This is a genomic window from Enterococcus sp. 3H8_DIV0648, assembly GCF_002140655.1.
Lineage (GTDB): Bacteria > Bacillota > Bacilli > Lactobacillales > Enterococcaceae > Enterococcus_A > Enterococcus_A hulanensis.
The window spans coordinates 1,022,392-1,070,850 of the sequence record NZ_NGLG01000001.1; the positions used below are offsets into that span (position 1 = coordinate 1,022,392).

The following is a 48,459-nucleotide window of genomic DNA, read 5'->3' on the forward strand; positions in this document are numbered from 1 at the left end:
GGATATACCCGCTACAAAGCGATTTATTCATCTGAAAATTTTATACTTACTTTATAGATTCAGGTGTCAAAAGTAAGAATTAGGATGCTTGCTTTGTCTAATCCCATTTTTTAATGTCTAAACACTAATTTGTGGTGACCATTACTTAAATCCATTGTAAAATTAGCGATCTGTTCCCATTATTTTAGCGAACAAAAAAACTTTTCCTTCAAAACAGGCTTTTGACACCTGAATCTTTATAGTCTAAGAAAAACACTTGTATCCGTCGATTACTCGGATACAAGTGTTTTTTTCATTTTGATACAGGCGATACCGTCCTCTTGGAAAATATCGGAAATGACATGATAGTCGCGTTTTTCATAGAAGGTCTGGGCGGTGACTTCAGCTGATAGGATCGAATAACGGCAGCCTTCTTGAATCGCGCGATTTTCGATATATTCTAAAAGCCTTGAACCTAGCTGCTGATCACGATAATCCGCATGAACACATAAGCGGTCGGGATTTAACGTTTGATCATCCAGCTTTTGATAGCGAACTGTTGCGACTGGTTGCTGCTCGTCAAAGAGAACGAGGTATTGCCGATCGGGCGTATCTAATTTATCGAATTCCAATTCTGGTAAAATATTTTGTTCTAAAACAAAAATTTGATAACGTAAATAAAATGCGGCGGCTTGTAGTTCTGGCGATGCGCCAAAATATTCCTTCATCTCATTCCTCATTTCTTTATGATAATGGTATAATTCTAACATATGAGTGTTGGAGGAGGCAGAAAGATTTATGAACTTATTAGATCAATTGGACTGGTCCTATTGGAAACGACTAAATCCCAAAGAGAAACGGACGTTATTAAGCCAGCTATTGCTTCATTTTGTGAATCCGTTGATGAAGATTTCAGATATTGAATTAAAGGATTTTGATCTGTACGGTATTAAGTGTCAAACATTTCAGCTGTTGATCGATGAAGAGGAATTTGTCTTTATTCCCGGAAACAAAGATGCGATCTTAGGCTGGAATTTAGGAACGAAAGGCCTATCTTTATTAGAAACAGCACCAAACTCTCAAGAAATTACGATCCCACAGGAATTGCGCGGTCAATACAACTTTTTTGACGTGGATTCACTGGGGGAATTGATCAATGATAAAACCACTAGTCTGCGCAAGGTTAAGATTCCGCCGATGTTCGTTCAACGTTATGCCTTGCCGGCTGGAACGAATTATTTAGGAATCTATGATGCGGTGACCGGAAGCTTTTCCGGCGAAGCGGATCAGTTTTCGACCTATGAAGAGGAAATCAAAGAGGTATTATCGCCTAATTTGACCTCAGAAGAAAGCATGACTTGGTCATTTCCTAAAAATGTCTTGAAAGAGGACCGCTGGTATATCGAAATGGTGCCTCATTCTGACAGCTATCATGTGTTTAGTCACGAGAAGCATACGTATAGCAGTCTGCGTAAAAAAATCCGTAAGAAAAATTTTGACTTATTGACGGAAGATCAATGGGAATATGTCAATGGAGCAGGCAGCCGCCGATTGTTCCGCTGGGGCAACGATCTGAACGTGACTGATCCTTATCGTGGAAAAAATGTTCGCAAAATGATGGAGCAGGCAAATATGTTCGGCTTGTTTTTCGATACGTCGATGGAACGTTTCGAGATCACGGAAGATCCCGGTGTCTTGAAGCTGACGAATAAGAAAAATCAAGTAGGCATCCCGATCGTTGATTTTCTGCCGTTATCCAGTTATTTCAGCAACAATACGACGATGCTCCACGAAGAAGTGCTGTCGCCAAGTGATTATTTGTACCGCAAGGCAATTTTAATCAAGCTCTAGTTTGACTTTTGACAAACTTTTTTCTATACTCTAAAAAGGATATGGTTTATTTCTTACGCTTCCACAGAAAGTGCACGGTTGCTGAAAGCTGCACGCTGCGAAGAATAGATTGCTCCCGACAATTTTTGATTGAAAAATCAACGCTGCTCAGCGTTAGCGAGCTGAAGAGGTAATGATCAAACTATCATTGCAATCAAGGTGGTACCGCGAGTTTTCGTCCTTGACTGCAGTGGTAGTTTTTATTTTTTTGAGAAAAGAGGAGAACAGATGAAAAAATTATCAAGCGCTGAAGTGCGCCAAATGTTTCTAGATTTCTTTAAAACCAAAGAGCACATGATCGAACCAAGTGCATCGTTAGTACCAGTGAATGACCCGACCTTGCTATGGATCAACTCAGGTGTTGCAACCATGAAAAAATACTTTGACGGCAGTGTCGTACCGGAAAATCCCCGCATCGCTAATGCGCAAAAATCGATTCGGACCAACGATATTGAAAACGTCGGAAAGACCGCTCGTCATCATACGATGTTCGAAATGCTGGGAAATTTCTCGATCGGTGATTATTTCAAAGTCGAAGCGATCGAATGGGCGTGGGAATTCTTAACGTCACCTGATTGGATCGGATTTGATCCAGACAAATTATACGTAACGGTTTATCCAGAAGATAAGGAAGCAAAACGAATCTGGTTAGAAGAGGTCGGCATTCCAGCGGATCACGTCGTTGAGATCGAAGACAACTTCTGGGATCTAGGCGCTGGCCCAAGCGGTCCCGATTCAGAAATCTTCTATGACCGCGGCGAAGCGTTTAACGATTTAGCAGAGGACGATCCTGAAAATTATCCTGGGGGCGAAAATGAACGCTACTTGGAAATCTGGAACTTAGTTTTCTCAGAGTTCAACCATACACCGCAGGGAACTTATGAACCATTACCTCATCAAAATATTGATACGGGGATGGGACTTGAACGGATGGTCTCAATCATTCAGGATGCACCAACCAACTTCGAAACAGATTTATTCCTGCCGATCATTGGCAAGGTTGAAGAATTAAGCGGCAAGAAATATGCGACTGATAAGCAGTTAGATATTTCCTTCAAAGTGATCGCTGACCATATTCGTTCGTTAGCTTTTGCGATCGGGGATGGGGCACTTCCTTCAAATGAAGGTCGCGGCTATGTTTTACGTCGTTTATTGCGTCGTGCGGTGATGCATGGCAAGAAATTAGGAATCGATGAAGCCTTCTTATACAAATTAGTCCCAGTAGTTGGCGAAATCATGGTGAGCTACTATCCAGAGGTGAAACAACAGGAAGCATTCATCGAAAAAGTGGTTCGCACAGAAGAAGAACGCTTCCACGAAACGATCAACGACGGATTAACGATGCTAAATGGCGTGTTAGCTGAATTAAAAGCGAAGAATGAAACAACTTTAGATGGAAAAGCGATCTTCAAGCTTTATGATACCTTTGGTTTCCCAGTAGAATTAACGGAAGAGGTCGCTGAAGATGAAGGCTTGAAGGTCGATCATGAAGGCTTCGACGTTGAGATGCAGGCGCAAAAGGAACGTGCTCGTGCCGCTCGGACGACAGAAAAATCTATGGGTGTGCAAACAGCCTTGTTAGGTGATATCAAAGTAGAAAGCACATTTGTCGGCTATGATCATTTAGAAGTCGAAAGCGAACTGCTCGTCATCTTGCAAGACAATGCCATGGTCTCTGCGGTAAATGTTGGGGAAGCCCAAGTCATCTTTGCCGAAACGCCTTTCTATGCTGAAATGGGTGGACAAATCGCTGATAAAGGGATCATCGTTGACCAAGCAGGCAAGATCATTGCCAATGTGACGGATGTTCAAAAAGCACCAAACGGTCAAGCACTGCATACAGTAGAAGTGCTTGCTTCATTAAAAGAAGGCGAAAAATACTTCCTGCAAGTAAATGCGGCCTTCCGCAATAAAGTAATCAAAAACCATACAGCGACTCACGTACTGCATAAAGCCTTGAAAGAAGTTTTAGGCGATCATGCCAACCAAGCGGGGTCATTGGTTACAGACAAACATTTACGTTTTGACTTTACGCATTTCGGTCAAGTAACCGCTGTTGAGTTGAAAGAAATGGAAAAAATCGTCAACCAAAAAATCTGGGAGGCTATTCCAGTGGTGACGATCGAAACCGATATCGACACGGCGAAGAATATGGGTGCGATGGCGTTGTTCGGTGAAAAATACGGACACGATGTGCGTGTGGTAAATATCGGCGACTGGTCGATCGAGCTGTGCGGCGGAACCCATGTGGTGAACACTGAAGACATTGGGTTGTTCAAGATCGTTTCTGAATCAGGGATCGGAGCAGGCGTTCGTCGGATCGAAGCATTGACCGGCAAAGAAGCGTATGAAGCATTCCGCGAAGAGGAAGAGCAATTGGTGCAAGTAGCCCAAATCGTAAAATCTCCGCAAATCAAAGAAGTGGTCAGCAAAACAGAACAATTGCAGCAGCAAGTACGTGAGCTGCAAAAAGAAAATGAACAATTAGCGACAAAATTAGCCAATCAACAGGCTGGCGATGTCTTCAAAGACGTGAAAGAAATCAACGGCACGACCGTGATCACGGCACAAGTCAACGTCAAAGACATGAATCAGTTGCGTCAATTGGCCGATCAATGGAAACAAAAAGCCTTATCTGATGTCTTAGTCTTAGGAACAGTACAAGGCGAAAAGGTCAATCTGCTTGCGGCAATGAGTCCAGCGGCGAATGAAAAAGGCTTGAAGGCCGGTGATTTGATCAAAGCAATCGCTCCAAAAGTTGGCGGCGGCGGTGGCGGTCGTCCTGACATGGCACAAGCTGGCGGGAAGAATCCAGCGGGACTATCTGATGCATTAGCAGAGGTAGCGAACTGGTTAGCATAATTTATGTAATTGAGGCAGCATCCGCTGGGGTGCTGCCTTTTCAAATGAGAAAATGAAAATTCAATTGCGTGTTTCTTTTCTTAATAGAGCTATTTCGGTATAATTCAAATGAGAGATTTTATCTTTTTGAAAAGAGGGGACCATTTGGGAATTATTGAGCAAATTATTTTTCTAGTTTTTATTATTAATGCTGTGGGTGCGATCATTACTGTTTTTCGCAAACCGCGGAATATCACCACGATCTGGGCTTGGTTATTGACATTGATTTTTTTACCAGTGATCGGTTTTCTGATCTATGCGTTTTGCGGACGCGGGATCGATGGGGAAACAATGTACCGTTTCGAACAAGGGGATGAGGAGCGGGTCAAAGAGATCAACGGAATCATTCAAGAGGATAATCGCCATGTTGATCATAATGAACCGGATCAACTTTACCCGGCCACGAAATCATTGGTGAAGTATTTCCAGAATTTAGATGAATCACCATTGGCAGTTCGGAATGAATTGGAATTCTTTTTAGATGGAACGGACAAATTCGAGCGTTTGTTTGTCGATCTTCGTGAAGCGCAAAGCACAATTCATGTTGAATACTATGCCTTCTTTAATGACCGGATCGGGAATCGTTTTATGCGGATTTTGGAGGAAAAGGCGGCTGAGGGTGTCGAGGTCAAGATGATCTATGATCCATGGGGCTCGCCTAAAACCAATAAACAATTTTTTGAGACACTGATCAAAAACGGCGGGAAGGTCACACCATTTATTACTTCAAGAAATATTTTAGCAAAAACGCGGTTGAATTATCACTTGCATCGAAAAATCGTCGTAGTTGACGGACAGATCAGCTGGACTGGCGGGTTTAATGTTGGGGATCAGTATTTAGGGGAATCGAAGCGTTTTGGCAGATGGCGGGATACTCACGGCCGAATCGAAGGTACCGCGAGCTTTACGCTGCAGGAAATTTTTATTCGCGATTGGAATGCTTCGGTGACCAATAAGGCGGATCGAATGAGTTATTTGCCGGAGTATTTTGTTTTGCCGCAAAAGGAAATTAAAAAGGGCGTGCCGATGCAAATCGTGGCGGATGGTCCCGATTCCAGCGAACAAATTATCAAAGACGGCTTTGTCCGTTTGATCTTGTCTGCTGAAAAGAGTGTCTGGATTCAAAGTCCTTATCTTGTTCCAGATGAAACAATGATCTCAGCGATCCTGATCGCAGTGCGTTCTGGCATTGATGTGCGGATCATGATCCCAAATATGCCGGATCATCCCTTTATTTATCGGGCGACGCAATACTACGCGAATTATTTGCATCAGCGGGGCGTGAAAATCTATCACTACGCGGACGGCTTTATTCATTCCAAAACAATTGTCGTGGACGATGAATTAGCTACCTTTGGTTCGACCAATCAGGATATCCGCAGCTATGAACTGAACTTTGAGGTCAGCAGCTTTATCTATGATCCAGAAGTAGCGCAGTTATTCCGTAAGATCTTTGAAGAGGATATGGAGAATTGTATCGAATTAACCGATGAAATGATCGCAAATCAATCCCATTGGCTGAACTTTAAACAACGTTTTTCACGGCTGTTATCACCAGTACTATAATTTTTTTCGCAAACCTTGGCGGGCAAGATTGTCCGCCCCTTTATTTTTTGCTTCCGGGATCCATTGGAGAACTAAAAGCGGGAATTGCGGCGCTAATTCATTAAACTCTGATAAATATGGCTGGAAGAGCTTGTTTTTTGTCTGACCTTGGTCTAAAATTTTTATTGCAGTTTTACTATCGGAATAGAGCAAAACCGTTTGATCGTTCAGCTTATGATCGATCAAATAATGCAGCGCATAAACAATCACCGCCAGCTCCGCTTGATGATTGTTGTCTTCAGCTAGTGAGATCGCAAGCTGCTGCTGCTCTTCAGAAATAATTAAAATGCCGCCGCCGCTTTTTTCAGTATTTGTTGCGGCATCGGTATAAACTTTTAACATAATGACCATCCTTTTTTAGAGTAGGAGTATATGAATGGATAAAAAACACTATTTTTGGCAACCAGAATTATCGATCAGCATCATTTATTGGTCGCTGACCTTCATTGTGCTTTTTTATGGCTTAATCTTGACCTTGGAAAAGACCCATCCCTACTTGCAGGGAAATATCGTTATCGGCATCTCGATCTTATTTGGAATCGTGGGCCTTCATCGCTATCTTTACTTAGAGGAGTCGGGAATAAGAGTCCGCTATGCCAGAGTTTGGCGACGTGAGACGCTGCTGCGGGAGCATATTGACTATCTGACTCTCTGTAAAGACGGGGTGATTATCCAACGCAAGGGTCTAAGCGGCGCCGCCTTTCATTTCGCGATGAGAAAGAAAAAGCGGGAAGCCTTCGTAAAAGATTTCGCTGCGTTTTATCCTGAAATTGAAATCAAAGCAAACGAAAAGATCAGCCGGGACTGATCTTTTCGTTTATTTCTTTTTCACATGAGCTGCCTGCATACCGCGAGCACCTTCCACAATTACAAACTCTACTTCGTCACCAGGATCCAAAGTTTTGAATCCATCATTCTCAATAGCGGTAAAATGTACAAAAACCTCTTGATTGTCTTCATAGGTAATAAAGCCATACCCTTTTTTCTCATCAAACCATTTAACAATGCCACTATTCATCACGCAACACCCCTTTGCAATTGCTGGTTTTATTATACGTGAAGCCGAGAAAAATTGCGAATCAATGAGATTACCGAATCTAAGTGGTGTTTTTCTCAGGATAATTCGTTATAATAGGATAGAACGATTAAAAAAAGTGTGTTTTTCTGAATAACGTTCGGGAAAGGGAGTTTTTATGAAAACTGATATTGAAATATCTCAAGCAACGACTTTAGCGCCAATTATGGAAGTCGCAGAAAAAATCAACTTATCTTTTGACGATCTGGAATTACATGGCAAATACAAGGCGAAGATCGAATTTGATGCTTTAGAGCGCATGAAAAAGAATCCAGAAGGCAAATTGATCCTCGTAACGTCTATTAACCCAACTCCGGCAGGCGAAGGCAAATCAACAGTGACCATCGGTTTAGGAGATGCATTAAATAAAATCGGCAAAAAAACAGTCATCGCTTTACGCGAGCCTTCATTAGGCCCTGTTATGGGAATCAAAGGCGGCGCAACTGGCGGCGGCTATGCTCAAGTATTGCCGATGGAAGATATCAACCTGCATTTTACTGGCGATATGCACGCGATCACAACGGCGAATAACGCATTATCTGCTTTATTAGATAACCATATCCATCAAGGCAATGAGTTGAAGATCGACGCACGACGTGTGATTTGGAAACGTGTCGTGGATTTGAATGACCGCGAGCTTCGTCATATTACCGTTGGACTAGGCGGACCAATCAATGGTGTGCCGCGGGAAGACGGCTTTGACATTACAGTCGCTAGTGAAATCATGGCGATTTTATGTCTGGCGACCGATATTGAAGATTTGAAAAATCGTTTATCTAATATTGTCGTGGCCTACACCTTTGATCGCGAACCTGTGACCGTCGGCGATTTGAAAGTAGAAGGAGCTTTGGCTCTTGTACTAAAGGATGCCATCAAGCCCAACTTGGTTCAAACGATTTATCAAACACCAGCCTTTGTCCATGGCGGACCATTTGCGAATATCGCTCATGGCTGTAATAGTATCTTGGCGACAAGAGCGGCACTCCACTGCGGGGATTATGTAGTGACTGAGGCCGGCTTCGGTGCGGATCTCGGCGGCGAAAAATTCTTAGACATCAAAGTTCCAAGCCTAGGCAAAGCACCAGATGCAGTCGTGATCGTAGCGACGATCCGCGCCTTGAAGATGCATGGCGGCGTGGCTAAGAATGACTTGAGCGCGGAAAATCTTGAGGCATTAAGAGAAGGCTTTAGTAATTTAGCGAAACATATTCGCAATATGCGTAAATACGGCTTGCCGGTCGTTGTTGCGATTAATGAATTCATCAGCGATACGGAAAAGGAAATCGATTTGCTGAAAGAATTATGCGGACAAGAAGACGTGAAGGTCGAATTAGCCAGTGTTTGGGAAAAAGGACCAGATGGCGGAATCGACTTAGCGGAAACGTTAGTTGATACGATCGCCAACGAAGAGAACAACTTCCATTCGATCTTCGGCAGAGATCATGATGATCTAACGGAAAAAATCGAAACAATCGTCCGTGAGATCTATGGCGGGAATGAAGTCATCTATAGTAAGAAGGCGAAAACACAATTAGCCAGCTTCAAAAAATATGGCTGGGATCGTCTGCCGGTGTGTATGGCGAAGACGCAATATTCATTATCGGATGATCCAAGCAAACTAGGCGCTCCAATTGATTTTGATGTGACGATTCGTGAATTCGTACCGAAAATCGGCGCCGGATTTGTTGTCGCATTGACAGGGGATGTTATGACGATGCCTGGTTTACCTAAAAAACCAGCAGCTTTAAACATGAATGTCGACGAAAAGGGCAATGCGATTGGATTATTCTAGAAATTGAACGACAGTTAATAGAGCAGTTACTCACTAAAACGAGTGGCTGCTCTATTTTTTTGCATAAAACGTTCGGATTTTTGCATATTATTTCGAATATTCACGAATTTATTTATAAAAAACCATTGACTTGTATAAACACACAACGTATAATCATCAGAAATAGCAGCATTCTAATCGTATTATTATACAATTGCAAGGAGGGGTTAATATGAAAGTTTCGATTATTGGAGTGACAGGCTACAGCGGGATCGAGCTGGTTCGGCTCTTGCTGCAGCATCCATATGTAGAGATCGTTTCGATCCACAGTCATTCACAAAACGGCAAAGAGATCGCTGAATATTTGCCACATCTTAAGCAATTATTAGACCTTCCTTTAGAACCGATCAATTCAGCAGAGATCATGGCAAAGGCAGAGCTGGTCTTTTTCGCTACTCCATCAGGGATCTCAAAGGAAATCGCCACAGCTTTTGTTGAAGCCGATTTTCCCATCATCGACTTATCCGGAGATTTTCGATTAAAAACAGATGGACAGTATGAAAAATGGTATAAAAATTCAAGCGCACCTTTTGACTTTTTACAAAATGCTCATTATGGGTTGGCTGATTTTTATTCAAAACCGACTTCAAAGCTGATCGCTAATCCCGGCTGTTATGCCACCGGCACGTTATTATCATTGGCGCCATTAGTTGAACAAGAGCTGATTGAGACGGATTCGATCATTGTTGACGCAAAGTCCGGCTTATCAGGAGCAGGGAAAAATCTATCGGAAGCCAGTCATTTCGTGAACTGCAATGAAAATATGACACTTTACAAAATGAATAGCCATCAGCACATTCCAGAAATCATGCAGCAATTGCAAAAATGGGATCAAAGCATTCCGGCGATTCAGTTTTCTACTTCACTGATTCCGGTGACGCGGGGAATTTTTATCACCACCTATGCCAGAAGCAAAGAAAAACTGACTCAAGAGCAGCTCTGGCAGGTCTACCGAAGCTTTTATCAAGAAAAGCCGTTTATCCGCGTGCAGGAGCAAAATGTTTATCCTAACCTGCGTCAGATCATCGGCTCAAACTTCTGTGATATCGGGGTTGCCTATAACGAAGTGACCAATATCATCACCGTCGTTACCGTATTAGACAATTTAGTCAAGGGGGCCGCCGGTCAGGCAGTCCATAACTTGAATCATTTAGCGGGCTGGCCGGAAACCACCGGATTGAGCCTCGTACCTATCTATCCATAAAAAATGTCGGAGTGTGAAGAATATGCAAATCATCGAAGGAACAATCGCCAGTCCAAAAGGCTTTTCAGCCACTGGCTTACATGCAGGATTAAAAAAAGAAAAGAAGGATCTCGGAGTCATTTATTCAGAGGTTCCTGCCAATGCCGCGGCAGTCTATACGACCAATCAGGTCAAGGCGGCACCGATTTACGTAACCAAAGAAGCGATGGCTGATCAAAAAATCCAAGCAGTCGTAGTTAATTCCGGAGTAGCCAATGCGTGTACCGGTAAAATTGGTTTGGCGAATGCACAGGAGATGCAGGCCTTAACCGCAGCGCATCTGAAAATCGCAAAAGATACGGTGGCCGTCGCATCAACGGGTGTGATCGGGAAACAGCTGCCGATGGAAACGATCGAAGCTGGGATCAATCAGATTGATCTGCAGCACCAAAAACCTTATGCGTTCCATCAAGCGATCTTGACTACCGATACGGCAACAAAAGAAATTGTTGTGACCGAAGAAATTAATGGTCAGACGGTAACAATGGCTGGAGTCGCGAAAGGATCGGGCATGATCCATCCGAATATGGCGACGATGCTGGCCTTCGTTACGACTGACGCGCAAATTTCAGAAGACTTATTACAGGAAATCTTAGCGGATAAAACGGAAACGACCTTCAACCAAATCACCGTTGACGGTGATACATCCACCAACGATATGGTCTTAGTGCTTGCCAATGGCTTAGCGGAGAATCCTGTGATCGAAAAAAATACAGATGCTTATACTAAATTTTTAGCGATGTTTCAGCTAGTCAGCGAGACATTGGCTAAGATGATCGTTAAAGACGGCGAAGGGGCTACTAAATTAATTGAAGTCCAAGTAGTCGGGGCACTTAATGAAACGGAAGCGCGTTTGGTGGCGAAAAAGGTCGTAGGGTCAAGTTTAGTGAAGACGGCAATGTTCGGCGAAGACCCGAACTGGGGACGAATCATTTGTGCGGTAGGCTATGCCGGCTCTCATACTGATCCGGAAAAGATCGATATGTGGATTGGCGACCAGCAATTATTGAAGCATAGCCAGCCGCAGAGCTTCGATGAAGCAATCATGAAGCAAACGCTGGAAAAAGAAAAAATTTGTATCTCCGTTGATTTAAACATCGGCGCACAAAGCGGAAAAGCATGGGGCTGTGATTTGACGTATAAATATGTCGAAGTGAATGCCTTGTATCATACGTAAGGAGCGAAGCATTATGGGAAAAATTGTAGTAAAAATCGGCGGTGTTGCCAGTGATAATCTAACACAGAGTTTTTTTCAGCAAATCGAAGAATGGCAGACTGCCGGACATGAGATCATTGTCGTCCACGGAGGCGGCTATTATATCACTGAAATGATGGAACGTTTGAACATTCCGGTGACGATCAAAGAGGGCTTGCGGGTAACGACTGAGCAGGCGTTAAAAATTACGCAAATGGTGTTGATTGGACAGGTTCAGCCGACGATCACAACCTTATTCCAGCAGCAGGGCTTTGCGACGATCGGCCTCAACGCTTCCAGCGACAATATGATCCAAGGGAAATTCATCGATCAAGAAAAACTCGGCTATGTTGGTGAAATTACTGAGGTCAATCCCGCGGCCATTGAAGGTGTGCTGTATCGAAACTACATTCCCATCATCGCTCCATTAGGGATGACCAGCAGCGGCCAATGGCTGAACGTCAATGCAGACGATACTGCCTGCAAGATCGCTGAGGAAGTCGGGGCCGAGGCCTTGTATTTGCTGACAGATGTGTCTGGTGTGAAGCAGGCCGGCGAGTGGCTTGAAAAACTCTCAATCGCCGAAGTGGAAGAACTGAAAAATGAAGAAGTGATCACCGGCGGAATGATCCCTAAGATCAACAGCGCCATCAACGCCTTAGAAAACGGGGTTTCAGAGGTCCATATCACGAATTGCATTGAAAAGGCAGGTACTGTCATCACAAAGGAGGAGGTCTTTGCATGAGCCACTTGTTCCCAAATTACGCCCGTGACGGAATCGACTTAGTAGACGGCTCCGGCAGCTATGTTTTTGATCAAAATGGGACGAAATATTTAGATTTTATGAGCGGGATCGCCGTCAGCAATCTAGGTCATCATCATCCGAAAGTGATGCAGGCGTTATCTGAACAGTCAGAAAAGATTTGGCACAGCTCCAATTTGTATACGAGTAATCTGCAAGAAAAGGTCGCTGAAAAATTGACGATGGGCAAAGATTATTTGGCATTTTTCTGTAATAGCGGCACCGAAGCGAATGAAGCGGCGATCAAATTAGCCAGAAAAGCCACTGGACGTTCAAAAATTTTAAGCTTTGAGCAATCATTCCATGGACGAACCTATGGCGCATTGAGTGCGACGGGGCAGCCGGCATTACAGGCAGGTTTTTTCCCGATCGTCGAGGGCTTTGAGTATCTGCCCTATAATCAGCTTGAACCGTTGAAGCAGCACTTAGACGAAGAGGTGGCGGCAGTCATGCTGGAGGTCATCCAAGGTGAAGGCGGGATCATTCCGGCAGAGAAAGAATGGCTTCAGGCTGTGGCTGCATTATGTAAAGAAAACGGCAGCTTGTTGATCATTGATGAGATTCAAACGGGGATGGGAAGAACAGGAACCTTCTTCGCCTTTGAAGCGTATCAGATCGAGCCGGATATCATCACCATCGCCAAAGCCTTAGCTAATGGGATTCCCGTGGGTGCGATGTTAGGGAAAAGCGGGCTGGCTGAGGCCTTTGGTCCCGGTTCTCATGGGACAACCTTTGGCGGGAACAATCTGGCGATGAAGGTCGCGGATGCTGTCGTTTCTGAGATCAATCAACCAGAATTTCTGGCGGCAGTCGCCAAGAAGGGCAGCTATTTAAAAGCGGAATTGACGAAATTGATTGCCACTTCCGAAAAAGTCCTCGATGTGCGGGGCAAAGGCCTAATGATTGGAATCGAGCTAGATTCAACCGAAACACTGCAGCAGACGATCCAAGAACTGAAGGTCCACAAGCTGTTAGCCATTAAAGCGGGCAAGAATGTCCTAAGATTATTACCGCCGCTAACCATCAGTCAGGATGAACTAGCAGACGGCGTCGAAATCATTCAAGCAGTGCTGTCAAATTAGCGAATTTAAAGCAAAATACGTAAAAAGTCCTTGATGCTTTTCAGAGCATTGAGGATTTTTTGCGTATGTTATTAGAAAGGTAAAGGAAATATGGACAAAATTCTAAATTTTTTTGCTATTTTGAACCTCATTTGTGCTTGATAGATCAACGATTCAGGCGTGACCGATTATTATATTTAATATCATATTAACTTTTTGGAGTGAAAGCGATTTAAAAATAGGCTATGGTTTATTCAAGTACGAATCATTATCAACTAATAAACAACAATAGTAGGACACTATTCAGTCTCGATTGCACTGCGCGCAGCAATGGAAGCCAAATAGCGAAAACTTTCATATAGATTCTATTAAACAGAAAAGGAGAAGAATTGATGGAAGAGCATTTATTAAACGAGCGGCAACTATTTTCATTAAAGCGGAAGACCTTAGAAAAACGCATTGATGCACACTTTCGCACAACAGGAGATATCAAGGAAACTTTAGAAATTCTGCTGGTGCTGCAAGTCCGAGAAGACCTGACAGAAGACGACTTTGCCTTTATGCTGAAGGATCTGGTGCGCCATATTTTCATGACAGCGAAATCCAGCCGTCTATTGCGCAAGTTCTACGTTTTCTTTGAAGATTATTTCGATACTAAAGAAGCGAGAAGCTTGTCATTGAAGCTGTTCTCGATTAAAGACTTTGTCGCTGACAAACTTAAAAAACTAAAATCGTTATTCAGCGAAACACCCTTGGAAGGATTAGTCGGATCATGAAGCTGATTCTTTAAAAAAACCTAAAAGAAAGGAGGAGGCATCATAAAAGAATCTAAAAAAGTCAGACTAGCGGTCAAATTTGAGAAAAGCAATGGAAAATCCCACCGTTTCAGCATCAGAAAAATCAAGCAGGATGTATCGGCAGAAGAGATCAAGGCTTCACTAGCAAAACTAGCGATCGTTGATCTGTTTGAAAAAGATGGTGTAGGTTCGTTTAAGAAGGCGGCAGGAGCGAAGTTTGTCGAAACCACGGACAAAGTGTTTTACGATAGACGAGATCCGGAATTGGATGATGCGGCGCTTCAAGCAACAGCCGGAGTAAAAGAAGCAGATGAAGTCCTGCTGCGAGTCCCCGAAGACCTGATCCTTACAGAAGAACGTCCAGAACCCGGGATCGTAGTGCGAAAAATCGAACTGCCAGCAAGGATCGATCCGCGTCAATTGAAGGATGAGGAAATCGCCGAGCTGCTGAATGCTTGTCTGCCGGAGAATCCTCAGGTGATAGACGCATGGCGGGAAGGCAATGTCTTTACCGTGATCGAGCACGTCGAAGAATAATTGACCGTGATTGAGGAAATTATTTTAACTTTCAGCAGACCGCCATTATTTAAATGTCTGTCTTATCGAAAATCCAACGTTGGTATAAAGCAGACGCTCTCTCATCCGCGGTCAATTAATTCTGAAAAGCTGGAACGATTTTTTAAGCCTGCCAAATTGGCGGGCTATTTATCGTGCCTGTCTATTTTCAGTCCTGAAGAGGCACTTTTCTTTTTTCCTATAGCTAAGACTTTCCTTGACGCTTTTTTTCACTTATACTGGAGCTATCGCTGTTGGCTAGATTCTATGGCGTTGTTTTATAAAGTTTTTGATCGTAAGCGTATAATCACGCATCAATTTGGATAAAGGAGCGGCCGAATGGGAGAACGGGCAGACATTTTTTTAAGCACATTTAATCGGATCGAAAAGGAATTGAAGCGTCAGTTAGGCAGTCCTGCTAATATGAGCTTTAGTGAAGCGGTCCGTCGGCTATCAAAACGGCGGGACAACCTGATCGGCGGAAGTGAAAATGATTTGCTGCAGCTGGCGCAGCTGCGAAATGCCATCGTCCATGATCAGGTGGCGGATGATTTTGTGATCGCCGAACCTAATGAATGGGCTGTTGAACGGATCAAACAAATTGAAGAAAATCTATTGCGGCCGGAAAAAGTATTGCCGCGATTCGAGAAAAAAGTGACCGGCTTTGAACGCGATCTGCCGTTAGTCGAGATCATGAAGATCATTACCGAGAAGCGCTATTCACAGTTTCCCCTTTATGATTCGGGAAAATTCATGGGGCTGATTACGCTGCGGACGATTGGGTTTTACTTTGCTCAGGCTAGTTTGAGCGGCTCGGTCAGTCTGAAAGGCCGAGTGGCTGAGGATTTATTGCTGGCAAATGGCAAGCGCGTCAATTTCAAGTTTGTTTCGGCCGATACAAAGGTTTCTGAGGTGGAAAAGATGTTCCAAACAGAAGGGGTGCTGGAGGCAATCTTGATTACAAAAGACGGTAATTCCGACGGCAACCTGTTAGGGATCATTCGTCCGCGCGATATTTATACACAAGAAGGGAAGCAATAAGTTGTTAGTCATTTATTTATTACTCAGCGCGGGGATCATCGCACTGGATCAGTGGTTCAAATGGTGGATCGTCGGCCAATACAATTTTGGTGATAGTCAAACGATCATTCCCAAGGTTTTATCACTGACGCACATTCGCAATACCGGCGGAGCCTTTAGTCTTTTTGAAGGCCAGCAGATATTTTTTATCGTGATTACAATCGTAGCAGTCGTTGCGGTGCTTTATTACTTAGTCAAACATTTAAATGAAAGCAAGTGGCTGACGATCGGCTTGAGTTTCTTTTTAGCTGGGGCGATCGGCAACTTCATCGATCGTTTCCGTTTAGGCTATGTGGTGGATATGTTCCGCCTGGATTTCATTAATTTCCCGATTTTTAATATCGCGGACATGGCACTGGTAGCCGGTGTGATCATGATTTTTATTTACATTCTATTAGATGAGAGAGAAAAGAAAAATGGATAATCAAATTGAAATTATTATAAAAGATGAAACAGGGCGGATCGATAAGGCCTTGAATGACCGCTTGGCCGATTATTCTCGTTCTCAGATTCAGCAATGGATCAAGGAACAGTGCGTTTCCATCGACGGCAAAGCGGTTAAAGCCAATTATAAGGTCAGCGCCGGCGACAAGATTCTGATCGAGATTCCAGCACCGGAGGAATTAGATCTGGTACCGGAAAATCTGGATTTGGAAATCGTTTACGAGGATGAGGATGTCGTTGTGATAAATAAACCGCAGGGCATGGTCGTTCATCCATCCGCGGGGCATCCCAATGGCACCTTGGTCAATGGCTTGTTGTATCAAATAAAAAATCTTTCTACTATTAATGATGTGGTTCGACCAGGGATCGTGCATCGGATCGACAAGGATACTTCCGGCTTATTAATGGTGGCAAAAAATGATCGGGCTCACGAGTCGTTAGCCAAGCAGTTAAAGGACAAAACTTCTTTGAGAAAATACGTGGCGCTGGTTCATGGCGAGATCCCTCATGAAAAGGGACGGATCGAAGCACCAATCGGCCGTTCAAAGGTCAATCGTAAAATGCAGGCAGTCATCGAAGGCGGAAAGCCGGCAGTGACACACTTTGAAGTGCTGCAGCGTTTTGAAGGCTATACCTTGATCGAATTGCAGCTGGAAACAGGACGCACGCACCAAATCAGAGTCCACATGCAATACATCGGCTATCCAGTCGCAGGCGACCCATTATATGGGCCGAAGAAAACCTTAAAGGGCAACGGCCAATTTCTCCATGCAAAATTATTAGGCTTTGAACATCCGACAACTGGCGAGATGATGGTCTTTGAAGCGCCGCTGCCGGTGATTTTCAAAAAAACTTTGAAGCAGTTAAAAGAAAAAGATTGATTTCTTAAATAAGGAATAGTATAGTGTCTGTAGTAAGAAATAAATAACTGAATATTGATCCTTTAAGAGTAGTCCCGTGAGGCTAAGAAGGAAGTAGATAGTGGTTTGGACTAGGTGCGCCTAGGTGAACACTATCATTTTGACGAAGTCGATAACATTCCTCCTACCTAATTGCGGGTAGGAGTTTTTTTATTGTAAAGAATAAGGAGGAAACAGGATGTATAAAAAAGAGGTTGTAGATGAGGTAACAATGAAGCGTGCGTTGACTCGTATCACCTACGAGATCATCGAACGAAACAAAGGGGTTCAGGATATTGTCTTGATCGGGATCAAAACCCGCGGGATCTTTATCGCACAACGAATCGCAGAACGCCTAAAGCAATTGGAGCACATCGACGTGCCGGTTGGCGAGTTGGATATCACTTTGTACCGCGATGACGTGAAGGTTTCAGAAGCAGAGCCTGAATTGCACTCTTCAGACATTCCTTTTTCGATCGAAGGCAAAGAAGTGATCTTAGTCGACGACGTATTGTTCACCGGCAGAACGATCCGCGCAGCACTGGACGCTGTGATCGACTTAGGACGTCCTAACCGCATCTCATTAGCAGTCCTAGTTGACCGCGGCCATCGCGAATTACCGATCCGCGCAGACTACGTAGGGAAAAACATCCCAACGGCATTAACCGAAGAGATCGTAGTTGAAATGGAAGAAAACGACGGACAAGATCGCATCTTGATCCAAAAAGAAGATTAAATAACTGTTTAGACACTAGAAAGAGGAAGTTTGATGGAAGAGTTTCACAATGATGACGTTGTTTTAGATATTCACGACCGCCCAAGTGCAGGTCACTGGGTCGGCTTAAGTATTCAGCATTTATTCACGATGTTCGGCGCGACGGTCTTAGTACCGATCTTAGTCGGCATCAACCCAAGTATCGCATTAGTCAGCTCAGGATTAGGAACTTTAGTTTACCTGACAGTCACTAAAGGCAAAATCCCCGCTTACCTAGGCAGCAGCTTCGCCTTTATCGCGGCGATGAAATTATTGATGAAAAGTGACGGTTATCCGGCAGTCGCGCAAGGGGCTTTGACCTGCGGCTTGGTTTACCTGATCGTTTCCTTCATTATTAGAAAAATCGGCTCCGGCTGGCTAGATAAAATCTTGCCGCCGATCGTCGTTGGACCAGTCGTAATGGTAATCGGCTTAGGTCTAGCCAGCAACGCAGCGCAAAACGCGATGTACAACAACGGCGTATACAGCTTCAAATATGTAATGGTCGCTTTGATCACCTTAGCTTTGACGATTTTCTTCAATATGTTCTTCACCGGCTTCTTAGGCTTGATCCCGATCCTGTTAGGAATCGTCGGCGGCTACGTCACAGCAATGCTCTTCGGCATTATCGACTATCAACCGATCATCGAAGCAAAATGGTTGGCGATGCCGGCATTCAGCGTGCCATTTGTCAGCTATCAACCAAAACTGTATGTCAACGCGATCACCACCATGGCACCGATCGCTTTTGTAACAATGACGGAACATATCGGCCACTTGATGGTATTGAATAAATTAACCAAACGAAACTTCTTTGAAGACCCAGGTTTGGATCGCACTCTGATGGGCGACGGACTGGCACAGATCGTCGCAGGCTTGGTCGGCGGACCTCCGGTAACCAGCTACGGCGAAAACATCGGCGTACTTGCGATCACACGGGTTCACAGCGTCTTTGTCATCGGCGGAGCAGCAGTCTTCGCAGTCTTGCTGGGCTTTGTCGGCAAGCTGAGCGCCTTGATCCTAAGTATTCCTGGTCCAGTAATCTCAGGCATCAGCTTTATCCTTTTCGGAGTAATCGCAGCCAGCGGATTGAAGATTTTGATCGAAAACAAGATCGACTTTGACCGTAAAAAGAATTTACTGATCGCTTCAACGATCTTGGTCATCGGTATCGGCGGTTTGGTTTTCGAAGCAGGCACCTTTACCTTATCCGCGATGGCACTAGCAACAGTCTTAGGAATCATCTTGAACCTGATCCTGCCAGAAACGGCACGCAGTGAGAAATAGTCAAGCAAAAGTTTTTATCTAGGAATTAAAGGAGGAAATTTCATGATCATCCAGTCTGAGGAAATTAGTCTGAAGCATTTATTGACGGTGGAAGCCTTGACCGATCAAGAGGTGATGGGACTGATTCGCCGTGCGCAGCAATTCAAACAAGGTGCGCGCTGGACACCCCACAAGGACCAATATTTTGTCTCTAATCTTTTCTTTGAAAACAGCACCCGCACCCACAAGAGTTTTGAAGTCGCAGAAAAAAAACTCGGACTAGATGTGATTGACTTTGACGCCAAAACAAGCTCAGTCCAAAAGGGCGAGACCTTATATGACACCGTTCTGACGATGTCGGCTTTAGGTGTGGATGTCGCGGTCATTCGCCACGGAGATGAAAATTACTATGACGAGTTGATCCAGAGCAAGACGATCCAATGCTCGATCGTCAACGGCGGCGACGGCAGCGGACAGCATCCGACACAGTGCTTGCTGGACCTGATGACCATTTATCAAGAGTTCGGCCGCTTTTCGGGCTTGAAGGTCGCCATCGCAGGAGACATTACTCATTCCCGCGTAGCAAAATCCAACATGCAAATGCTGAAACGCCTTGGTGCAGAGGTCTTTTTCTCCGGACCAGAGGAATGGTACGACGACAGCTTTGATGTGTACGGCACCTATCGACCATTAGATGAGCTCGTACCAGAAGTGGATGTCATGATGCTTTTACGTGTGCAGCATGAACGCCACGACGGACAGGAAAGCTTTTCAAAGGAAGAATATCACGAGAAATACGGCTTAACGATCGAACGCGGCAAGCAATTAAAAGAACGGGCGATCATCATGCATCCCGCACCAGTCAACCGCGACGTCGAGATTGCTGACAGCCTTGTGGAAAGTCTGCAATCACGGATCGTTCCGCAAATGACCAACGGCGTATTTATTCGGATGGCAATTTTAGAAGCAGTACTTAGAGGAAAATCGTAAAGGGGCAGATAAAATGAAAACATTAATTAAAAATGGCAAGATCGTAACAAAAGACAATCAAACAATCACATGCGACCTTTGGCTGGAAGACGGCATTATCGCAGGCATTGGCAAAGATTTTTCAGACATGACGTTTGATCAAGTGTACGACGCGAAGAATCAACTAGTCACACCAGGTTTAGTTGATGTTCATGTTCATTTACGAGAACCAGGCTTTACTTATAAAGAAACCATCAAGGACGGCTCAAAAGCGGCAGCTCGCGGCGGCTACACAACAGTCTGCGCGATGCCTAATTTAGACCCGGTTCCTGACACCGTGGAGAAATTCAACGACGTCAAAGCGATCATTGAAAAAGACGCAGTAGTGAAGGTACATCAATACGCACCCATCACCGAAGAGCTGCGCAGCGAAACCTTAACCGATCAAAAAGGCTTGAAAGCCGCTGGCGCCTTCGCCTTCACTAACGACGGAGTAGGCGTGCAGACAGCTGGCACGATGTACTTGGCAATGAAGGAAGCTGCTGAAAATGATATGGCGCTAGTCGCTCATACCGAAGATGAATCCTTATTATTCGGCGGAGTGATGCACAAAGGCGAGATCAGCGAAAAACTGGATCTGCCCGGTATTTTAAGCGCGACCGAATCCTCACAAATCGCCAGAGACTTAATCTTGGCAGAAGAAACCGGCGTTCATTACCATGTCTGCCACGTATCCACCAAAGAAAGTGTGCGGGTGATCCGCGATGCGAAGAAGGCTGGCGTACATGTCACAGCCGAAGTATCTCCCCATCACTTAATTCTGATCGATGAAAATATCCCAGAAGATCATGGCTACTGGAAGATGAACCCGCCATTACGCGGCATAGCCGATCGCGAAGCGCTGATCGAAGGCCTGCTTGACGGCACGATCGACTGTATCGCAACGGACCATGCGCCACATGGCTTCGAGGAGAAGAACCAAAGCTTCTTGAAATCACCATTCGGGATCGTCGGCAGCGAGACAGCCTTCCAATTAATTTATACCCACTTTGTTGAAACAGGACGCTTTACATTAGAACAAGTGATCGATTGGATGGCAGTCAAACCAGCGGAAATCTTCGGATTAGCAGTTGGCACCTTAAACATCGGTCAACCCGCTGACATCGCGGTATTTGATCTCAGTCACGAAGAAAAAATCGATGACAAAAAATTTGCATCACTAGGAGTGAACACGCCGTTTACTGGCTGGCCAGTCAAGGGTGCGACACTGATGACCTTCGTGGATGGTCAGTTGGTATACAACAAGGAGGACTAAGACGTTGAAAAGACTTTTAATTTTAGAAGATGGCACAGTATTTGAAGGTGAAGGATTCGGCGCTGAGGCAAACGTTGTCGGCGAAGTCGTCTTCACTACAAGTATGACAGGATATCAAGAGACAATCACCGACCAAAGTTTCAATGGACAGATCATTACCTTCACTTATCCAATGGTAGGAAACTACGGAGTAAACCGGGATGACTATGAATCGATCGCACCGACTTGTAAGGGCGTGATCGTCAAAGAGCATGCGCGATTAGCCAGCAACTGGCGGAACCAAATGACACTCGATGAATTTTTAAAACGCAAAGGGATTCCGGGAATCGCCGGGATCGATACCCGAGCACTAACGAAGAAATTGCGCAGCGTTGGAACAATGAAAGGCAGTATCGTTGATCCGGCCGATCAATTGGAGCACTCGTTTGATCAACTAAAAGCAACAGTCTTGCCAACGAACCAAGTCGCACAAGTTTCGACCGTTACCCCTTATCCAAGCCCTGGCGTCGGCCGCAATGTAGTGGTCATCGACTTTGGCTTGAAGCACAGTATTTTAAGAGAATTATCTCGCCGCGAATGCAATTTGACGGTGATGCCTTATAATACGGACGCCCAAACGATCCTAGACCTTTGTCCAGACGGTGTGATGCTGACTAATGGACCGGGAGATCCCAAAGACGTCCCAGAAGCGATCGAAATGATCAAACAAATTCAAGGAAAAGTGCCGATCTTCGGCATCTGTCTAGGTCATCAGCTGTTCTCATTAGCCAATGGCGCAGATACCTATAAGATGAAATTCGGCCACCGCGGATTGAACCATCCGGTTAGAGAGATCGCCACTGGACGGATCGACTTCACTTCTCAGAATCATGGGTTTGCGGTAGATGAAACAACCATCGACCCAGAAAAACTGATGGTGACTCACGTAGAAGTCAACGACGGCACGATCGAAGGCGTGCGTCATCGGAATTACCCAGCCTTCAGCGTTCAGTATCACCCAGACGCTGCACCGGGCCCGCATGACGGAGTTCATTTGTTTGATGAGTTTATGGAAATGATGGATGCATGGAAGGAGCAAGCATAAATGCCAAAACGTACAGATATTAAAAAGATCATGGTGATCGGTTCTGGACCAATCGTGATCGGACAAGCCGCGGAATTTGATTACGCCGGCACACAAGCTTGCTTAGCGTTAAAAGAAGAAGGCTATGAAGTTGTCTTGGTGAATTCCAATCCGGCAACCATCATGACCGACCGAGAAATCGCGGATACCGTTTATATCGAACCAATTACCTTGGAATTTGTTTCCCGCATCCTGCGCAAGGAATTGCCCGATGCGATCCTGCCGACATTAGGCGGACAAACCGGCTTGAACATGGCGATGGAATTAGCCGACTCAGGCATTTTAGATGAATTGAAGATCGAGCTTTTAGGAACGAAACTATCAGCGATCGACCAAGCGGAAGACCGCGACCTATTTAAAAAATTAATGGAAGAATTAGACCAGCCGATCCCTGAATCAGAGATCGTCAACACAGTAGAAGAAGCAGTCGCATTTGCCAACACGATCGGCTATCCGATCATCGTGCGTCCAGCCTTTACTCTAGGCGGAACCGGAGGCGGAATGTGTGACAACGAAGAAGAACTGCGGACAGTCGCTGAAAACGGCCTGAAGCTTTCACCAGCTACTCAATGTTTGATTGAAAAATCAATCGCCGGCTTTAAAGAAATCGAATACGAAGTAATGCGGGATTCTGCGGACAATGCAATCGTAGTTTGTAACATGGAAAACTTCGACCCAGTTGGTGTCCACACCGGCGATTCGATCGTATTTGCACCAAGCCAAACCTTATCAGACTACGAATACCAAATGCTGCGGGATGCATCTCTATCAATCATCCGCGCATTAAAAATCGAAGGCGGCTGTAACGTGCAGTTAGCACTTGATCCACACAGCTTTAACTACTACGTGATCGAAGTGAACCCGCGGGTTTCTCGTTCATCAGCCTTAGCAAGTAAAGCGACTGGTTATCCAATCGCGAAGCTGGCGGCAAAAATCGCCGTTGGACTTACCTTAGATGAAATGAAAAATCCGGTAACAGAAACGACCTATGCCGAATTCGAACCGGCTTTGGACTATGTCGTTGCGAAGATTCCACGCTGGCCTTTCGACAAATTCGAAAGCGGCGAACGGGTATTAGGTACACAGATGAAAGCCACCGGCGAAGTCATGGCGATCGGCCGCAACATCGAAGAATCCCTGTTAAAAGCCGTTCGTTCATTAGAAATCGGGACTTATCACGCGGAATTACCAGAATTAAGTGAAGTGACAGACGACGAGCTAACAGAAAAAATGGTCAAGGCACAGGATGACCGCCTGTTCTACTTAACAGAAGCGATCCGCCGCGGCTATTCGATCCAAGAGATCAACGAGCTGACCAAAGTCGATCTTTTCTTCTTAGATAAGCTGCTTCACATCGTTGAACTGGAAAGCGAATTAGCACAAAACAAAAAGGACGTTGATTTACTGAAAAAAGCCAAACAAAACGGCTTTGCGGACGTGAAGATCGCCCAGCTTTGGGGCATGTCCGCTAACGAAGTGCGAGAATTCCGTACCGCTGAAAAAATCGTCCCAGTCTATAAAATGGTCGATACCTGCGCAGCAGAATTCGAATCTCAAACGCCGTACTTCTACAGCACCTACGAATTTGAAAACGAAAGTGTCCGCTCAGACAAGGAATCAGTCCTCGTCTTAGGCTCAGGTCCGATCCGGATCGGGCAAGGGGTGGAATTCGATTACGCGACGGTTCACTCGGTTAAAGCGATCCAAGCGGCCGGCTATGAAGCGATCATCATGAACAGCAATCCCGAGACCGTCTCAACCGACTTCTCAGTCTCAGACAAGCTGTACTTCGAACCATTAACACTAGAAGATGTCATGAATGTCGTGGAATTAGAGCAGCCAATCGGCGTGATCGTTCAATTCGGCGGTCAAACAGCCATCAACTTAGCGGAACCGTTAGTAAACAGCGGCGTGAAAATCTTAGGAACCACCATCGAAGATTTAGACCGTGCGGAAGACCGCGACCAATTCGAACAAGTGCTGCAAAGCTTATCGATCCCGCAACCGCCAGGGGATACAGCGACAAGTGCGAAAGAAGCCGTCGTAATCGCTGAAAGAATCGGCTATCCAGTCTTGGTTCGTCCAAGCTACGTTCTAGGCGGACGGGCGATGGAAATCGTCGAAAACCAATCAGACTTGGAAGATTATATGGCTCATGCGGTAAAAGCTTCACCAGAGCATCCAGTCTTAGTCGATCGCTACTTGATCGGAAAAGAATGTGAAGTTGACGCAATTTGTGACGGCGAAACAGTTCTGATCCCGGGAATCATGGAGCATATCGAACGAGCAGGGGTTCACTCCGGCGACTCGATGGCTGTTTATCCGCCGCAAACCTTCTCAGACGAGTTGAAGGCGACGATCGAAGATTATACGCGTCGTCTTGCACTAGGCATGAACTGTATCGGTATGATGAACATTCAGTTCGTCATCCACAACGATGAAGTCTTCGTGATCGAAGTCAATCCGCGGGCCAGCCGAACAGTACCATTTTTAAGCAAGATCACAAATATCCCGATGGCGCAGATCGCGACCAAGGCGATTCTAGGACAAAGCTTGAAGGAATTGGGCTATGAAGATGGCTTGTATCCAGAAAGCGACATGGTCCATGTGAAAGCACCCGTCTTCAGCTTCACGAAGCTGCAAAAGGTCGATACCTACTTAGGCCCTGAAATGAAATCAACCGGCGAAGTTATGGGAACCGATCGCAATTTAGCCAAAGCACTTTATAAAGCTTTCGCCGCATCTGGTTTGCATCTGCCTGATTTCGGAGCAGTCCTGTTCACAGTCGCAGACGAGAACAAAGACGAGGCTTTAGACTTAGCCAAACGCTTCAAGGATGTCGGCTACAGCCTGATCGCTACAGCGGGAACTGCCAAATTCTTAGAAGAAAATGGCTTGAACGCTAAGACAGTCGCAAAAATCTCAGAAGCAGACGACAACAACGTGATTGATTTGATCCGCACCGGAAAAGCCCAAGTCGTGATCAATACGATGGACAAGAACCGCCAAAACTCTTCAGAAGACGGCTTTATCATTCGCCGCGAGGCAGTCGAGCATGGCGTACCATTGTTCACCTCACTGGATACAGCGGATGCTATTTTACGAGTAATGGAATCACGCGCATTTTCAATCCAAGAAATTTAATTACCGCAGAGTGGAGCATGCTTCACTCTGTCGATTTATAGGGAGGCCGTTATGAAGCAGGAAATGATGACGATTGTTCGTCAACAAGAGTTAGCACCGCGAATCTACGAGCTGGTTTTAGCAGGAGAATTAGTCCAAGAAATGACGATGCCGGGACAGTTCTTGCATATTCGTGTGCCAAGAAGTGATTTATTATTGCGTCGCCCAATCAGTATCAATCAATACGATCCAGCAGAAGGAACCTGTACGATCATCTATCGCGTCGAAGGAGACGGAACACGATATTTTGCTGACATGTCCGCAGGCGATAAGCTGGATGTCATGGGTCCATTAGGCCACGGATTTGAGCTCGATGAGCTGAAGGCCGGAGATACAGCATTTATCGTTGGCGGAGGCATCGGCGTACCGCCTTTGTACCAGCTTTCCAAAGAATTAAGGGCAAAGGGCGTCAATGTGATCCATTTCCTCGGTTTTGGAACACAGGAAGTTGTTTATTATGCCGATGAATTTCAAGCCTTAGGCGAAACACGTTTTTCAACGGATGATGGAACCTTCGGGTTGCAGGGAAATGTCGGCAATTTATTACTAGCAGAAGAAAATCAACCTGACGCAGTTTTTGCCTGCGGAAATAACGGTCTGTTAAAAACAGTGGAACAATTATATGCGGAAGTAGACAACGTACAGCTTTCGCTGGAATCTCGCATGGCCTGCGGAATGGGCGCTTGCTACGCCTGTGTCTGCCATGTACCTGAGGATGAAAACAAAAGTGTCAAAGTATGTGAAGACGGTCCCGTTTTCCAAGCAGGGGAGGTCATCTTTTAATGAGTATCGCAGTCAAATTACCAGGTCTAGACTTGAAAAATCCGATCATGCCGGCCAGCGGCTGTTTCGGCTTCGGGAAAGAATATGCTGATTATTATGATTTGAACCAATTAGGCGCCATCATGATCAAAGCGACAACACCAAAAGAGCGCTTCGGCAACGCCACACCGCGAGTAGCGGAGACACCAAGCGGCATGCTGAATGCGATTGGGCTGCAAAATCCCGGCATGGAAGTCGTGCTGCAGGATATTCTGCCAAGCTTGGAAAAATACCAAGAGCTGCCGATTATCGCAAACGTTGCAGGAGCGTGCGAAGAAGACTATGTCGAAGTTTGTGCCAAAATCGGCGATGCACCGAACGTCAAAGCGATTGAACTGAATATTTCTTGTCCAAACGTTAAACATGGCGGGATCGCCTTTGGAACGGACCCAGAAGTGGCTTATCGTTTAACCAAGTCCGTCAAAGAAGTCACAAACGTGCCGGTCTATGTCAAACTAAGCCCCAATGTAACGGACATCGTACCAATTGCTAAAGCCATTGAAAAGGGCGGAGCAGACGGTTTCACCATGATTAATACTTTGCTAGGCATGCGCATCGACTTGAAGACACGCCAGCCGATCTTAGCCAATCGCACAGGCGGATTATCAGGTCCGGCGATCAAACCAGTGGCGATTCGCTTGATCAACCAAGTCGCTGCAGTCAGCGAACTGCCGATCATCGGCATGGGCGGCGTCCAAACAGTCGATGATGTCTTAGAAATGTTTATGGCGGGTGCCAGTGCGGTAGCGGTGGGCACTGCGAACTTCACTGACCCATACATTTGCCCAAAATTAATTGAAGAATTGCCGATCCGTATGGCGGAACTAGGCATTGAATCAATGGAGCAGCTGCGCCAAGAAGTTAGGGGGACGTTCTAATGGAAAATCGACCAATCGTCGCTTTTGATTTCGCTTCAAAACAGGAAATCGAAAAATTTCTAACGCATTTTCCCAACGAGGAAAAGCTCTTCGTCAAGATCGGCATGGAACTTTTTTACCAAGAAGGCCCTGCGATCGTCAATTTTCTCCGCACACAAGGACATGATATTTTCCTTGATCTGAAGCTGCACGACATTCCCAATACCGTCCAAAAAGCGATGCGGGGCATTGCCAAAATGGGCGTCAAAATTACGAACGTCCACGCAGCCGGCGGAGTAGAAATGATGCAGGCAGCCAAACAAGGCCTGATTGAAGGAACAACTGAAAATCAAGCCATCCCTGAATTGATCGCGGTGACGCAGCTGACTTCCACCAGTGAAGAACAAATGCATGCAGACCAGCTGATCAACGTCAGTCTGGAAGAAAGCGTTCTGCATTACGCACAATGTGCAGAAAAAGCCGGCTTAGAAGGCGTGGTTTGCTCAGCTCATGAAGTAGAAAAGATCCACGAAGCAACCAGCGCAGACTTCATCTGCCTAACACCGGGCATCCGTCCGCAAGGCGCCAGTGTCGGTGACCAAAAACGCGTGATGACACCAGCGAAGGCTCGCGCGATCGGATCAAATTATATCGTGGTCGGACGTCCAATCACACAAGCAGATGATCCTTATCAAAGCTACTTACAAATCAAAAAAGAATGGAACGGTGAAGCATAAATGATCGCAGAACAAATCGCCAAAGATTTATTATCAATCGAAGCAGTTTCTTTAAGTCCCGATGCGCCTTTTACGTGGGCCAGCGGACTAAAATCGCCTATCTACTGTGACAACCGGGTAACGATGAGCTATCCAGAAGTTCGCCGTGCGATCGCACAAGGCTTAGCAGCTAAGATCAAAGAAGAATTCCCCAATGTCGAAGTGATCGCGGGAACAGCCACAGCAGGTATCCCGCACGCAGCTTGGGTCGCTGAAATCTTAGACTTGCCGATGGTCTACATCCGCAGCAAGCCGAAAGATCATGGTCAAGGAAATCAAATCGAAGGCCGCATCAAGGAAGGCCAGAAAATGGTCGTGATCGAGGACTTGATCTCAACCGGCGGCAGTGTATTAGAAGCAGCCGCAGCAGCTAAAAAAGAAGGCGCCGACGTCTTAGGTGTCGCAGCGATCTTCACGTACGAATTAGCCAAAGGCAAGAAGAATTTTGCAGAGGCGAATATGCCACTAGCGACCTTAACCAATTATTCAACCCTGATCGAGAGTGCCTTAAAAGAAAACTACATCAACCAAGAACAGCTTGAGCTATTAAAAAAATGGCGAAAAGACCCAGAAAACTGGTTGAACTAATTAAAAAGCATAAAGAAAACGCTGAATTATTTCCAGATTCAGCGTTTTTTTGCTGCTTACAAGACACCGCAAGTATATTAGGAGCTGAAAAAGCGGATTAATGGTATATTATTTTCAGTGGTTTTTACAGAAACAACAGAATAAGAGAAATAAGAGGATACCATTATGTATGAAAAATTTCTAAACAACACCCGCTTGCGCAGGTTTACGGTCTTAGGACTAGTCATTTTTGTTTTGTTTTTAGTCAGAGATTTTATGACACCGATGCTGCTGACTTTCATCTTCACATTGATCTCGGTCAAAATCGTCAAGTTCATTCAGCGTTATATTAAGGCGCCGACTTTTTTATTGGCGACGATCCTGTATTTGATCGAGCTGTGTTTGCTGTATCTTTTGATCGCGAAATATTCGACGATTTTGATCGATCAAGTCGTCTCGACCTACAATTCCATCGTCCATTTTTACCAGCATAAGGATTTTGATTCCGATATCGTTACAGATTTCATTTCTAATTATTTCAAGAATCATAATTGGCAGGATAAAGTAGAGAGCGGCGCTGGAATTATCTTAGAGCAGCTGCAAAATGTCGGCCGTCTAGCGATTTCCTTCATCATGTCGTTTATCCTGAGCTTTTTCTTTATGATAGAAAAGGAGAAGACAGTCTTATTTTCACGCAACTTTTTAAGCAGCGAATACGCTTGGTTTTTCCAGGACCTGTATTATTTTGCTAAAGTTTTCGTTGAAACTTTCGGCGTTGTCGTAGAGGTGCAATTATTGATTGCGATCGTAAATACAGTCATCACGACGATTGGGCTGGGCTTGATCGGCTTCACCCAATTACCGACGCTGGCGATCATGATCTTCTTCCTGAGCTTGATTCCGGTGGCGGGCGTGATTTTCTCTTGCATCCCGTTGACATTGATCGCTTATTCGACAGGAGGCCTGCAGACGGTCATTTACGTTCTGGTCCTGATCATTGTTGTGCATTGCGTCGAAGCGTATATCTTGAATCCGAAATTCATGTCGAGCCGAACGAAATTACCAATCTTCTATACCTTCGTAATTTTGTTATTTAGCGAAAAATTCTTAGGAGTCTGGGGACTGATCGTGGGTATTCCGATCTTCAATTTCTTCCTAGAAATTTTAGGTGTGAAAATTGCGACGAAGAAAACAAAAACCAAAAAAACGGAGCAGCCAAGCTAGGCTGTTCCGTTTTTTCTTAATTGTTCAATGACAGATTCCTCTGGTGTGACGAATAACGTCTTTTGATTTTCATAGATCACAAAGCCTGGTTTAGCACCGTTAGGCTTGTGAACATGCTTCACCGCTACATAATCCACCGGTACCTGTGCCGACTGGCGGAATTTCGAGAAGTAGGCCGCTAGTTCCGCCGCTTCCAATAATGTTTCCTCACTAGGATCAGTACTTTTCACGATTACATGGGAGCCGGGGATATTTTTCGCGTGCAGCCAAATATCTGTTTTCCGGGCTTGCTTCAAGGTCAATTGATCATTCTGCAAGTTATTTTTACCAACTAAAATCTCCGTACCATCGCTGGCAACAAAGCGCTCTGGTTTGGAAGGCGCATGATTTCGATTCTTCTTGCTGCGCTTTTTCTTCAAGTAGCCGCTAGCCACCAATTCTTCCTTGATGACCTCGATATCCATCGGCCCGGCAATTTCTAATTGAGCGAGAACCGATTCAAGATAGGCGATCTCATCTTTTGCTTCAGCGATTTGATCATAAATCAATTTGACCGCATTCTTCAGCTTCTGATACCGTTGGAAATATTTCTGGGCATTTTGATTCGGTGTCAAAGCCGGATTCAGCTTGATCGTAGTCGGCGCGTTGTCCTCATAATAGTTCTCCAACTCGACGCTTTCAACACCGCGAGGGACCTGCGCCATGAAGGTCGTCAGCAGTTCACCGTCGCGACGAAATTCCTCGGCATTTTCAGAATCCAGCAGTGTTTTTTCCCGTTTAGCAAGCTTTGTTTGATTCCGCTTGATCTCATTATCGACCTTGCGGATCAAATCATTACCCAGTTGCTTGACCCGATCCTTTTCGGCTTTTTCACCGTAAAAGGCATCCAGCAAATCACCCAAAGTTTGATAACTTTCGGTATTTTCAAAAGTCTCGAAGGCCAGCGGCGCAAAGAACTCTTTGTTATTTTTCACACCTAATGTTGGGGTAATATCACCTTGAACACTGGTCCAAAATGTCTCCCAAACCACCATTTTCTCATTTGGTCTTTCCGAAAAACGGAAGGCCAGTTCCTCAGCAGTATCACGTCCCAGACCTTGGAAGTTCTGCTGCAAATATCGTCCATCTAATATTTCCGCGGTCGAAAGAATCGTGAAGACTTGTTCCTTCGTTGCATGGAAGGGATTCATTTGTTCTTGCTTCGGCGGCTCGATATATTCGCTGCCGGGCAGGATCGAACGATAGGTATTCTGAGAATGACCAATGTGTTTGATTGCATCCAATATTTTGCCGTTTTGTTTATTTAATAAGACGATCGTTGAATGCCGTCCCATTAATTCCACGATCAGAACGATATTTTGCAAATCACCTAATTCATCACGTTTGCTGAAGGTAAAGTGAACCACACGATCGTTTTCGACCTGATGGATATCTTCTAAGATTGCACCTTCTAAATGCTTCCGCAGCATCATCACGAAATTCGGCGGGTTGTCAGGGTTTGTATAGGCAATCTCAGTTAGCTGAATCCGTGCATAGCTAGGGTGCGCCGAAAGCAGCAGACGCCGATTCTTTCCTCGGGCACGAATGACCAGTACAACTTCATTTTCATAAGGCTGGTGAATCTTAGATATTCTTCCGGAAACGAGCTGATCTTTCAATTCTCGTACCATTGCATGGGTAAAAACTCCATCAAAGGACATTTTTTATCCCTCATTTCTTTTCATAGTAGGTCTATTATAAACAAAAAAGCTCCAATGACCAAATAAGTCATTGGAGAGTTGTCATTTGCTTAAACGCTGATCGATTCCTTGTAGCTATGCAGCTCATCAAGAAGCTGGAGCAGCAGCTGTTCCGCTTCATTTGGCAAACGATCATAGCCGCCTTGATAAGTTTTACGTGATTGGACAAAAGCCAGTCTCGTTTCAAGACGCGTCATCAAGTGGATCAAGTAATGATGACTGTTGAAATCTGGTTCGTGCTTTTTAACCGGCAGATAGCTGATCTTCTTAAGCGGACCAAACGGCTTGAATTTCGCTGATCCATCGACAATCTTCTCGATACTGCCTAGGGTTTCATCCGGTGTGACTTTACGTCCCTTGAAATCACCGGTATTTAAAATAAAGCAGGCGGTTTTTTGTTTTTGGAACAGGTCTTTGAAATCTTGATAATCCTCCTGCAGCGGGTAGCAGCGGAAAGGATTCGCAAACGGCTCGATCACTAGCTGATCCGATACTTCGCCAACCACATTTTCAGCCGTTGAACGTTTCGTTGCCAAAGTCGCACCGAAAACAGCCGCAAGAGAAGGGTCCTCGATCTTGATCACCGGCGGCAGACTATCATCCTTCATAATCCAAAACAGACCGTCAACCTTTTCAGCAATATGGTCGACCCGATTCGGGGTAGCATAGCGGCTCTTGATGCTGCGGCCGTTACCGTTGCGAATATCTTCAGTAACCAAGACTTTTTTGTTTTCCTCATCCAGCGTCACACCGACATTCTGGGCGGTAACGATATACTTGATCTCGTCGCTGGACATAGGGTAGTCCTGTGTTTTGTCAAAATAAGCAGGCTCTAACGCAGTGGTCGAACCTTTTTCCTTTGAAATGACAAAAGCATCATCATGCAGAACATGAACTTCACCTTTATTTTTCGGCTTCGCCAAGGTGATGGTGGATTTCCCTGAACCAGATAAGCCAAAGGCCGCCATCGTGAATTTTTTGTCCTCCAGCAAGTATTGCTTCATTCCACCATGACAAGCAATAAAGCCGTTGCGGTGAGCAGTCGCCCAAGCCAAGGTCAAGGTCGCTTTTTTCAATTCGCCAAAATAGCGCAGACCTAAAATACCTGCACAATTATGGAGCGGATCAATCACGACCACACCATCAGGGAAATCAGGATGCTCCCAATCCGGATCAGCAAAAATAAAGATATCGCCAGTATGGATCTCGTCTGATTCCTGATAGAACAGGTGCTTCGCATCCCCAATCTGAAAGTTTAATAAATAGGAATAGAGGTTAGGACTATAATCTGCTGGTATCATTAAATGAGATTTGACAGTAAACTCTTCATCTAATCCCACGATCACTTCGCCAGAGTAAAACTTTTTCGAACGTGCATTGAAGACTGCTTCTCGCAGCAGCTCACTATAAAAAGCGCTGTCGATTCCTTGCTGACCGATAATGCGCCGCGCCGCTGCTGTACGCCCAACGATTTTCCCATCATTAGTCACTAGGACCTTGGCATCGGTAGGCAGCTGCAGTCTGCTGGTATAGGCAACATCAAGATCGGTAGTGATCGTTCCTGGGCTCGCTTTTGCCAACGCATAGGCATCTGTAAGATGACGAATACGCGTGACGTTGTTCCCATAAAACGCTGTTTCGATCACGCTGCGAATACTAGAGAAAAGCCGATTACTTTTTGTAATCTCATTACGTGAAAAATGTTCAATACTGCTCATCATAAAACCTCCTCAAAATAAGTTGTCATCATTATAATAGCTGTCTCTTATACACATCTAGATGTGTATAAGAGACAGATCCAATATAGAACACGCAATTTTTTTTGCCTACGCAAAAAAACTGAAATTTGATCTAGCTGGTAGCGGTTTTAAGATAAAAATAATATAATGATAAGTGAGGAGGGATTATTATGGAAAGACATTTAGCCAGGGCTAAAGAAAAATTGCTTATTTTTTGGCGAAAATTCATAATTATTGTTTCGGAAAATGAGCGCCGCTCCTTAATGATCGCCGCCAGTCTCGTTATCTTTGCGCTTCTTTTTTCTGCTTCTGCCGTTTTTGCTCAGAAGACGATTCGCCAAGATCAATTAGACGAATTAGTTTTTGATTCCTTAAAATCAGATCACTTAATCCCTTTGGAGTACCAAACTGTCGATCAGAAAATCAAGGATACCAAGGCGATTTCGATCATGTTCAGCCAACCAAGCGGAACTTCCTTTGAAAATGTCATGACGATTCTTGACGATCCGAACCAGCAAACGATGCTGAACCGTAAATTTTATTATTATCCAATCGTCTATGACAGTGAGACGATCGCTAAAAACTATCAGCTTGATCCTCGCCAAGTGACATTTATTTTCTTCCATAATGGCAAAGAAAAAAATCGCTTTGTCGTGGAAAGCTTGAAGGATCTAAACAATGAATTTATTCCAGAACTGAATCGCTTGCCGATGTGGGACCTTAAAAATTAAAATGAGAATTCGGATAAAATAAATGAGCTTTTTTTAATAAAAAGAGTTGACAGTCGATTTTTTTTCCGCTAAACTAACCTCAATATAAGAAATGAAGGAGTGACATTCATGAAAAACGCAAACTTATCTAATCAACAATTGAATAGCTGGCAAAACTGGCGTAGATAAGTTGTATTTATGAATTCACTCATAGATACAACATTTAGGCAACTTCTAAATTTTGTATCTATGCTGGATATTTTTTCACGCTTATTCCCGCATAGAGACGATCTATGCGGTTTTTGTTTTTTTCTAAGACAACTACCGTTGAATTTTTGGGTAGTTGTCTTTTTTTGCCAGTTTTTCTAATCGTGCTAGCTGTCAACGAGTTAGCTACTATCAAACAAAAAACCAAAAAACCAAAATCGGGGGAATCAATCATGAAAAATAAAGGGATTATCGGATCAATCATCGCATTAGCAGTCGTATTAATCGGAGTTTTTGCTTATCAAATGGGTTCGCGTCAAACGAACGCAACAGAAAATAAAGAAGAAATCAAAACAGTCGGCATCCTGCAATTCATCAGCCATCCATCGTTAGATCAAATCAAAGACGGTGTGATCGAAGGGTTGAAGCAAGAAGGGTACGAAGATGGGAAAAACATCAAGATCGAATTTTTAAACGGTCAAGGCGATCAAAGTAAACTAAACAGCATGAGTCAGCAATTATTAGAGAAAAAATCAGATGTGTTAGTCGGAATTGCCACTCCGGCGGCAAAAGCATTAGCTAACGCAACAAGCGACAAGCCAATCATTATGGGCGCTATCAGTGATCCAATCGGAGCTGGATTAGTCAAAGACTTGAAAAATCCCGGCGGCAACGTAACAGGTGTAAACAATCTAACACCAGTCGATCAGCAATTAGATATGGCGAAGGAACTGTTTCCAGATGCAAAAACAGTCGGCATGATCTATTCATCTTCAGAAGAAAATTCCAAGTCGCAGATCGAACGTGCAGAAAAGCGCGCGACCAAAGACGGCTTAACGGTGAAAAAATACGCGATCAGCTCTAGTAATGACATTGCTCAGATTACTCAGCAGGCTTGCCAAGAAACTGACTACTTATATATTCCGCAAGACAACACAATCGCCAGCGCGTTCCAAACCTTGATCAATGAATCTGATAAGGCGAAAAAACCGGTCTTCGTATCCGTTGATAATATGGCAAAAGAAGGCGGCATCGCCACCGTTGGACAAAATCAATTTGACTTAGGTGTTGAAACTGGAAAAATGGCAGCCAACGTTTTAAGCGGCAAATCAAAACCAGCCGACACACCAGTAAACGTCATCGATTATGGCGATATGATCATCAATGAAGACAAAGCCAAAGAATTAGGCATCACGATTCCAGAAAAAATCAAAGAAAAAGCAGAAGTAGTTAAAGGGGAGTAGACAGATGGTAATTTCAGCAATCGGACAAGGATTTTTATGGGGGATTTTAGGATTAGGTATTTTTATGACCTATCGGATCTTAAATTTTCCTGATATGACAACAGAGGGTTCATTTCCATTAGGCGGCGCGGTCTGCGTGACTGCGATCACCAATGGCGTATCTCCTATATTAGCGACACTTCTTGGTATCGTCGCAGGTATGTGTGCAGGTTTTGTTACCGGCATGCTCTATACCAAAGGAAAAATCCCAGTCATCTTAGCTGGAATTCTAGTGATGTCGGGATTGAATTCGGTGATGCTGTTCATTATGCAAACACCAAACCTTTCTTTATTGAAGCAGCCGAAAATCCAAGACTTCTTTACAAATTTAAATTTGCCGGATCATTTCGATATCGTACTGTTAGGCTTGATCGCTATCGTGATCATTGTCGCTCTTTTGCTATTTTTCTTTTTCACTGACTTTGGGCAGGCTTATATTGCGACTGGCGACAATGAAAACATGGCACGTTCGATCGGTATCAATACGGATCGCATGAAGGTGATCGGTCTGACCTTATCTAATGGCGTGATCGCATTATCTGGCGCCTTGATCGCACAAAATGACGGCTATGCTGATATCGGAAAAGGTGTCGGAGTGATCGTTATCGGACTAGCTTCAATTATTATCGGTGAAGTTTTATATGGTGAAGTAACATTTGTTGAACGATTGATCGCGATCGTATTAGGCAGTATTATTTATCAATTATTGATCTTGATCATCATTAAAGCCGGACTAGATACGACTTATTTGAAGATTTTCTCATCGATCATTTTGGCATTGTGTCTGATGATCCCGCGTTTAAAGGAAGCATTAAATTTGAAAACAGGACTGGAAAAGGAGGAGTGATCGCATGAATGCATTAGAGGTAAAAAACGCCAGCAAAACCATTAGTAATGGTGTGAATGATAAACGCAGAATTTTAAATAATGTTGATTTGACGATCGCCCCAGGTGAATTCGTCACCGTACTTGGCGGTAATGGTGCTGGAAAAAGTACCCTTTTCAACAGTATTTCCGGCAGTCTGCAATTAGACAGCGGTACTGTTTCGGTAATGGGCAAGGATTTGACTAAACTATCTGAAGAACAACGAGCAACCTCCATCTCTCGGGTCTTCCAAGATCCGAAAATGGGCACAGCGCCACGACTGACAGTCGCCGAGAATTTAGGCCTAGCTGAAAAACGCGGACAAAAACGACGACTACGCCAGCGCCAACTGAATCATAAGAAAGAAATGTATCGCGACCTTTGCAAATTGGTCGGCAACGGTCTGGAAAACCACCTCGATACACCAACAGGATTTCTTTCCGGCGGACAGCGGCAGGCTTTGAGTTTGCTGATGGCGACGATCACGAAACCCGATTTACTACTATTAGATGAACACACAGCTGCACTCGATCCAAAAACAGCGAAGCAATTGATGCTGCTGACAGATCAAAGGATTAAAGAAGAAAATCTGACTTGTTTAATGGTCACCCATAAAATGGAAGATGCTCTGCATTACGGCGATCGTGTGATCGTGATGGAAAAAGGGGAGATCATTAGAGATATCCGTGGAGAAGAGAAGGAACGTATGACATTAGCGGATTTATTCCTGCTTTTTGAAGAAAACGAGAGTGTAGCTGAAGTAATGTAAATAATTTTTTTTACAGAAAATAAAAGTAATGGGTTGACTTCTTGGAAAAACAAATCTATACTAAGTTCAATCTTAAATCAGTTTGGAGCGATTTTTATGAATACGAATATAAATAAGAGTACGCACACACAACTGAATAATTATTACTTTAGCTATTTTAGATAAGTTTGTATTCATGATTCATGGATGCAAACGAGACAAGTTTGTATCTATGATGGCTAAGGATTTTAAGTTTGACTTAATGCCACATAGATGAAAATCTATAGTGGCTTTTTCTTTTGGTATCTTTTTGGGAGACTAGGCTCATTGTAGATTTTCTACAGTGGGCCTAGTCTTTTTTTGAAATCGCTGATTGAAGGTTGAATAATAATAGAAGGAGTGAGGAAAGATGAAAGAAGAAATTTCAGGAAGAACGCGGTTAGCCGGGTTATATGCATTGCCAGCAAGGCACAGCTTTTCACCCATGATGCACACGACAGCGTTCCAAGCAACGGAGGTTGATGCAGTCTATTTAAGCTTTGATGTTCAGCCTAAACGACTTGGCGCAAGCATACAAGCGATTCGCGATCTTGAAATGTTGGGAGTCAATTTATCGATGCCTCACAAGATGGAAGCTGTCAAGTATGTCGATGAACTCAGCCAAGCAGCTCGCTTGATCGGAGCAATCAATACCATCGTGAATCAGGATGGTAAATTAATCGGACATATCACAGACGGAATCGGCTGTATGGAAAGCCTGAAACAAAACGGGATAGAAATTATCGGTAAGAGAATGACGATTCTTGGAGCCGGTGGCGCCGCAACTGCAATTATTACACAAGCTGCGATCGACGGAGTAGAAGCCATCGATGTATTCAACATCAAAGATGACTTCTATCAAAAGATCGAACCGAAGCTGGCCATGATCGCTAATGAAACCAATTGCCACATTCAATTACATGATTTAGCAGATGAAAAGCAATTGAGCGATTCACTGGCTGCCAGCAGTTTATTGATCAATGCCACAAACATTGGAATGGCACCTGATGCAGATCAAATGCCATTACCAGATGTATCCTTATTAAGAAAAGATTTACCGGTTTTCGATGTGATCTATCATCCAGCCGAAACCAAATTATTAAAAGCCGCGAAAGCAACTGGAGCAACAGCAGTCAACGGCTTAGGCATGCTGCTGTATCAAGGAGCCGCCGCTTTCAAATTATGGACAGGCAAGGAAATGCCGGTCGAACAAATCCAACCGTTATTGGAAGAAACAATCAAAAAATAAAAAAAGAAGGAAGTTATTACGATGATCTTAATTATAAAAAAAGGAATTCAAGAACAGGATTTAAAACCAATTTTATCACGTATCGCAGAAGAAGGATTAGGAGTACAAATCAATCACGGGAAAGATCGTTTAGTTTTGGGACTCTTAGGAGATCCAAAAATCATTCAAAATGTACCGTTCCAAGCTTACAGTGTCGTTGAACGGGCAGTAGCTATCTCAAATACGTACAAATTGACTTCAAGAGAATTTCACCCGCAAGATACAGTAGTTGATGTAGACGGCGTGAAAATCGGTGACGGCAGTTTCGTAACGATGGCTGGCCCTTGTTCAGTCGAAGGCGAAGAACAAATTATGGAAACAGCTCGCATGGCAAAAGCCGGCGGTGCCAAAATCCTACGCGGAGGAGCATACAAACCTCGTACTTCTCCATACGCTTTCCAAGGTTTAGGTGAAGAAGGTTTGAAAATCATGCGCAAAGCCGCTGATGCCCATGGCCTAAAAGTGATCACAGAAGTCATGGATGAGGCGCATATCGATGTCGTTTGCCAATACGCTGATATCATCCAAATTGGTGCACGCAATATGCAGAACTTCCGATTACTTGAAGCAGTCGGAAAAACAGGCAAACCAATCGGCTTGAAACGCGGGATTTCCGGGACGATCCAAGAATGGTTGAATGCAGCGGAATACATCGCTGTCCAAGGCAATTCAAAAATCATTTTCATTGAACGCGGGATTCGGACATACGAAACTGCTACCCGAAACACCTTTGATTTAAGTGCCGTACCATTGATCAAAAAATTGAGCCATTTCCCAATCATTGTTGACCCAAGTCATGGTACAGGCGTATGGGATCTAGTGGCACCGATGGCTCGAGCAGGTGTTGCCAGCGGAGCTGACGGTATGATCGTTGAAATCCATCCTGATCCATTACATGCTTGGTCTGATGGGGAACAATCATTGAATGAAAAAAATTACCTACAAATGATGAGTGAAGTAGAAATCATGGTAGATGCGATGCAAAAAGTTAAGGAACTAACAAAAGAACCTTCACTGATTTAAACAGGGGGAACGTTTCATGGAAATTGTCTTATCAGATAAAAGTTATGAAATCATCGTAAAGCGCCACGCTTTAGATACTGTTGGCGAATGGATCGCTTCACTTTGGCAGAATAAAAAAATCGCAATCATCAGCGATGAACATGTTTTTCCGCTTTATGGCGAGAAAATCCAACAGCAGTTAGCCAATTATGAAGTTTGTCACTACACTGTGCCGGCTGGCGAAAGCAGTAAATCTTTAGAGATGGCAAACAATCTTTATGATTTTCTAGCCGATCAGCAATTTACCCGCAGCGATGCAATCATCGCTCTGGGTGGAGGTGTTGTGGGCGACCTAGCCAGCTTCGTTGCTTCGACTTATATGAGAGGGATCGCCTTTGTTCAAATTCCCACCTCCTTACTAGCGCAAGTAGATTCTAGTATTGGCGGAAAAACAGCGGTGAACTCAAGCAAAGCCAAGAATATGATTGGAACCTTTGCTCAACCGGATGGCGTATTGATCGATCCAGAAACATTGAATACATTGCCGGAGCTGCGGGTACGCGAAGGAATCGCAGAAATCATCAAGTGCGGCGCGATCAGTGATGCTTCACTATGGAACGACCTTGAGAAACTAACAGGAATCCAAGATCTTTTAGCTCATAGTGAAGCGATCATTCTCAAAGCTCTGCAAGTAAAGAAGACAGTTGTCGAAGAAGATGAATTCGATAACGGTTCACGTCTATTATTGAATTTCGGCCACACGATCGGCCACGCAATTGAAAATACAGCTGGCTATGGGAAGATCAGTCACGGCGAGGCAGTTGCCATTGGAATGGTGAAAATTTCACAAACCGCTGAGAAAAAGAATCTTTCACCAGCTGGTATCACTGATAAAATTAAAGCGATGAATCAAAAATATCAACTGCCGATTACTTATCAGCCGTGGGAAGCCGAAAAATTCTATACGGCCATCACCCATGATAAGAAGGCTAGGGGCAGCAGTTTAAACATTATTTTATTGACAGAAATCGGCAAGGCCTATATTAAAAAAATCAAACTCACCGAAATCAAAGAGTTTTTACGAGAAGGGGAATAGCTTATGCGTTACTTAACAGCTGGAGAATCTCATGGACCAGAATTAACAACGATCATCGAAGGTGTTCCAGCAGGACTAACACTCTCCGTTGAAGCAATCAATCAAGAACTAGCAAGAAGACAAGGCGGCTACGGACGCGGCGGACGCATGAAGATCGAAAAAGATCAAGTTCGGATTACCTCTGGCGTGCGTCACGGCAAGACATTAGGTTCTCCAATTACCATGATCGTCGAAAACCGTGATTGGAAAAATTGGCAGAAAGTCATGTCTGTCGAAGCAGTAGCTGAAAAAGATGAAAAATTACGGCGGGTATCAAAACCGCGGCCAGGACACGCTGATTTAGTCGGTGGAATGAAATACCATCACAGTGATTTGCGAAATGTTTTGGAACGCTCGTCTGCTCGCGAAACAACGATGCGAGTGGCGATCGGCGCTCTTGCAAAACAAATTTTAGCAGCAGTAGACATTGATATCGCCAGTCACGTCGCAATTTTAGGCGGAATCGAAGCTGCAGTTCCAGAAAAATTGAGCGTAAAAGAGATTAAAGCCAAAACAGCAGTCTCAGAAGTCAACATGGTTGATGAGTCAGTCGAAGAATCGGTCAAGGAGTTGATCGATCAAACGAAAAAAGCTGGCGATACCATTGGCGGCGTCGTGGAAGTACGAACAGACAATGTACCAGCTGGGTTAGGCAGCTACGTTCAATGGGACCGCAAGCTGGATGGCAAGATCGCACAGATCATGATGAGTATCAATGCCTTTAAAGGTGTTGAATTCGGAATTGGATTCGAAGCGGCTCATCGACCAGGATCCAAAGTCATGGACGAAATCGTCTGGGACGAAGGTTACAGTCGAACAAGTAATCACCTTGGCGGCTTTGAAGGCGGCATGACCAATGGCGAACAGATCATCGTCCGAGGAGTCATGAAGCCGATCCCGACATTGTACAAACCATTGATGAGTGTCGATATTGATACGAAGGAACCTTACAAGGCAAGTGTTGAACGTTCAGACAGCACGGCGGTTCCAGCCGCTTCTGTCGTTGCAGAACATGTCGTTGCGACAGTCTTAGCACAAGAAATTTTAGAAAAATTCTCATCCGATACAATCGATGAGTTAAAACAGGCGGTTGCAGAATACCGCGAAGCAATCAAAAACTTTTAAGAGAGAGGGTACGTCTATGAAAAAGAAAGTGTTCGTCTTAGGACTTGGTCTAATCGGCGCTTCACTTTGCCGGGCAATCAAAAATCCAACGATCGAGCTGTTCGGCTGGGATTATTCGGAAGAAACCCGCGAAATCGCCAGTGAAGTTGGATTAGTCGATCAAATTGCTTCTATTGAAAGAGCTCCTGAGATGGATATCATTATCTTGGCCGTACCCGTCTTATCAACGCTGCATTACTTGCATGAACTGGCACGCTTGCCATTGAAAGAATCAGTGATCGTCACCGACACCGGCAGCACAAAAAATGAGGTCATGAAGCTGGCGAAGACACTGCCTTTTACATTTATCGGAGGACATCCGATGGCGGGCTCCCATAAATCAGGAGTCAAAGCAGGGAATCCAAATCTTTTCGAAGAGGCTTACTACATTTTGACACCGCCTGAAGGAACAAACGTCGACCCGTTAATGGAACTATTAGAGCCGACTCGAGCAAAATTTGTTGTGATCGAACCTGAATCTCATGATGAGATCGTAGGAGTTTTGAGTCATTTGCCTCACATCGTGGCATCAGGTTTGGTAAAAATGAGTGATCAGCTGACAGAAGATCACCCTCGGGCAACACAGTTGGCAGCAGGAGGCTTTCGCGACATTACAAGAATCGCTTCCTCAGATCCGCAAATGTGGACCGATATTTTATTAACCAATCGATCAATCTTGCTGGATTTGATCACTGGTTGGCAGGACGAAATGACGAAGATTCGAGAAAGCCTCATTCAAGAAGACCAGCCGGCAATCTATGACTTTTTTAGTCAGGCCAAACATTCTCGCGATCATTTGCCGACAAAGGATCGTGGCGTAATTCCAGCATTCTACGATCTTTACATTGATATTCCGGATATCGCAGGAGCCATCGCAAAAGTGATGACGCTCATCAGCGAGGCTGGTATTTCGGTTATTAACTTAAAAATTCAAGAAACTCGGGAAGATATTTTCGGTGTTCTGGAACTTTCATTTAAAAATCAAGCAGACTTGGAAAAAGGGCAATTGCTAATTGAAGAAGCGGATTTTCGTTGTCGCAGAAGGAGTTGAACAAATGAAACTATTGAAAACTAAAGCAGGGCTGACCGGTACATTGACGGTACCAGCGGATAAATCAATTTCACATCGCAGCATCATGTTCGGTGCCATCAGTCATGGGAAGACGACAGTCCATAACTTTTTGAGAGCAGAGGATTGTTTGAGCACTGTCGCTGTTTTTAAAGCATTAGGTGTTGCAATCAATGATGAGGGAAAAGATATTATCATTGAAGGGGAGGGCTTTGAAAATTTACAAGCGCCGAAAAAGCTATTAGACGCTGGGAATTCTGGTACAACAATGCGGTTGGTATTGGGGATTTTAGCAGGGCAGCCTTTTCATTCAGAAATCGCCGGCGATGCTTCATTGAACCGCCGCCCGATGGAACGTGTTATGGGACCACTAAGAACAATGGGTGGTAACTTGCAGGGTGAACAGGGCAGTGAATTTCCTCCGATCGCAATTGAGGGAAGCAAGCTTTCAGCGATCACTTACGAAATGCCGATCGCAAGTGCACAAGTAAAATCCGCGATCCTTTTTGCTGCACTGCAAGCAGAAGGTTTGACTACTATTATTGAAAAAGAAAAATCACGCAATCATACAGAAGAAATGATCAAACAGTTCGGTGGAAAAATTACAGTAGAGGATAAAAAAATCACTGTACCGGGCGGACAAAAATTAGTTGGTCAAGAGGTAACGGTACCTGGTGACATTTCCTCAGCTGCCTTCTATCTTGTGGCAGCCAGCCTGTTACCCAACAGCAATCTTCAATTGAAGCATGTTGGTGTGAATCCCACTCGAACAGGTATTTTAGATGTCTTACAGGAGATGGGTGCCAATATCCAAGAGGCCGCTCTAGATCAGCAGAACCAAGCAGCGGACCTACTAATCAAGCCGGCACCATTGAAAGCTGTAGAAATTGGCGGAGAGATCATTCCGCGTTTAATCGATGAACTACCAATAATTGCCTTAGCCGCCACTCAGGCAGAAGGAACGACCATCATTCGCGACGCGCAAGAATTAAAGGTCAAAGAAACGAATCGGATCGATGCAACCGCTCAAGAGCTAAACAAACTAGGAGCAAACATCGAAACGACAGATGATGGAATGATTATTCACGGACCTACAAAGCTCCATGGCGGAGTAGTAGAGAGCCATGGCGATCATCGCATCGGAATGATGCTTCAGATCGCAGCCTTATTAACAGAAGATCCAGTGGAACTAAACAATCCCGAAGCCATCAATATTTCATATCCAAACTTTTTCACTGATTTAAACTCATTGATTTAGACTTCAAATAGCAGATTGCATATTGCGAGATCAAAGAAAAAAATTCAAAATAATATAAGAATCAGAAACGTTTAGTTAGATGGTATACGGCGTGAGAATCAGACTAATTTTTTGTTAAAAAAATTAATACATTAAAACGAACAAGGAGAATGCCTAATGGAATCTATTGTCTTAATCGGCTTTATGGGAGCTGGAAAAACTACGATTAGTAAAGAACTTGCCACTACATTGAATGCCCAAGTGGTAGATATGGATGATGTTTTAGTTGAACGGATCGGACAGCCGATCAGCGATTATTTTGAAGAACATGGGGAAGCATCGTTCCGAGAACATGAGACGAACCTTTTAAAAGAAGCATTGAATGAGGAATCGGTTATTGCAACTGGCGGCGGCGTCATTTTGCAAAAGGAAAACCAACAAGTCTTATCCGATAAGTTAGTTGTTTACTTAAAAGCAGATGCGAATGTTTTGGTGAAACGAATTCGCGAAGACAAAGTAAATGTTCGTCCGTTGGCCATCAAAAATGACGATGGAGACCTGAAACGTTTATTCTTCTCAAGAGAAAAGCTATATGAAAAATTAGCCAAGATTACCGTCGATACCTCAGAGAAATTACCAAAGGACATTGTTAGCGAGATCATTCAACAAGTCGAGGTTGCTTCTTAATGAAAGTTGGCTATTTGGGACCGAGAGGGTCATTTACCTACAGTGCCGCTGCAAACTTTTTTAATGAAAATGTATTACTACCTTATGACTCATTAACTGCGCTCTTAGAGGAACAGCGAAAGGGCGCATTGGATTATTGTGTCGTTCCGATCGAAAATACGATCGAAGGCTCTGTATTGCCGACATTGGATTTGATTTTTCAAACTTTGCCGACGATTCAAGCGGAGATCGTATTGCCGATTCAGCAGCAGTTGATGGTGCATCCTGCTCATGCCGATTCTTGGCAAGATACGGAATTGATTTGTAGTCATCAACAGGCTTTAGCACAATCGCAGGTCTTTTTGATGAACCATTTTCCAACGGTTGATATCGAACAAATCGGTTCAACGGCTCAAGGTGCGCAAAAGGTCGCCGATAATCCTGATAAACGTTATGCTGCGATCGGTTCAAGAGACGCGGCCAAACAATTCGGTTTAACGATCGTCCAAGAAAATATCCAATCGATCAGTGAGAATGAAACACGCTTTTGGGTGCTGGGCGAACAACCTGTCGCAGGGAACTTGCCGCATGGAAAGAATAAGGCGACGGTTTTATTCGATTTAGCTTCAGATCATCCTGGGGCACTTTATCAAGGCTTGGCGAGCTTCGCGGCAGAAGACATCAACTTGACTAAGATCGAATCACGCACACAAAAAACAAAATTAGGGGAGTACTTCTTTATTATTGACTTAGAGACTCCAGCTAAGGAGAAGCTCAATAAAGTGCTGCTTCAGTTAAAGGAGCAGAATTTCACTGTCACTTTGATCGGCGATTACCCAACATATCTTCCAGCGGTTAGAAAATCTTAGTAGTTAAGGTTTTCTAATTTTTTTTGGGAAAAATAAGACAAAGGGCAGATGATTTGCTATTTTAATAATAATAGTAATGAGATGAAGAGGTGCACTATGAGCCGAATGGACAAATATAAGAAGATCCACGAGGAAAGTCAAAAGGAGGATAAAAAACCTTTTGGCTTTCGACGTGAGATGAAAAAAAACGAAAAAGCAGAACAAGAAAGAACTAGATACGAAGAGCCTAGCTATGAAGAACCGCGGCAAACGTATCAAGAACCTGAAAAAGAATTCTATTATGAGGATCATTATCAAGAACCGAAGAAGAAACGATTCAATTTCAAACTACCTAAATTTAAAAATCCTTTTAAACGAAAACCAAAGAATCCTTATGAACAGAAACCGAAGAAAAAAAGAAGCTGGCGCAGAATATTAGTCATGATCCTGATTGCGATCTTAGGGTATTCGGTGATTTCTTTTGGTATTGGTAATTTTGCCGCGAAGCATGATTCCTCCATGCCGAAGATCGAGACACAGGAGTTTAATGGCGCGACCTCAGAAAATGGCAAGCGAAATATTTTGCTCCTAGGCAGCGATACCCGCGACAATATCAGCGGACGCTCTGATTCAATGATGGTACTGCAGGTCGATGGCTGGGGCAAGCCGAAGCTGGTTTCCTTTATGCGGGACATGTATGTCAATATTCCTGGCGTTGGAGAGAATAAGCTGAATGCTGCCTATGCTTACGGCGGGGCGGATCTTGTTCGCCAAACGCTGAAGGAAAATTTCGGGATCGATTGTCGTTATTATGCGATGGTGGATTTTCAAACATTCGAAAAGGGGATCGATGCGCTGTTCCCGCGCGGTGTGCAGATCGATGCTGAAAAGGACATGAGTGCCTACATTGATGAACCGATCACACAAGGGACACAGCGAATGAACGGTCATACCTTATTGAACTATGCTCGTTTCCGAATGGATGAAGAAGGCGACTTTGGACGTGTTCGTCGTCAGCAGCAGGTGATGCAATCTGTTTTTGGACAATTAATTAATCCGCTAGTGTTATTGCGCGGACCATACGCTGCGGGGAAAATCTGGGGGTATCTTTCAACAGATATGCCAAATAGTTATGTTTTAACACATTTACTTAATTTTGGAAAAGCGGTGGGCGGTCTTGAGCGTTTGACCTTGCCAGTTGATGGATCATGGTCCTATATCGATACCGTCAATGCCGGCAGTGCGCTAGCCGTCGACACAAACCAAAATGCGCAGGCGGCTCAAGAGTTTTTAGGGAAGTAATAGAATTTTGATTCCCATCATTCTATGAGTATGCTATATTATAATTATTGTAAATTTTGATAGAAACGAGGAAGCGACTATGAAACTAGCGATCGTGACAGATAGTACCGCTTATCTGAATGAACGCATGCGCAATCATAAAGATTTGTTCATAATTCCAATTCCCGTCATCATTGACGGCGAACCTTTTGAAGAAGGGGTGGATATTGGATATGAAGAATTCTATCGAAAATTGAAAAGCAGCAAGGATTTCCCAAAAACCTCTCAACCGGTTTTAGGCGAAGTTTATGAATTGTATCGCTCAATCAAGGAACAGGGCTATGATACAGTGATCAGTATTCATTTATCAGAAGGTATCTCAGGTTTTGTTCGTACATTGACAGCAATTAAAGATGATATTGAAGGATTACAGCTTATTCCTTATGATTCTAAAATCACTAGTGTCCCTATGGGGTATATGGTGGAAAGAGCACTGGAAATGAGTGAGCAAGGAAAGTCACTAGAAGAAATTTTGGCGGCAGTCGATCAAATTCGCGACACCACGAACGCCTATATCATTGTTGACGATTTAGACAACTTAGTCCGAGGCGGTCGTTTGACCAATGGCGCTGCGATCATCGGCGGTTTGTTGAAGATCAAGCCGATCCTGACCTTTGAAGATGGCAAGATCGTTCTGGCAGAAAAAATTCGTTCATTAAAGAAAGCTTTACAACGTACCGAGGAAATCATTGAAGAGCGTCGTCAGGAAAACCAAGATGAACTGCGAATCTATGTGATCCACGGCAACAATCCAGAACTCGCTCAGCAAGAATACGATAAGCTGCGGCAGAAATATCCCGATGCGACAATCGATGTCGGCACATTCGGCCCAGTTATCGGCACTCACTTAGGCGATAAAGCAATCGCACTTGGTGTAGCAAAATAAACATGAACTCACTAATTCGTTTAGTGAGTTTTTCTTTTGTCAAATTCACTCAATAAATTTGCGCAGATGTGAAATACTTTACAAAAGATAACTGTTAGTCAAAATTTTAGTAGTTATACAAGGTGATAAGATTTGAAAATCATATACAAGACGTTTAGTTTGATGGTACACGCAGCGAAAATCGGACTCATTTTTTGTGGTCTTCAAAAAATGATTACCTTAATGAGAGTTAGTTGCCAGTCAAACTTTTCACAGTTTTATAAAGAATGAGACCAAATCA

The 48,459-nt window shown here is 44.2% G+C and carries 44 protein-coding genes and 1 pseudogene; 40 read left to right on the forward strand and 5 right to left on the reverse strand.

Annotated features, from left to right (window positions below):
* Positions 1 to 269 precede the first annotated feature (269 nt).
* Positions 270 to 707, reverse strand: coding sequence for a GNAT family N-acetyltransferase (locus A5875_RS04760; RefSeq protein WP_088932546.1), 438 nt, complete (start codon positions 705 to 707; stop codon positions 270 to 272).
* A gap of 70 nt (positions 708 to 777) precedes the next feature.
* Between A5875_RS04760 and A5875_RS04765 the strand changes: the two genes are divergently transcribed.
* From A5875_RS04765 to cls, 3 genes are all read left to right on the forward strand, one after another.
* Positions 778 to 1,830, forward strand: a complete 1,053-nt coding sequence (locus tag A5875_RS04765) for a DUF7278 family profilin-like fold-containing protein (protein ID WP_088932547.1) — start codon at positions 778 to 780, stop codon at positions 1,828 to 1,830.
* Positions 1,831 to 2,097: 267 nt separating this feature from the next.
* The gene (gene alaS, locus A5875_RS04770; protein ID WP_088932548.1) at positions 2,098 to 4,731 is read left to right on the forward strand and encodes an alanine--tRNA ligase; all 2,634 of its coding nucleotides are present in this window, start codon (positions 2,098 to 2,100) and stop codon (positions 4,729 to 4,731) included.
* A 144-nt stretch (positions 4,732 to 4,875) separates the two neighbouring features.
* Positions 4,876 to 6,336 carry a cardiolipin synthase gene (cls, locus tag A5875_RS04775; RefSeq protein ID WP_088932549.1) on the forward strand — a complete coding sequence of 487 codons (1,461 nt, stop codon included), beginning with the start codon at positions 4,876 to 4,878 and terminating at the stop codon, positions 6,334 to 6,336.
* Here the strand turns inward: cls and A5875_RS04780 are convergent.
* Complete coding sequence (locus A5875_RS04780) at positions 6,331 to 6,717, reverse strand: ribonuclease HI family protein (RefSeq protein ID WP_088932550.1); 387 nt, start codon at positions 6,715 to 6,717, stop codon at positions 6,331 to 6,333. The two genes, cls and A5875_RS04780, sit on opposite strands and share 6 nt — an antisense overlap.
* 34 nt (positions 6,718 to 6,751) lie before the next feature.
* Here A5875_RS04780 and A5875_RS04785 point away from each other — a divergent pair, with 34 nt between their 5' ends.
* Positions 6,752 to 7,183, forward strand: a complete 432-nt coding sequence (locus A5875_RS04785) for an EbsA family protein (RefSeq protein ID WP_088932551.1) — start codon at positions 6,752 to 6,754, stop codon at positions 7,181 to 7,183.
* A 9-nt stretch (positions 7,184 to 7,192) separates the two neighbouring features.
* Here the strand turns inward: A5875_RS04785 and A5875_RS04790 are convergent, their stop codons facing one another.
* Positions 7,193 to 7,393, reverse strand: coding sequence for a cold shock domain-containing protein (locus A5875_RS04790; protein WP_088932552.1), 201 nt, complete (start codon positions 7,391 to 7,393; stop codon positions 7,193 to 7,195).
* Positions 7,394 to 7,568: 175 nt separating this feature from the next.
* On the opposite strand from A5875_RS04790, the gene A5875_RS04795 reads away from it, so the two are divergent.
* The 22 genes and pseudogenes from A5875_RS04795 (at position 7,569) to A5875_RS04895 (ending at position 30,213) form a co-directional block, all read left to right on the forward strand.
* The gene (locus A5875_RS04795; protein WP_088932553.1) at positions 7,569 to 9,242 is read left to right on the forward strand and encodes a formate--tetrahydrofolate ligase; all 1,674 of its coding nucleotides are present in this window, start codon (positions 7,569 to 7,571) and stop codon (positions 9,240 to 9,242) included.
* Positions 9,243 to 9,453: 211 nt separating this feature from the next.
* Positions 9,454 to 10,485, forward strand: a complete 1,032-nt coding sequence (gene argC, locus A5875_RS04800) for an N-acetyl-gamma-glutamyl-phosphate reductase (protein ID WP_088932554.1) — start codon at positions 9,454 to 9,456, stop codon at positions 10,483 to 10,485.
* A 22-nt stretch (positions 10,486 to 10,507) separates the two neighbouring features.
* The gene (gene argJ / locus A5875_RS04805; RefSeq protein ID WP_088932555.1) at positions 10,508 to 11,701 is read left to right on the forward strand and encodes a bifunctional glutamate N-acetyltransferase/amino-acid acetyltransferase ArgJ; all 1,194 of its coding nucleotides are present in this window, start codon (positions 10,508 to 10,510) and stop codon (positions 11,699 to 11,701) included.
* A 13-nt stretch (positions 11,702 to 11,714) separates the two neighbouring features.
* Complete coding sequence (gene argB, locus A5875_RS04810; protein WP_088932556.1) at positions 11,715 to 12,464, forward strand: acetylglutamate kinase; 750 nt, start codon at positions 11,715 to 11,717, stop codon at positions 12,462 to 12,464.
* On the forward strand, positions 12,461 to 13,603 hold the full coding sequence (locus A5875_RS04815; protein ID WP_088932557.1) for an acetylornithine transaminase: 1,143 nt from the start codon (positions 12,461 to 12,463) through the stop codon (positions 13,601 to 13,603). Before argB ends, A5875_RS04815 begins: the two co-directional genes overlap by 4 nt.
* A 371-nt stretch (positions 13,604 to 13,974) precedes the next feature.
* On the forward strand, positions 13,975 to 14,358 hold the full coding sequence (locus tag A5875_RS04820) for a hypothetical protein (RefSeq protein WP_088932558.1): 384 nt from the start codon (positions 13,975 to 13,977) through the stop codon (positions 14,356 to 14,358).
* Between the two features lie 42 nt (positions 14,359 to 14,400).
* A pseudogene (locus tag A5875_RS24100) lies at positions 14,401 to 14,610 on the forward strand (DUF2922 domain-containing protein); the annotation flags it as partial.
* A gap of 33 nt (positions 14,611 to 14,643) precedes the next feature.
* Complete coding sequence (locus tag A5875_RS24105) at positions 14,644 to 14,916, forward strand: hypothetical protein (protein WP_254911846.1); 273 nt, start codon at positions 14,644 to 14,646, stop codon at positions 14,914 to 14,916.
* A gap of 357 nt (positions 14,917 to 15,273) precedes the next feature.
* Positions 15,274 to 15,975 (forward strand): CBS domain-containing protein, encoded by a 702-nt coding sequence (locus tag A5875_RS04830; protein WP_088932560.1) that lies wholly within the window; start codon positions 15,274 to 15,276, stop codon positions 15,973 to 15,975.
* 1 nt (position 15,976) lies between these two features.
* The gene (gene lspA / locus A5875_RS04835; RefSeq protein WP_088932561.1) at positions 15,977 to 16,438 is read left to right on the forward strand and encodes a signal peptidase II; all 462 of its coding nucleotides are present in this window, start codon (positions 15,977 to 15,979) and stop codon (positions 16,436 to 16,438) included.
* Positions 16,431 to 17,339, forward strand: a complete 909-nt coding sequence (locus A5875_RS04840) for an RluA family pseudouridine synthase (RefSeq protein WP_088932562.1) — start codon at positions 16,431 to 16,433, stop codon at positions 17,337 to 17,339. The genes lspA and A5875_RS04840 overlap by 8 nt, the downstream gene beginning before the upstream one ends.
* Before the next feature lie 217 nt (positions 17,340 to 17,556).
* Positions 17,557 to 18,093, forward strand: a complete 537-nt coding sequence (gene pyrR / locus A5875_RS04845) for a bifunctional pyr operon transcriptional regulator/uracil phosphoribosyltransferase PyrR (RefSeq protein WP_088932563.1) — start codon at positions 17,557 to 17,559, stop codon at positions 18,091 to 18,093.
* Between the two features lie 33 nt (positions 18,094 to 18,126).
* A complete protein-coding gene (locus A5875_RS04850; RefSeq protein ID WP_088932564.1) occupies positions 18,127 to 19,398 on the forward strand; it encodes a solute carrier family 23 protein in 1,272 nt (423 codons plus the stop codon).
* Positions 19,399 to 19,440: 42 nt separating this feature from the next.
* Positions 19,441 to 20,367 carry an aspartate carbamoyltransferase catalytic subunit gene (locus tag A5875_RS04855; protein ID WP_088932565.1) on the forward strand — a complete coding sequence of 309 codons (927 nt, stop codon included), beginning with the start codon at positions 19,441 to 19,443 and terminating at the stop codon, positions 20,365 to 20,367.
* 13 nt (positions 20,368 to 20,380) lie between these two features.
* Entirely contained in the window at positions 20,381 to 21,661 is a 1,281-nt protein-coding gene (locus tag A5875_RS04860) for a dihydroorotase (RefSeq protein ID WP_088932566.1), read from the forward strand.
* A gap of 4 nt (positions 21,662 to 21,665) precedes the next feature.
* Positions 21,666 to 22,745, forward strand: a complete 1,080-nt coding sequence (locus A5875_RS04865) for a carbamoyl phosphate synthase small subunit (RefSeq protein ID WP_088932567.1) — start codon at positions 21,666 to 21,668, stop codon at positions 22,743 to 22,745.
* Positions 22,746 to 25,928, forward strand: coding sequence for a carbamoyl-phosphate synthase large subunit (carB, locus tag A5875_RS04870; RefSeq protein WP_088932568.1), 3,183 nt, complete (start codon positions 22,746 to 22,748; stop codon positions 25,926 to 25,928).
* A gap of 33 nt (positions 25,929 to 25,961) precedes the next feature.
* On the forward strand, positions 25,962 to 26,750 hold the full coding sequence (locus A5875_RS04875) for a dihydroorotate dehydrogenase electron transfer subunit (protein ID WP_422851551.1): 789 nt from the start codon (positions 25,962 to 25,964) through the stop codon (positions 26,748 to 26,750).
* Positions 26,750 to 27,667 carry a dihydroorotate dehydrogenase gene (locus A5875_RS04880; RefSeq protein ID WP_088932570.1) on the forward strand — a complete coding sequence of 306 codons (918 nt, stop codon included), beginning with the start codon at positions 26,750 to 26,752 and terminating at the stop codon, positions 27,665 to 27,667. Before A5875_RS04875 ends, A5875_RS04880 begins: the two co-directional genes overlap by 1 nt.
* Positions 27,667 to 28,383 (forward strand): orotidine-5'-phosphate decarboxylase, encoded by a 717-nt coding sequence (gene pyrF, locus A5875_RS04885; RefSeq protein WP_088932571.1) that lies wholly within the window; start codon positions 27,667 to 27,669, stop codon positions 28,381 to 28,383. Before A5875_RS04880 ends, pyrF begins: the two co-directional genes overlap by 1 nt.
* Complete coding sequence (pyrE, locus tag A5875_RS04890; RefSeq protein ID WP_088932572.1) at positions 28,384 to 29,010, forward strand: orotate phosphoribosyltransferase; 627 nt, start codon at positions 28,384 to 28,386, stop codon at positions 29,008 to 29,010.
* Between the two features lie 165 nt (positions 29,011 to 29,175).
* Positions 29,176 to 30,213, forward strand: a complete 1,038-nt coding sequence (locus tag A5875_RS04895) for an AI-2E family transporter (RefSeq protein ID WP_088932573.1) — start codon at positions 29,176 to 29,178, stop codon at positions 30,211 to 30,213.
* Here A5875_RS04895 and efbA read toward each other — a convergent pair.
* Positions 30,210 to 31,913, reverse strand: coding sequence for a fibronectin-binding protein EfbA (gene efbA, locus A5875_RS04900; protein WP_088932574.1), 1,704 nt, complete (start codon positions 31,911 to 31,913; stop codon positions 30,210 to 30,212). The genes A5875_RS04895 and efbA overlap by 4 nt on opposite strands.
* 89 nt (positions 31,914 to 32,002) lie before the next feature.
* Complete coding sequence (locus tag A5875_RS04905; protein WP_088932575.1) at positions 32,003 to 33,670, reverse strand: phosphoenolpyruvate carboxykinase (ATP); 1,668 nt, start codon at positions 33,668 to 33,670, stop codon at positions 32,003 to 32,005.
* A gap of 191 nt (positions 33,671 to 33,861) precedes the next feature.
* On the opposite strand from A5875_RS04905, the gene A5875_RS04910 reads away from it, so the two are divergent.
* From A5875_RS04910 to A5875_RS04975, 14 genes are all read left to right on the forward strand, one after another.
* Positions 33,862 to 34,422: a hypothetical protein gene (locus A5875_RS04910; protein WP_088932576.1), complete on the forward strand. Its 561-nt coding sequence runs from the start codon at positions 33,862 to 33,864 to the stop codon at positions 34,420 to 34,422.
* A gap of 419 nt (positions 34,423 to 34,841) precedes the next feature.
* Positions 34,842 to 35,852 (forward strand): tryptophan ABC transporter substrate-binding protein, encoded by a 1,011-nt coding sequence (trpX, locus tag A5875_RS04915; RefSeq protein WP_088934635.1) that lies wholly within the window; start codon positions 34,842 to 34,844, stop codon positions 35,850 to 35,852.
* Positions 35,853 to 35,856: 4 nt separating this feature from the next.
* Positions 35,857 to 36,738: an ABC transporter permease gene (locus A5875_RS04920; protein WP_088932577.1), complete on the forward strand. Its 882-nt coding sequence runs from the start codon at positions 35,857 to 35,859 to the stop codon at positions 36,736 to 36,738.
* Positions 36,739 to 36,742: 4 nt separating this feature from the next.
* Positions 36,743 to 37,525: an ABC transporter ATP-binding protein gene (locus A5875_RS04925; RefSeq protein ID WP_088932578.1), complete on the forward strand. Its 783-nt coding sequence runs from the start codon at positions 36,743 to 36,745 to the stop codon at positions 37,523 to 37,525.
* Between the two features lie 388 nt (positions 37,526 to 37,913).
* A complete protein-coding gene (gene aroE / locus A5875_RS04930) occupies positions 37,914 to 38,792 on the forward strand; it encodes a shikimate dehydrogenase (RefSeq protein ID WP_088932579.1) in 879 nt (292 codons plus the stop codon).
* 21 nt (positions 38,793 to 38,813) lie between these two features.
* Positions 38,814 to 39,854, forward strand: a complete 1,041-nt coding sequence (aroF, locus tag A5875_RS04935; protein ID WP_088932580.1) for a 3-deoxy-7-phosphoheptulonate synthase — start codon at positions 38,814 to 38,816, stop codon at positions 39,852 to 39,854.
* 16 nt (positions 39,855 to 39,870) lie between these two features.
* Positions 39,871 to 40,929 carry a 3-dehydroquinate synthase gene (gene aroB, locus A5875_RS04940; protein WP_088932581.1) on the forward strand — a complete coding sequence of 353 codons (1,059 nt, stop codon included), beginning with the start codon at positions 39,871 to 39,873 and terminating at the stop codon, positions 40,927 to 40,929.
* A 3-nt stretch (positions 40,930 to 40,932) separates the two neighbouring features.
* A complete protein-coding gene (aroC, locus tag A5875_RS04945; protein WP_088932582.1) occupies positions 40,933 to 42,093 on the forward strand; it encodes a chorismate synthase in 1,161 nt (386 codons plus the stop codon).
* Between the two features lie 16 nt (positions 42,094 to 42,109).
* On the forward strand, positions 42,110 to 43,183 hold the full coding sequence (locus A5875_RS04950) for a prephenate dehydrogenase (RefSeq protein ID WP_088932583.1): 1,074 nt from the start codon (positions 42,110 to 42,112) through the stop codon (positions 43,181 to 43,183).
* A gap of 4 nt (positions 43,184 to 43,187) precedes the next feature.
* Positions 43,188 to 44,459 (forward strand): 3-phosphoshikimate 1-carboxyvinyltransferase, encoded by a 1,272-nt coding sequence (aroA, locus tag A5875_RS04955; RefSeq protein WP_088932584.1) that lies wholly within the window; start codon positions 43,188 to 43,190, stop codon positions 44,457 to 44,459.
* A 156-nt stretch (positions 44,460 to 44,615) separates the two neighbouring features.
* Positions 44,616 to 45,125, forward strand: a complete 510-nt coding sequence (locus A5875_RS04960) for a shikimate kinase (protein ID WP_088932585.1) — start codon at positions 44,616 to 44,618, stop codon at positions 45,123 to 45,125.
* Positions 45,125 to 45,973, forward strand: a complete 849-nt coding sequence (gene pheA / locus A5875_RS04965; RefSeq protein ID WP_088932586.1) for a prephenate dehydratase — start codon at positions 45,125 to 45,127, stop codon at positions 45,971 to 45,973. Before A5875_RS04960 ends, pheA begins: the two co-directional genes overlap by 1 nt.
* A gap of 96 nt (positions 45,974 to 46,069) precedes the next feature.
* The gene (locus A5875_RS04970) at positions 46,070 to 47,254 is read left to right on the forward strand and encodes an LCP family protein (RefSeq protein ID WP_088932587.1); all 1,185 of its coding nucleotides are present in this window, start codon (positions 46,070 to 46,072) and stop codon (positions 47,252 to 47,254) included.
* A gap of 79 nt (positions 47,255 to 47,333) precedes the next feature.
* Positions 47,334 to 48,179 carry a DegV family protein gene (locus tag A5875_RS04975; RefSeq protein WP_088932588.1) on the forward strand — a complete coding sequence of 282 codons (846 nt, stop codon included), beginning with the start codon at positions 47,334 to 47,336 and terminating at the stop codon, positions 48,177 to 48,179.
* Positions 48,180 to 48,459 lie beyond the last annotated feature (280 nt).

What these genes read in the sequence shown, in the direction of transcription:
- carB (WP_088932568.1), top strand. Translation starts at nt 22,746, where the DNA reads ATGCCAAAACGTACAGATATTAAAAAGATCATGGTGATCGGTTCTGGA.
- efbA (WP_088932574.1), bottom strand. Translation starts at nt 31,913, where the DNA reads ATGTCCTTTGATGGAGTTTTTACCCATGCAATGGTACGAGAATTGAAA.
- aroB (WP_088932581.1), top strand. Translation starts at nt 39,871, where the DNA reads ATGGAAATTGTCTTATCAGATAAAAGTTATGAAATCATCGTAAAGCGC.
- alaS (WP_088932548.1), top strand. Translation starts at nt 2,098, where the DNA reads ATGAAAAAATTATCAAGCGCTGAAGTGCGCCAAATGTTTCTAGATTTC.
- A5875_RS04860 (WP_088932566.1), top strand. Translation starts at nt 20,381, where the DNA reads ATGAAAACATTAATTAAAAATGGCAAGATCGTAACAAAAGACAATCAA.
- A5875_RS04970 (WP_088932587.1), top strand. Translation starts at nt 46,070, where the DNA reads ATGAGCCGAATGGACAAATATAAGAAGATCCACGAGGAAAGTCAAAAG.
- A5875_RS04780 (WP_088932550.1), bottom strand. Translation starts at nt 6,717, where the DNA reads ATGTTAAAAGTTTATACCGATGCCGCAACAAATACTGAAAAAAGCGGC.
- A5875_RS04925 (WP_088932578.1), top strand. Translation starts at nt 36,743, where the DNA reads ATGAATGCATTAGAGGTAAAAAACGCCAGCAAAACCATTAGTAATGGT.
- argJ (WP_088932555.1), top strand. Translation starts at nt 10,508, where the DNA reads ATGCAAATCATCGAAGGAACAATCGCCAGTCCAAAAGGCTTTTCAGCC.
- argC (WP_088932554.1), top strand. Translation starts at nt 9,454, where the DNA reads ATGAAAGTTTCGATTATTGGAGTGACAGGCTACAGCGGGATCGAGCTG.
- A5875_RS04975 (WP_088932588.1), top strand. Translation starts at nt 47,334, where the DNA reads ATGAAACTAGCGATCGTGACAGATAGTACCGCTTATCTGAATGAACGC.
- A5875_RS04765 (WP_088932547.1), top strand. Translation starts at nt 778, where the DNA reads ATGAACTTATTAGATCAATTGGACTGGTCCTATTGGAAACGACTAAAT.
- aroC (WP_088932582.1), top strand. Translation starts at nt 40,933, where the DNA reads ATGCGTTACTTAACAGCTGGAGAATCTCATGGACCAGAATTAACAACG.
- A5875_RS04850 (WP_088932564.1), top strand. Translation starts at nt 18,127, where the DNA reads ATGGAAGAGTTTCACAATGATGACGTTGTTTTAGATATTCACGACCGC.
- aroA (WP_088932584.1), top strand. Translation starts at nt 43,188, where the DNA reads ATGAAACTATTGAAAACTAAAGCAGGGCTGACCGGTACATTGACGGTA.
- A5875_RS04840 (WP_088932562.1), top strand. Translation starts at nt 16,431, where the DNA reads ATGGATAATCAAATTGAAATTATTATAAAAGATGAAACAGGGCGGATC.
- pyrF (WP_088932571.1), top strand. Translation starts at nt 27,667, where the DNA reads ATGGAAAATCGACCAATCGTCGCTTTTGATTTCGCTTCAAAACAGGAA.
- A5875_RS04895 (WP_088932573.1), top strand. Translation starts at nt 29,176, where the DNA reads ATGTATGAAAAATTTCTAAACAACACCCGCTTGCGCAGGTTTACGGTC.
- A5875_RS04880 (WP_088932570.1), top strand. Translation starts at nt 26,750, where the DNA reads ATGAGTATCGCAGTCAAATTACCAGGTCTAGACTTGAAAAATCCGATC.
- A5875_RS04905 (WP_088932575.1), bottom strand. Translation starts at nt 33,670, where the DNA reads ATGAGCAGTATTGAACATTTTTCACGTAATGAGATTACAAAAAGTAAT.
- A5875_RS04950 (WP_088932583.1), top strand. Translation starts at nt 42,110, where the DNA reads ATGAAAAAGAAAGTGTTCGTCTTAGGACTTGGTCTAATCGGCGCTTCA.
- A5875_RS04790 (WP_088932552.1), bottom strand. Translation starts at nt 7,393, where the DNA reads ATGAATAGTGGCATTGTTAAATGGTTTGATGAGAAAAAAGGGTATGGC.
- A5875_RS04785 (WP_088932551.1), top strand. Translation starts at nt 6,752, where the DNA reads ATGGATAAAAAACACTATTTTTGGCAACCAGAATTATCGATCAGCATC.
- A5875_RS04820 (WP_088932558.1), top strand. Translation starts at nt 13,975, where the DNA reads ATGGAAGAGCATTTATTAAACGAGCGGCAACTATTTTCATTAAAGCGG.
- A5875_RS04920 (WP_088932577.1), top strand. Translation starts at nt 35,857, where the DNA reads ATGGTAATTTCAGCAATCGGACAAGGATTTTTATGGGGGATTTTAGGA.
- A5875_RS04830 (WP_088932560.1), top strand. Translation starts at nt 15,274, where the DNA reads ATGGGAGAACGGGCAGACATTTTTTTAAGCACATTTAATCGGATCGAA.
- A5875_RS04855 (WP_088932565.1), top strand. Translation starts at nt 19,441, where the DNA reads ATGATCATCCAGTCTGAGGAAATTAGTCTGAAGCATTTATTGACGGTG.
- aroF (WP_088932580.1), top strand. Translation starts at nt 38,814, where the DNA reads ATGATCTTAATTATAAAAAAAGGAATTCAAGAACAGGATTTAAAACCA.
- A5875_RS04960 (WP_088932585.1), top strand. Translation starts at nt 44,616, where the DNA reads ATGGAATCTATTGTCTTAATCGGCTTTATGGGAGCTGGAAAAACTACG.
- aroE (WP_088932579.1), top strand. Translation starts at nt 37,914, where the DNA reads ATGAAAGAAGAAATTTCAGGAAGAACGCGGTTAGCCGGGTTATATGCA.
- trpX (WP_088934635.1), top strand. Translation starts at nt 34,842, where the DNA reads ATGAAAAATAAAGGGATTATCGGATCAATCATCGCATTAGCAGTCGTA.
- pyrR (WP_088932563.1), top strand. Translation starts at nt 17,557, where the DNA reads ATGTATAAAAAAGAGGTTGTAGATGAGGTAACAATGAAGCGTGCGTTG.
- argB (WP_088932556.1), top strand. Translation starts at nt 11,715, where the DNA reads ATGGGAAAAATTGTAGTAAAAATCGGCGGTGTTGCCAGTGATAATCTA.
- A5875_RS04760 (WP_088932546.1), bottom strand. Translation starts at nt 707, where the DNA reads ATGAAGGAATATTTTGGCGCATCGCCAGAACTACAAGCCGCCGCATTT.
- A5875_RS04795 (WP_088932553.1), top strand. Translation starts at nt 7,569, where the DNA reads ATGAAAACTGATATTGAAATATCTCAAGCAACGACTTTAGCGCCAATT.
- pyrE (WP_088932572.1), top strand. Translation starts at nt 28,384, where the DNA reads ATGATCGCAGAACAAATCGCCAAAGATTTATTATCAATCGAAGCAGTT.
- pheA (WP_088932586.1), top strand. Translation starts at nt 45,125, where the DNA reads ATGAAAGTTGGCTATTTGGGACCGAGAGGGTCATTTACCTACAGTGCC.
- A5875_RS04910 (WP_088932576.1), top strand. Translation starts at nt 33,862, where the DNA reads ATGGAAAGACATTTAGCCAGGGCTAAAGAAAAATTGCTTATTTTTTGG.
- A5875_RS04815 (WP_088932557.1), top strand. Translation starts at nt 12,461, where the DNA reads ATGAGCCACTTGTTCCCAAATTACGCCCGTGACGGAATCGACTTAGTA.